This window comes from Haloferax sp. Q22 (genome assembly GCF_001482285.1).
Classification (GTDB): domain Archaea; phylum Halobacteriota; class Halobacteria; order Halobacteriales; family Haloferacaceae; genus Haloferax.
Genome location: NZ_LOEP01000016.1, coordinates 271,491 through 326,080, shown reverse-complemented (window position 1 = coordinate 326,080; position 54,590 = coordinate 271,491). Strand labels below are relative to the sequence as shown.

63 protein-coding genes (2 of these 63 cut by a window edge) are annotated in these 54,590 nt (G+C 67.8%); 35 read left to right on the top strand and 28 right to left on the bottom strand.

The window, feature by feature from the left end; genetic code table 11:
* Positions 1–440: the 5' portion of a DNA polymerase sliding clamp gene (locus tag AM590_RS07130; RefSeq protein ID WP_058826858.1), read on the bottom strand. 304 nt of this gene lie to the left of the window's left edge; 440 of the gene's 744 nt are visible here — the first part of the coding sequence; it begins with the start codon at positions 438–440; the stop codon falls past the left edge of the window.
* 272 nt (positions 441–712) lie between these two features.
* Here AM590_RS07130 and AM590_RS07125 point away from each other — a divergent pair, with 272 nt between their 5' ends.
* From AM590_RS07125 to AM590_RS07115, 3 genes are all read left to right on the top strand, one after another.
* Complete coding sequence (locus AM590_RS07125; protein WP_058826857.1) at positions 713–1,162, top strand: low molecular weight phosphatase family protein; 450 nt, start codon at positions 713–715, stop codon at positions 1,160–1,162.
* Positions 1,163–1,271: 109 nt separating this feature from the next.
* Positions 1,272–2,045 (top strand): 23S rRNA (uridine(2552)-2'-O)-methyltransferase, encoded by a 774-nt coding sequence (locus AM590_RS07120; protein ID WP_058568340.1) that lies wholly within the window; start codon positions 1,272–1,274, stop codon positions 2,043–2,045.
* Positions 2,046–2,164: 119 nt separating this feature from the next.
* Positions 2,165–2,566 carry a hypothetical protein gene (locus AM590_RS07115; RefSeq protein WP_058826856.1) on the top strand — a complete coding sequence of 134 codons (402 nt, stop codon included), beginning with the start codon at positions 2,165–2,167 and terminating at the stop codon, positions 2,564–2,566.
* Between the two features lie 59 nt (positions 2,567–2,625).
* Here AM590_RS07115 and AM590_RS20780 read toward each other — a convergent pair whose 3' ends face one another.
* The 4 genes from AM590_RS20780 to AM590_RS07100 form a co-directional block, all read right to left on the bottom strand.
* Complete coding sequence (locus AM590_RS20780; RefSeq protein WP_004968931.1) at positions 2,626–2,802, bottom strand: hypothetical protein; 177 nt, start codon at positions 2,800–2,802, stop codon at positions 2,626–2,628.
* Positions 2,803–2,857: 55 nt separating this feature from the next.
* Positions 2,858–3,577 (bottom strand): queuosine precursor transporter, encoded by a 720-nt coding sequence (locus tag AM590_RS07110; protein WP_058826855.1) that lies wholly within the window; start codon positions 3,575–3,577, stop codon positions 2,858–2,860.
* The gene (locus AM590_RS07105) at positions 3,570–3,746 is read right to left on the bottom strand and encodes a ribbon-helix-helix domain-containing protein (RefSeq protein WP_058826854.1); all 177 of its coding nucleotides are present in this window, start codon (positions 3,744–3,746) and stop codon (positions 3,570–3,572) included. Before AM590_RS07105 ends, AM590_RS07110 begins: the two co-directional genes overlap by 8 nt.
* Before the next feature lie 112 nt (positions 3,747–3,858).
* Positions 3,859–6,015, bottom strand: coding sequence for a twin-arginine translocase subunit TatC (locus AM590_RS07100; RefSeq protein ID WP_058826853.1), 2,157 nt, complete (start codon positions 6,013–6,015; stop codon positions 3,859–3,861).
* 130 nt (positions 6,016–6,145) lie between these two features.
* Between AM590_RS07100 and AM590_RS07095 the strand changes: the two genes are divergently transcribed.
* Together AM590_RS07095 and AM590_RS07090 are read left to right on the top strand one after the other, a co-directional pair.
* A complete protein-coding gene (locus tag AM590_RS07095) occupies positions 6,146–7,579 on the top strand; it encodes a twin-arginine translocase subunit TatC (RefSeq protein WP_058826852.1) in 1,434 nt (477 codons plus the stop codon).
* A gap of 119 nt (positions 7,580–7,698) precedes the next feature.
* Positions 7,699–8,019, top strand: a complete 321-nt coding sequence (locus tag AM590_RS07090) for a hypothetical protein (protein ID WP_058826851.1) — start codon at positions 7,699–7,701, stop codon at positions 8,017–8,019.
* A 30-nt stretch (positions 8,020–8,049) separates the two neighbouring features.
* Here the strand turns inward: AM590_RS07090 and AM590_RS07085 are convergent, their stop codons facing one another.
* On the bottom strand, positions 8,050–8,532 hold the full coding sequence (locus AM590_RS07085) for an SRPBCC domain-containing protein (protein WP_058826850.1): 483 nt from the start codon (positions 8,530–8,532) through the stop codon (positions 8,050–8,052).
* Between the two features lie 74 nt (positions 8,533–8,606).
* Here AM590_RS07085 and AM590_RS07080 point away from each other — a divergent pair, with 74 nt between their 5' ends.
* The gene (locus AM590_RS07080; protein ID WP_058826849.1) at positions 8,607–9,245 is read left to right on the top strand and encodes a histidine phosphatase family protein; all 639 of its coding nucleotides are present in this window, start codon (positions 8,607–8,609) and stop codon (positions 9,243–9,245) included.
* A 45-nt stretch (positions 9,246–9,290) separates the two neighbouring features.
* Here the strand turns inward: AM590_RS07080 and larE are convergent, their stop codons facing one another.
* On the bottom strand, positions 9,291–10,178 hold the full coding sequence (larE, locus tag AM590_RS07075; RefSeq protein WP_058826848.1) for an ATP-dependent sacrificial sulfur transferase LarE: 888 nt from the start codon (positions 10,176–10,178) through the stop codon (positions 9,291–9,293).
* Positions 10,179–10,355: 177 nt separating this feature from the next.
* On the opposite strand from larE, the gene AM590_RS07070 reads away from it, so the two are divergent.
* Together AM590_RS07070 and AM590_RS07065 are read left to right on the top strand one after the other, a co-directional pair.
* Entirely contained in the window at positions 10,356–12,350 is a 1,995-nt protein-coding gene (locus tag AM590_RS07070) for a DNA mismatch repair protein MutS (protein WP_058826847.1), read from the top strand.
* 54 nt (positions 12,351–12,404) lie between these two features.
* The gene (locus tag AM590_RS07065) at positions 12,405–12,674 is read left to right on the top strand and encodes a hypothetical protein (protein WP_058826846.1); all 270 of its coding nucleotides are present in this window, start codon (positions 12,405–12,407) and stop codon (positions 12,672–12,674) included.
* Here the strand turns inward: AM590_RS07065 and AM590_RS07060 are convergent.
* Entirely contained in the window at positions 12,668–13,075 is a 408-nt protein-coding gene (locus tag AM590_RS07060; protein ID WP_058826845.1) for a hypothetical protein, read from the bottom strand. The genes AM590_RS07065 and AM590_RS07060 overlap by 7 nt on opposite strands.
* 155 nt (positions 13,076–13,230) lie before the next feature.
* Here AM590_RS07060 and AM590_RS07055 point away from each other — a divergent pair, with 155 nt between their 5' ends.
* Positions 13,231–14,355, top strand: coding sequence for an ORC1-type DNA replication protein (locus tag AM590_RS07055; RefSeq protein WP_058826844.1), 1,125 nt, complete (start codon positions 13,231–13,233; stop codon positions 14,353–14,355).
* Between the two features lie 50 nt (positions 14,356–14,405).
* Entirely contained in the window at positions 14,406–15,098 is a 693-nt protein-coding gene (gene rpiA, locus AM590_RS07050; RefSeq protein WP_058826843.1) for a ribose-5-phosphate isomerase RpiA, read from the top strand.
* Positions 15,099–15,263: 165 nt separating this feature from the next.
* Here the strand turns inward: rpiA and AM590_RS07045 are convergent, their stop codons facing one another.
* Positions 15,264–15,431, bottom strand: coding sequence for a DUF1931 family protein (locus tag AM590_RS07045; RefSeq protein WP_004045310.1), 168 nt, complete (start codon positions 15,429–15,431; stop codon positions 15,264–15,266).
* 186 nt (positions 15,432–15,617) lie between these two features.
* Here AM590_RS07045 and larB point away from each other — a divergent pair, with 186 nt between their 5' ends.
* From larB to AM590_RS07030, 4 genes are all read left to right on the top strand, one after another.
* Entirely contained in the window at positions 15,618–16,379 is a 762-nt protein-coding gene (gene larB, locus AM590_RS07040) for a nickel pincer cofactor biosynthesis protein LarB (RefSeq protein WP_058826842.1), read from the top strand.
* A gap of 123 nt (positions 16,380–16,502) precedes the next feature.
* Positions 16,503–16,652, top strand: a complete 150-nt coding sequence (locus tag AM590_RS20995; protein ID WP_187367346.1) for a hypothetical protein — start codon at positions 16,503–16,505, stop codon at positions 16,650–16,652.
* 94 nt (positions 16,653–16,746) lie between these two features.
* Entirely contained in the window at positions 16,747–16,986 is a 240-nt protein-coding gene (locus AM590_RS07035) for a GIY-YIG nuclease family protein (RefSeq protein ID WP_004973837.1), read from the top strand.
* A gap of 62 nt (positions 16,987–17,048) precedes the next feature.
* A complete protein-coding gene (locus AM590_RS07030; protein WP_058826841.1) occupies positions 17,049–18,422 on the top strand; it encodes a phosphoglucomutase/phosphomannomutase family protein in 1,374 nt (457 codons plus the stop codon).
* Between the two features lie 11 nt (positions 18,423–18,433).
* On the opposite strand, the gene AM590_RS07025 is transcribed toward AM590_RS07030, so the two are convergent.
* From AM590_RS07025 to samp2, 3 genes are all read right to left on the bottom strand, one after another.
* Positions 18,434–18,814 (bottom strand): helix-turn-helix transcriptional regulator, encoded by a 381-nt coding sequence (locus AM590_RS07025; RefSeq protein WP_058826840.1) that lies wholly within the window; start codon positions 18,812–18,814, stop codon positions 18,434–18,436.
* Positions 18,815–18,892: 78 nt separating this feature from the next.
* Complete coding sequence (locus tag AM590_RS07020; protein WP_058826839.1) at positions 18,893–19,381, bottom strand: GNAT family N-acetyltransferase; 489 nt, start codon at positions 19,379–19,381, stop codon at positions 18,893–18,895.
* Between the two features lie 8 nt (positions 19,382–19,389).
* Positions 19,390–19,590, bottom strand: coding sequence for a ubiquitin-like modifier protein SAMP2 (gene samp2 / locus AM590_RS07015; protein WP_058826838.1), 201 nt, complete (start codon positions 19,588–19,590; stop codon positions 19,390–19,392).
* A gap of 149 nt (positions 19,591–19,739) precedes the next feature.
* On the opposite strand from samp2, the gene AM590_RS07010 reads away from it, so the two are divergent.
* Positions 19,740–20,723 (top strand): replication factor C small subunit, encoded by a 984-nt coding sequence (locus AM590_RS07010; RefSeq protein WP_058826837.1) that lies wholly within the window; start codon positions 19,740–19,742, stop codon positions 20,721–20,723.
* A gap of 57 nt (positions 20,724–20,780) precedes the next feature.
* On the opposite strand, the gene AM590_RS07005 is transcribed toward AM590_RS07010, so the two are convergent.
* Positions 20,781–23,030: a GAF domain-containing protein gene (locus AM590_RS07005; RefSeq protein ID WP_172795770.1), complete on the bottom strand. Its 2,250-nt coding sequence runs from the start codon at positions 23,028–23,030 to the stop codon at positions 20,781–20,783.
* A 147-nt stretch (positions 23,031–23,177) separates the two neighbouring features.
* Positions 23,178–23,663, bottom strand: a complete 486-nt coding sequence (locus AM590_RS07000; protein WP_058826835.1) for a TspO/MBR family protein — start codon at positions 23,661–23,663, stop codon at positions 23,178–23,180.
* Positions 23,664–23,785: 122 nt separating this feature from the next.
* Between AM590_RS07000 and alaS the strand changes: the two genes are divergently transcribed.
* The 10 genes from alaS (at position 23,786) to AM590_RS06945 (ending at position 33,487) form a co-directional block, all read left to right on the top strand.
* A complete protein-coding gene (alaS, locus tag AM590_RS06995; RefSeq protein ID WP_058826834.1) occupies positions 23,786–26,554 on the top strand; it encodes an alanine--tRNA ligase in 2,769 nt (922 codons plus the stop codon).
* A 114-nt stretch (positions 26,555–26,668) separates the two neighbouring features.
* Entirely contained in the window at positions 26,669–27,445 is a 777-nt protein-coding gene (locus AM590_RS06990) for an alpha/beta fold hydrolase (RefSeq protein WP_058826833.1), read from the top strand.
* Positions 27,446–27,559: 114 nt separating this feature from the next.
* Entirely contained in the window at positions 27,560–28,273 is a 714-nt protein-coding gene (locus tag AM590_RS06985; RefSeq protein ID WP_058826832.1) for a type 1 glutamine amidotransferase, read from the top strand.
* Between the two features lie 165 nt (positions 28,274–28,438).
* Positions 28,439–29,602, top strand: a complete 1,164-nt coding sequence (locus tag AM590_RS06975; RefSeq protein ID WP_058826830.1) for an acyl-CoA dehydrogenase family protein — start codon at positions 28,439–28,441, stop codon at positions 29,600–29,602.
* 108 nt (positions 29,603–29,710) lie between these two features.
* The gene (locus tag AM590_RS06970) at positions 29,711–30,001 is read left to right on the top strand and encodes a hypothetical protein (RefSeq protein WP_058826829.1); all 291 of its coding nucleotides are present in this window, start codon (positions 29,711–29,713) and stop codon (positions 29,999–30,001) included.
* 161 nt (positions 30,002–30,162) lie between these two features.
* Positions 30,163–30,876, top strand: a complete 714-nt coding sequence (locus tag AM590_RS06965; protein ID WP_058826828.1) for a PGF-CTERM sorting domain-containing protein — start codon at positions 30,163–30,165, stop codon at positions 30,874–30,876.
* Positions 30,877–31,017: 141 nt separating this feature from the next.
* A complete protein-coding gene (locus tag AM590_RS06960; protein WP_058826827.1) occupies positions 31,018–31,341 on the top strand; it encodes a ferredoxin family protein in 324 nt (107 codons plus the stop codon).
* A gap of 44 nt (positions 31,342–31,385) precedes the next feature.
* The gene (locus AM590_RS06955; protein WP_058826826.1) at positions 31,386–31,760 is read left to right on the top strand and encodes a VOC family protein; all 375 of its coding nucleotides are present in this window, start codon (positions 31,386–31,388) and stop codon (positions 31,758–31,760) included.
* Between the two features lie 120 nt (positions 31,761–31,880).
* Entirely contained in the window at positions 31,881–32,333 is a 453-nt protein-coding gene (locus AM590_RS06950) for a ferritin-like domain-containing protein (RefSeq protein WP_058826825.1), read from the top strand.
* A 191-nt stretch (positions 32,334–32,524) separates the two neighbouring features.
* Positions 32,525–33,487 (top strand): L-lactate dehydrogenase, encoded by a 963-nt coding sequence (locus tag AM590_RS06945; RefSeq protein WP_058826824.1) that lies wholly within the window; start codon positions 32,525–32,527, stop codon positions 33,485–33,487.
* 43 nt (positions 33,488–33,530) lie between these two features.
* Here AM590_RS06945 and AM590_RS06940 read toward each other — a convergent pair whose 3' ends face one another.
* The 4 genes from AM590_RS06940 to AM590_RS06925 form a co-directional block, all read right to left on the bottom strand.
* Positions 33,531–35,648: a (Fe-S)-binding protein gene (locus AM590_RS06940; protein WP_058826823.1), complete on the bottom strand. Its 2,118-nt coding sequence runs from the start codon at positions 35,646–35,648 to the stop codon at positions 33,531–33,533.
* A gap of 80 nt (positions 35,649–35,728) precedes the next feature.
* The gene (locus AM590_RS06935) at positions 35,729–36,433 is read right to left on the bottom strand and encodes an energy-coupling factor transporter transmembrane protein EcfT (protein WP_058826822.1); all 705 of its coding nucleotides are present in this window, start codon (positions 36,431–36,433) and stop codon (positions 35,729–35,731) included.
* A complete protein-coding gene (locus AM590_RS06930; protein WP_058826821.1) occupies positions 36,427–37,128 on the bottom strand; it encodes an energy-coupling factor ABC transporter ATP-binding protein in 702 nt (233 codons plus the stop codon). The genes AM590_RS06935 and AM590_RS06930 overlap by 7 nt, the downstream gene beginning before the upstream one ends.
* Positions 37,129–37,707 (bottom strand): biotin transporter BioY, encoded by a 579-nt coding sequence (locus AM590_RS06925; protein ID WP_058826898.1) that lies wholly within the window; start codon positions 37,705–37,707, stop codon positions 37,129–37,131. It abuts the gene before it with no gap.
* A gap of 160 nt (positions 37,708–37,867) precedes the next feature.
* Here AM590_RS06925 and AM590_RS06920 point away from each other — a divergent pair, with 160 nt between their 5' ends.
* From AM590_RS06920 to AM590_RS06885, 8 genes are all read left to right on the top strand, one after another.
* Positions 37,868–38,473, top strand: coding sequence for a hypothetical protein (locus tag AM590_RS06920; RefSeq protein ID WP_058826820.1), 606 nt, complete (start codon positions 37,868–37,870; stop codon positions 38,471–38,473).
* A 121-nt stretch (positions 38,474–38,594) separates the two neighbouring features.
* Entirely contained in the window at positions 38,595–42,116 is a 3,522-nt protein-coding gene (locus AM590_RS06915; RefSeq protein WP_058826819.1) for an LAGLIDADG family homing endonuclease, read from the top strand.
* A gap of 123 nt (positions 42,117–42,239) precedes the next feature.
* Positions 42,240–43,340, top strand: coding sequence for a hypothetical protein (locus tag AM590_RS06910; RefSeq protein WP_157575441.1), 1,101 nt, complete (start codon positions 42,240–42,242; stop codon positions 43,338–43,340).
* An 89-nt stretch (positions 43,341–43,429) separates the two neighbouring features.
* Complete coding sequence (locus AM590_RS06905) at positions 43,430–43,732, top strand: hypothetical protein (RefSeq protein ID WP_058826817.1); 303 nt, start codon at positions 43,430–43,432, stop codon at positions 43,730–43,732.
* A 135-nt stretch (positions 43,733–43,867) separates the two neighbouring features.
* On the top strand, positions 43,868–44,206 hold the full coding sequence (locus AM590_RS06900; protein WP_058826816.1) for a hypothetical protein: 339 nt from the start codon (positions 43,868–43,870) through the stop codon (positions 44,204–44,206).
* A complete protein-coding gene (locus AM590_RS06895) occupies positions 44,203–45,156 on the top strand; it encodes a hypothetical protein (protein ID WP_058826815.1) in 954 nt (317 codons plus the stop codon). Before AM590_RS06900 ends, AM590_RS06895 begins: the two co-directional genes overlap by 4 nt.
* 51 nt (positions 45,157–45,207) lie before the next feature.
* Entirely contained in the window at positions 45,208–46,077 is an 870-nt protein-coding gene (locus AM590_RS06890) for a hypothetical protein (protein ID WP_058826814.1), read from the top strand.
* The gene (locus tag AM590_RS06885) at positions 46,074–46,736 is read left to right on the top strand and encodes a P-loop NTPase (RefSeq protein WP_058826813.1); all 663 of its coding nucleotides are present in this window, start codon (positions 46,074–46,076) and stop codon (positions 46,734–46,736) included. Before AM590_RS06890 ends, AM590_RS06885 begins: the two co-directional genes overlap by 4 nt.
* A gap of 105 nt (positions 46,737–46,841) precedes the next feature.
* On the opposite strand, the gene AM590_RS06880 is transcribed toward AM590_RS06885, so the two are convergent.
* Positions 46,842–47,708 carry a transcription initiation factor IIB family protein gene (locus AM590_RS06880; protein WP_058826812.1) on the bottom strand — a complete coding sequence of 289 codons (867 nt, stop codon included), beginning with the start codon at positions 47,706–47,708 and terminating at the stop codon, positions 46,842–46,844.
* A gap of 162 nt (positions 47,709–47,870) precedes the next feature.
* Between AM590_RS06880 and AM590_RS06875 the strand changes: the two genes are divergently transcribed.
* A complete protein-coding gene (locus tag AM590_RS06875; RefSeq protein WP_008091324.1) occupies positions 47,871–48,392 on the top strand; it encodes a hypothetical protein in 522 nt (173 codons plus the stop codon).
* A 102-nt stretch (positions 48,393–48,494) separates the two neighbouring features.
* On the opposite strand, the gene AM590_RS06870 is transcribed toward AM590_RS06875, so the two are convergent.
* From AM590_RS06870 to AM590_RS06830, 9 genes are all read right to left on the bottom strand, one after another.
* Entirely contained in the window at positions 48,495–49,241 is a 747-nt protein-coding gene (locus AM590_RS06870) for a cell division inhibitor (RefSeq protein WP_058826811.1), read from the bottom strand.
* A 108-nt stretch (positions 49,242–49,349) separates the two neighbouring features.
* Positions 49,350–50,165, bottom strand: coding sequence for a hypothetical protein (locus AM590_RS06865; RefSeq protein ID WP_058826810.1), 816 nt, complete (start codon positions 50,163–50,165; stop codon positions 49,350–49,352).
* 87 nt (positions 50,166–50,252) lie between these two features.
* The gene (locus tag AM590_RS06860; protein ID WP_058826809.1) at positions 50,253–50,669 is read right to left on the bottom strand and encodes an HIT family protein; all 417 of its coding nucleotides are present in this window, start codon (positions 50,667–50,669) and stop codon (positions 50,253–50,255) included.
* Between the two features lie 60 nt (positions 50,670–50,729).
* Positions 50,730–50,954 carry a hypothetical protein gene (locus tag AM590_RS06855; RefSeq protein ID WP_058826808.1) on the bottom strand — a complete coding sequence of 75 codons (225 nt, stop codon included), beginning with the start codon at positions 50,952–50,954 and terminating at the stop codon, positions 50,730–50,732.
* Positions 50,955–51,062: 108 nt separating this feature from the next.
* Positions 51,063–51,692, bottom strand: coding sequence for a uracil-DNA glycosylase family protein (locus AM590_RS06850; protein ID WP_058826807.1), 630 nt, complete (start codon positions 51,690–51,692; stop codon positions 51,063–51,065).
* The gene (locus AM590_RS06845) at positions 51,693–51,923 is read right to left on the bottom strand and encodes a hypothetical protein (RefSeq protein WP_058568293.1); all 231 of its coding nucleotides are present in this window, start codon (positions 51,921–51,923) and stop codon (positions 51,693–51,695) included.
* Between the two features lie 54 nt (positions 51,924–51,977).
* Entirely contained in the window at positions 51,978–52,829 is an 852-nt protein-coding gene (locus tag AM590_RS06840; protein ID WP_058826806.1) for a ribose-phosphate diphosphokinase, read from the bottom strand.
* A gap of 60 nt (positions 52,830–52,889) precedes the next feature.
* A complete protein-coding gene (locus tag AM590_RS06835; protein ID WP_058826805.1) occupies positions 52,890–53,717 on the bottom strand; it encodes a hypothetical protein in 828 nt (275 codons plus the stop codon).
* Positions 53,718–53,813: 96 nt separating this feature from the next.
* Positions 53,814–54,158, bottom strand: a complete 345-nt coding sequence (locus AM590_RS06830) for an SWIM zinc finger family protein (RefSeq protein ID WP_058826804.1) — start codon at positions 54,156–54,158, stop codon at positions 53,814–53,816.
* A 133-nt stretch (positions 54,159–54,291) separates the two neighbouring features.
* On the opposite strand from AM590_RS06830, the gene AM590_RS06825 reads away from it, so the two are divergent.
* On the top strand, positions 54,292–54,590 hold the start of the coding sequence (locus tag AM590_RS06825) for a tRNA (guanine(26)-N(2))-dimethyltransferase (RefSeq protein WP_058826803.1). The gene runs 832 nt beyond the window's last position; the window shows 299 of its 1,131 coding nt (coding positions 1–299); its start codon is at positions 54,292–54,294; its stop codon lies beyond the right edge, outside the window.

Genomic DNA, 54,590 nt, shown 5'->3' with positions numbered 1-54,590 from the left:
ATGTCGGCCGCCTTGATACCGCGGTCGAGGTGCGTCCCCTCGAGGACGATGTTCGCGGCGAGGTCGAGGTCCGGAATGTCGGGTTCCTGGCGAATCGAGTCGGGGTCGATGAGCGCGAGCGTGTACGACAGCCCGTCGATGCGGATGTTGAGCTTGCGCGTCTCCTCGTCGAGCGTGAGGTGGATGAGGTCGCCCGAGCCCGCCATCCCGGCGACCTCTTCGAGGCGCGAGAGGTTGACGCCGATGACGCCGCCGTCGGCTTCGTAGGATTCGAACGCCGCCGCGTCGAGGGTGAGGTCCACCATGCCGACGTTCGCGGGGTCGACGGCGCGGATGGAGAGACTCTCCTCGTTGAGTCGAATCTTACACTCGTCGACGAGGACGCTCACGGAGTCGAGCGCGTCCCGGAGCGTCGCGGCGCTCACGATGGCCTTGAACATATGTGCCGTCGTACGACAGCGGTCTTAAAAATACTCCTGATTTGGACTCACCGCAATATGATGTTCGCACGCTCTCCCGCGTGCGCGCTCCCGCGAGCACCCCACCTTCCTGTCTGCTCCCCATGCGTGTTGTTGTCACTGTTCGACTATACAGCTAATCGGCCGATTTCGGGCGTCTATGGCTTCAAAGGACTCAAATAGCTGATTGTGTAACTCCCGGCTATGGCGAACGACGAGACGAAGACAGCCGCCCGCCGACGAGGTGCCGAGAGATGAGCGACGCCGCCGACGCCGACGCGACTTCGACCCGCGTCGCCTTCGTCTGCGTCCAGAACGCCGGCCGGAGCCAGATGGCGACCGCATTCGCCCGCCGGGAGCGCGACGAGCGCGGTGTCGGCGACCGAATCGAGGTCGTCACCGGTGGTACCGACCCCGCCGAGCACGTCCACGACGAGGTCGTCGAGGTCATGGGTGAGCGGGGGTTCGACCTCGCCGACGAGACGCCCCGCGCAATCGAGCAGGACGAGATTATGGACGTCGACATCGTCGTCACGATGGGCTGTTCGGCCGAGGGTATCTGCCCGATGACGTGGCGCGGTGACGCCCGCGACTGGGACCTCGACGACCCGGACGGACAGGACCTCGATGCGGTTCGAGCGATTCGCGACGACATCGAGGGGCGCGTCTCGGCGCTGTTCGACGAACTCGTCGGCGACGACTGAGCCCGGCCGCCTCGACCCCCGTGGCTCCCGTGACGTGGCATTGTTCCGCACGATTCACGGCGCAAGCCGAAGCCGGTATACGGCCTGATACGCTACTGATGTCAAGACCATGGCGCGCAAGGACCACTACTACAACAAGGCCAAACAGGAGGGCTACCGCGCCCGTTCGGCCTACAAGCTGAAACAACTCGACGGGGACGCGGGCCTGTTCGGCCCCGGCAACACCGTCGTCGACCTCGGTGCCGCCCCGGGCGGGTGGCTGCAGGTCGCCTCCGAGGCGGTCGGCGACCACGGCAAGGTCGTCGGCGTCGACCTCCAGCGAATCCGCGGTATCGACCGCGACAACGTCCAGACGATTCGCGGCGACATGACCGAAGACGAGACGAAAGAAGAGTTAACGGCCGTCATCGGCGAGCGAGGGGCCGACGCCGTCGTCTCCGACATGGCGCCGAACATGACCGGCGAGTACTCGCTGGACCACGCCCGCTCCGTCTACCTCGCCCGGCAGGCGTTCGAGGTCGCACAGGAACTGCTCGCGACCGGCGGCGACTTCGCCGTGAAGGTGTTCGACGGCCCGGACGTCGCGGACCTCCGCGCCGACATGGAACGAGAGTTCCAGTACGTCCGGTCGATGCGCCCCGACGCCTCCCGCGACAGCTCCTCCGAGCAGTACCTCGTCGGCAAGCACTTCCTCACCGCGCCGGTTCGGAAGGGCGACGAACTCGACGTGGAAATCGTCGACGTCGGAAGCGAGGGCGACGGCATCGCCAAGGTCGAGGACTTCACGCTGTTCGTCTCCGGCACGGAGGCGGGCGACACCCCGACGGTCCGCGTCACCGACGTGAAACCGCGGTTCGCCTTCGCTGAGCCAATCGACGACTGAGCGCGCCGGGTTCCCGCAGTTTCGACTCCCGCGTCACCGTGCCTCGTTCTCCGCGGAATTTGTGCCTAATTTCGGGCAAGCATTATTATCAGTTGACACGACTTCGTTGCTGAGTCCCCATGTCAGCAGACACCACGACCGCCGAGTCGCGACCGTTGTTCACCGGCCTTCTCTCGGGAATCGCCCCGTACGTCGCCATCGTCGGGGCGCTGGCCTCGACGTACGTCCACCTGTCGATGGCCCCGATGTTGCTCCAGTTCGACCAGGCGCAGGCGATACTGTTCGTCCTCGCGGGCGTCGGTTTCCTCGCGGGCATCGCCGTCTACCTGAGCAGGTTCTGGCGGCGCGAGTTCTACCTCGTCGCCATCGCGTTCGCGCTCGCCCAAATCGTGGCGTGGGTCGTCATGAGCGGGCGGGTCAGCGACATGGCGATTCTCTCGAAGGGCGGCGAGGCCGTCTTCGCCGTCGCGGCGGCGTACCTCTACCTGAACGACCCGTCGGACACTGACGCGGCAGTCTGAGCGCGCGCTGTCGCTCTCGTCGGCTCCGCGTCGCAGCGTCTCGTCGCCTACCCGCTTTTTCAGTCGTACACCACGAGGTCGAGTCGAAGCCCCGTCCGACACCCCTTCCAACCGCCGCGGCAGGCTCCGGTGGCGAGAATATCACCGAACGACGTGTACGTCCCGCAGTTTGGACAGCGGACCCCCATCTCCATCCCGTCCCGTTCGGTGAGCCTGTGGCGGTGCTCGTCGGCCATACACCGTGTGGTATGCTACCAAAAGAGATAAGCCGTCCGTCGTCCCGAGAACGCCTCAGTCCGCGACCCAACCGTCGGTCGAGGACTCGTCGTCGTCGCGCAGGAGCGCGACGGTCCCGTAGACGAACGGGGTATCGACGATCGCGATGAGGAGCTTCAGGAGGTACTGGCCGACGGCGAGGCCGACGAGGACGTTCCACGGGAGGGCGTTCCCAATGCCGAGGACCGTCGGCGCGACGTAGAACGCGACGCCGACGAAGATGACCGTGTCGATGGCCTGACTCGTCGCCGTCGAGACGATGTTGCGGAGCCAGAGGTACGAGCCGTCTGTCATGTCGCGGATGCCGTGGAAGACGATGACGTCCCAGTTCTGACTCACGAGGTACGCGAGCAGGCTCCCGGCGACGATGTTCGTCCCCGAGGAGAGCACCGTGGCGAACTGCCCGGCGAACTCGGGGTTCGCGGCGGGCGCGGCGATGGTGCTCCAGACGAGGCCGAGGAGGACGAAGTTCATGGCGAAGCCGACGTTCACCATAATCTGCGCCGCCCGGCGGCCGTACAGTTCGGAGTAGCAGTCGGACGCGAAGAAGGTGAGCGCGTACGCCAGCGCCGCCCCGGGCATGAGGATGGCCGCGCCGACGTACGGGAGTTCACCTATCGCGGCCGGCAGGGGAATCGCGAGCAGTTTCGACGCCGTCAACTGCGCCGTCGTCAGCGCGGTGACGAACAGGCCGACGAGGGCGACCTGCCCGACGGCCGACCGCCCCTCACTCATCTTCGGCGAGGCGGTTGTGTCGGTCGTCTATCTCGTCGAGGATGTCGAGCGTCTTCCGGATGGACGCCCGAACCGCATCGCTCCGGTTTACGAACTTCTTGTCGTCGCCGACGTGCTCGTCTAAGTCAGCGAGCAGTTCGTCGGGAATCTCGACGCTTATCTTGGCCATACTCTGCGATTCTCACGAGAATACTTAACGCCTTTTCAACGGTCGCAGCGGCGATATTTGGCGCGTTTTTCGGGTCGACGGGTCGGCGCGGCGGTCGCTCCGAGGACCATCCTCACTCCGCCGCGCCGCGGGCGGGCGAGAGGTCGCGCCGGCCGCCGACCGTCAGCACGAACAGGATGCCGAGACCGACGCCGTAGGCGGCCATCAGCGGGAGCGTCACCATGAACATCGTCGTGATGCTCGCGGGGGTGAACACCGCCGAGATGGCGAGGATGAACACCGTAACCTCGCGCCAGCGCTTCCGCATCATGCGGTAGCTGATGCCGGCGGTGTTGAGAAGCACCATCAGGATGGGGATGTCGGCGAGGAGGCCGATACCCGCGGTGGTGAAGAAGATGAGCCAGAAGAAGTTGGTGATGCGGTAGGAGATTATCATGTTCGCCGCGATGGCGTCCTCGACGAGGAACGTGATGACCGTCGGCGCGACGTAGCTGTAGCCGAGCGCGAAGCCACCGAGGAGGCCGCCGACGAGCGCGCCGGTCCACAGGAAGACGGTTCGGCGGCGCTTGTGGATGATGTTGCGCTCGCGGAGTGCGGGCCACGCGAAGTACGCGACGAGCGGGAGCGTCGCCAGCACGGCCAGAATCGTCGAGAACTTCACCTCGAAGATGAGCGCCTCCATCGGGTGGAGCGCGACGACGTTGAGCACTTCCTCGGGCGTCACCGCGGCGGGGAGTCGGCCGAGGAAGTCCTCGTAGACGTCCCTGATGCCCCCCGTGTAGAGCCAGCCGAACGTCGACGCGAGGACGAGCATGAACCAGCCGACGACCCAGAACGCCCGCGAGGTGACGGAGTCGACGATGAACGCGATGTCGGTGTAGTAGCCGCCGATGTCGTCCTCGTCGGTCTCGCCCCCGGTCAGTTCGGAGAAGAACGCGCCGCCCGCGCGGGTCGTCCGGTCTTCGAGTTCGCCCGGCTCGTCTTCGGCGTCGGCCGCCTCGGCCTCGCGGTCCGCTTCGGCCTCGTCGAACCGGTCGATGAGGGCCTGCGCTTTGGCCTTGTCGCCGTCATCGATGGCGGCGGACGCGAGGCTCATAATCTCGTCTTCGTCGCGGTCGGCGAAGACCTCGGGCGGCGCGGCGCGGACGCCCGCCACGTCGAGCGCGGAGAGGTCGAGCTTTGAGGGGTCGCCGACGCCGACTTCGGTCCGTTCGAGCCGTTGGATGTCGCGGTAGACGAGGTAGGCGAGCCCGAACGCGAGGCCGACGACGCCGCCGGCGACGACGAACGCGCCCAACACGAGTTGCGAGCCGGGGTCGAGGAACACGTAGTCGCTTCCGACCGCGGCGAGTCCGTCGTTGACGTGGTCGACGCCGCCGTACTCGTAGAAGGCGTAGACGAGGAGGCCGCCGACGACGGCGACGCCGGCGAGGAGGTTCCAGTGGTGAGTCGCTGTCGCCTTGATGTCCATCTTCTCGCTGCCGCGTTTGGCCGTGACGACCACGCGAGCGAGATAGAGGCTGAAGGCGTACAGCGTGATGACGGGCACCGCCCACATGATTTGGGTGAACGGGTCCGGCGGGGTGAACAGCGCGCCGAACGCGAAGATGCCGACGACGGCGTGCCGCCACTTGTCGCGGAACAGTTCGTAGGGGACGATTTCGGCGTAGGAGAGCGCGGTCATCGCGAGCGGAAGCTGGCTCGCGAGGCCGAACGAGAGCGTGAGCAGGAAGATGAACTGCGCCCACTTCACGATGGAGTAACTCGGCGTGAAGCCGGCCGACAGCGCGTTCTGCGCGAGGAACGCGAACGTGAACGGGAAGAAGACGAAGTAGCCGTAGGCGACGCCCGCGGCGAACAGCACGACCATCGTCAGCCCGATGAGTGCGAGTTTCCACGGTGCGACGGGCGATTTCGGCCACGCGCCCCGGGCTTTCAGCGCGTCTCGCGAGACGTAGATGAACGGGGGGAGCGCGAAGAGAATCCCCACGACGAGGCCGATTTTCGCCTGCAAGAGGATGACGTCGAACGGCGTCTGGGCGATGATGCTGACGTTGCCCGAGACGCTGGCGTCCATCTGTGCCTTGGTCACGCCGCGGAAGAACTCCCAGACGTAGAGTCGGAGCGCGTAGAACGTTCCGAGGAACCCGACGAGGAAGACGATAAAGACCTTCTGGAGGTCTTTTTGCGCCGCTCGGAGCATCGCACCGGCGGTCTCGCGGCCTGCCGCGATGGTCTGTTGGGTGTCCTCGTCGAGGGCGCTGGACATACGTACGTGGCGAAAGCAGTCTGGCGGTTATCAATCTTTTTCACCGCGGGCGCGATTTCGACTCTCTCGACGCGCCTCCTCGGCGCGATGCGAAAAGACCTATAACTGGCCGGAAGCGTAGGACACCTGAATGGCGGACGAGGAGCGCGACACAGGGCTCTCTGCGGCCGACGACGAGACGGACGCCTCGGACGACGCCGACCAGCGCTCGTCCGACGAGTCTGACGACGACGGGGCTTCGTCGTCCGACGGTCCGGTTTACGGTCGAGTCACCCCGCGAGACGAGACCGTTACCGACGGGTCTGCCGACGACGCTTCCGACGACACCGATACCGACGAGACGGAAGACGACGCCGGCGACGCCGACACTGATGCGGCCCCCGAAGGCGACGCGGACGATTCTGATTCCGAAGGCGACGCGGACGATTCCGACTCGGACGACGGCGTCGAGGACTCCGACGCTGATGACGATTCTTCCGGAAGTACCGGTGATAGCGACGATGCCGACAACTCCGACGACGAACCACGTCTCCTCGCCGACGACGAACACACCTCGCACGTACCCGAGGGGACGTACGACGATTCGAGCGACGAGTCGGCCGACGACGCCGGACCGGACGCGGCGGCCGACGGCGCGAGTCCGGCGCTGACCGGCGAAGACGAGGTGGGCGGCGTGGCTCCGTCGTCCGTCTCCGTCGAGGATGCCGAGTTCGACGACCCCGAGTTCGAGGGCGACGACTTCGACGACGAAGACGTTGGTGGCCTCGTCGGCGAGGCTCCCGAAAGCGACCAGGAGATGCCGCTGACCGCGCACATCGAGGAGATGATTCGCCGGCTGGCGGTCGTCCTCGGCGTCGCCGGCGCGATTACGCTCGTGCTCTTCCCCGGCGCGGACATCCTCAACGCGCTCGTGGACACGCAGGCCGCTTTCGGCATCCACATTCCGAGCGCGACCGACGTTATCAACTTCCTCTGGAACTCCCACATCCCCGGCGCGGACACCATCGTGGACCGCCGGCCGCGGCTCTACGGCCCGCTCGAACTCATCCTCACCAAACTGAAGGTCGCCGGCCTCGCCGGCACCGTCATCGGTCTCCCCGTGTTCGTCTACGAGACGTACCTGTTCATGCGCCCCGGGCTCTACCCGAAAGAGCGCAAGTACTACCTCGCGGCCGTGCCGACGAGCCTCATCCTCGCGCTCGTCGGCGTCCTCTTCGCGCACTTCGTGGTGCTCCCGGCCATCTTCGCGTACTTCACCTCCTACACCGAGGGGACCGCAGTCGTCGCGTTCGGCCTCAAAGAGACGTTCAACCTCATCCTCATCCTGATGGGCTATATGGCGGTCGTCTTCCAGATTCCGCTGTTCGTGGAACTGGCCATCATGATGAACCTCGTCACCCGGCAGTGGCTCGAAGACCGCCGCCTACTGTTCTGGGGCGCGTTCCTCGGCCTCGCGTTCCTCGTCAGCCCCGACCCGACCGGGATGGCCCCCATCATCATCGGCGCGACGATGATTGTCCTGTTCGAGGGGACGCTCGCGGCCTTACGTTGGACCGGAAACTGACCGGATTCTCGTTTCTCCCTCGCCTCTCCCTCGGCCCGGTTGTTCCTCCTCGTTTCCGCCGACTGCCGACCGCCGACCCTCCAGAAGACCTATCTCAGAATGGTTAGAAAACATACACGATGACCGACCTCGTCGCCCTGTCGGTGGTCGCCCTCCCGCTCTGGTTCGCCGTGAGCGTCTGGGCCGGTATCGATGCGACTAGACACAGTTCGCATAACGCCTTCCTCTGGGGTCTCTCGGTGTTCGTCGGCGGGATTCTGGGCTTGGCGCTGTACCTCAACCTCGGGCGCGACGAACCCGGTGTGGGCCGCCGCGCGGGTCAGTCGGCGTCGCCGAACGGCATCCCTTCCGCCCGCACCGAGACCGTCTCCTGCCCGAACTGCCACTCGTTGGAGGAAGCCGACCGGGATACCTGTCGCTTCTGCGGCGAGTCGCTGTAGCGCGCCGAATCCTCCCGAGACGGCGGGGAATCACGTCTCGTCCGACGACTCCGCTGCCTCCCGTCTCTCGGCCGCGACGGTCCCCTCGACGCGCGTCTTCAACCCCTCGTTCATGGCGACGAACCCTGCCCGCGTCTCCTCGCCGACGAACCGCAACAGGAGTCCGGCGAAGACGCCGGAGAACGTCTCCGCGTGCTCGAATCGGGTGCGTTCGCCGCCGTCGAGCGGTTCGAGGTGGAACCGGTGTTCGCCGTCGAACAGCCCCGGGAAGACGAGGTGGCCGAGCCAGCGCAGTTCGCGGTGCTTCTCGCAGTGGACCACGTCGGGTTCGAACTCCGACTCGCGGCCGCCCGGCGGCCGGAGGTGGACGGTGAGCGTTGCGCCCTCGTTCGGGCGCCCGGCGATTCGCATGAAGGGGTTCCACTCGGGGTAGCGGTCGAAGTCGACGAGGGTCTCCCACACCCGTTCTGGCGGGGCGTCTATCTCGATGCTCGTCACGATTTCGTGTGCCATACCTAACAGTTGGCGCGCCGAGACCGTGAATCTCGCGCGGAACGTTCATTGCCGGTGGGGAGAGAGACGGACGTATGGCAACCCTCCTTCTCGCCCGACACGGCGAGACGACGTGGAACCGCGCCGGGCGCGTACAGGGGTGGGCCCCTGTGTCGCTCACCGAGCGCGGCCGCGCGCAGGCCGACGCCCTCGCGCGCCACGTCACGGACTCCTACGAGGTCGACCGCCTCGTCTCCTCCGACATCGAACGCGCCCAAGAGACCGCCCGCCCAATCGCCCGCGAACTCGGCCTCGAACCTGTCCTCGACTCCGCGTGGCGCGAGCGCGACGTGGGCTCGCTGCAGGGACTGGCGTTCGACGAACTCACCGACCGGTACCCGCAGTACGCCCTCTCGGCGGTCGGCGCGCCCGCCGCCCGCGAGCGCCCCCCGAGCGGCGAGAGCCTCGTCGAGGTCCGCCGCCGCGTCCTCAACGCCCACGAGGGGCTGGCCGACTCGCTCGACGCCGACGAGACGGTGCTCGTCGTCAGCCACGGCGCGCCGATTCGGCTGTCGCTCGGCGAGGTGAAGGGACTCGATATCGTCGAGACGATGCTGTCGCAACCGCTCGACAACGGCGGGCTGTGCGAACTCGAAGTCGAGCTGAGCGACGACGGTGACGAACCGTTAGTCCACGTCGTCGCCGAGAACGAGACGCATTTTCTGACGACGTAGGCCGGTTCGGCGGTCTGGTCCGCGTTTCTGACTGCTGTCTCTCAGTTACTTCCGCATCGGGTAGTCCTGCGCGAACACGTCGTCCACGAGAAGGTTGTCGCCCGCGTCGGCGTCCGCCTCGGCCGCGGGGCTGACGCTTCCCGTCCGGTAGCCGTGGAGATCCAGCGTGACGTGGTCGAAGCCGGCGTCCTTCAGGTGGTCGCGGGCGGCGCGGACGAAGTCGGCGTCGAGGGCGCGGTCGAGTTCCTCCGGCGCGACCTCGATGCGGGCGAGGCCGTCGTGGTCGCGGACGCGGAACTGCTCGAAGCCCCACGTCCGGAGAATCGTCTCTGCTCGTTCGACCCGCGAGAGCCGTTCCTCGGTGACTTCGAGGCCGGTCGGAATCCGCGAGGAGAGACAGGCCATGGAGGGCTTGTCGGCGACCGACAGGTCGTAGTCGTCGGCGATGGCGCGGACCTCCTCTTTCGTGATGTCGTGGGCGAGAAGCGGCGACAGCACCTCCAACTCCTCGACAGCGCGGAGGCCGGGGCGGTGGCCCTCGCCGGGGTCCGAGGCGTTGGTCCCGTCGCAGACGGCCTCGATGCCGCGGTCGCGGGCGGCCTCGTACATCCGGCCGAGGCGCATCGTCCGGCAGTGGTAACACCGGTCGTCGTCGTTGGCGACGAAGTCGGGGTTGTCCAACTCGGAGAACTCGACGGTCAGGTGTTCGATGCCGATTTCCTCGGCGACGCGCTTCGCGTCGTCCAACTCGGCGTCCGGCAGGGTCTCGCTTTTCGCGGTGCAGGCGACCGCGTCGTCGCCGAGCGCCTCGTGGGCGAGTGCGGCGACCACGCTGGAGTCCACGCCGCCCGAAAAGGCGATGAGGACGCTCTCGCGCTCCGCGAGCGCCTCACGTACTGCGTCGGCCTTCGCCGCGACGTCTCGCTCGCTCATGGCCTCCCTTCCCGGCCGACGGTCAAAAGCCCCTCGCCCCCGGCGCGAACGACCGCGAAGGGCGCACGCGCCGCAAAACCGGTCGTGACAGACGTTCCCGCGTCGGCGTGACCCGCCCGTCGTCCCGGAGTCACCACCCCGCGACTTTTTGTCCTATGCCGCGATAGGTCCGGCCGAATGGACTTCGAGACCATCCCGGGCGTCGGCGAGAAGACCGCCGCCGCGCTCGCGGAACTCGACGACGCCGAGCGAGCGCTCACCGACGGCGACGTGGCGGCGCTCGCGCGGGCACCGGGGCTCACTGAGGGCAGGGCGGCGGCCATCGCCCGTGGGGCGATTCGCCGCGACCACGACGACCCCGGCGGCTTCCTCGCCACCGACCGCGCCTCGGAAATCTACCGCGACGCGCTGGGTCTCCTGCAGGCGCGGACGGTGACGACGTACGCCGAGAAGCGACTGGAGACGCTGTTTCCCACCGGATCGGCCTCGCGCATCGAGGAGGTCCGGGCGTTCGCCGCCGACGCGACCGACCTCGACCCCGACCCCGACGTGCTCGCGGCGCTGTCGGGCGTCGAACCCCTCGCGGACCCGAAACCGCGTCGCGTCCGCGAGCGCTGTATCGCCACCGCCGACGCGGAGCGCTACGCCGCCGCCAAGGAGGCGTTTTCCGAACTGTCCATCGAGGTCGTCGAGGACGGCCGCGACATCGCCGAACTCGCGCGGTCGTACTCGACGGTGGTCGTCCTCGACGAGTCGTTCGCCGGCATCGACGTGGACGGTGACGTGCGCGTCCTCCCCGACGCCGCCGAGCGGACTGACGAGGTCGTCCCCGAGCGACTGCTCGCCTTCTTCGCCGCGAACCGCGAGGCCTTGCAGGCGGCCGCCACGGTCCACGAAACGGCCGAACTCGACCCGCCGTGTGACCTCGCCGCCCTCCGCGACGCCCTGTCCCGACTGGCCGACGACGGGACCGTCCTCGGCGACGACGAACTCGAACGCCTCTCGAACGCGGTGGACGACCTCGACACCGCCGTCTCGACCGCCGAATCGGTCGCCAACGACCGCCTCCGCGACGTGATTCGCGAGCGCGACGTGACCATCGAGGGGACCGACTTCCTGTCGCTCGTCGAGCAGGGCGCGCGCGTCGATTCCCTGCTGTCGCGCGAACTCGAAGACGAGTTCGACGAGGCGCTGGCAGCCGCCCGCGACCACCTCGTGGAGTCGCTGTCGCTCCGCCCCGGCGAGGCCGACCTCACGGAGCGGGTGTTCCCCGAGGACCCGTCGTTCCCGCTCGGCCACGACGAGGAGGCGGTCGGCCGGCTCCGAACCGAACTGAAGGCCGCCCGCGACCGCCGCGCCGCGAAACTGAAAGCAGACCTCGCCGCCGACCTCGGTGACCTGCGCGCCCCCGTCGAGACGCTGGTCCGCGACGCGCTCGAACTCGACGTGCGCCTCGCCGTCTCTCGGTTCGCCCGCGACTTCGACTGCGTCTTCCCCGAGTTCACCGGCGCGGCCGGAAACGACGGAGGCGGCTCGTTCGCCATCGAGGCCGGCCGCTCGCCCCTCCTCGACGTGGACTTTGTGGATGTCGACCCCGTGGACTACGAGGTGTCGGGCGTCACGCTTCTCTCGGGCGTCAACAGCGGGGGCAAGACCTCGACGCTCGACCTCGTGGGCCTCGTCGTCGTCCTCGCACACATGGGACTTCCCGTCCCCGCCGAGTCGGTCCGGCTCTCGCGCTTTTCCGAGCTTCACTACTACGCCAAGTCGCAGGGCACCCTCGACGCCGGCGCGTTCGAGAGCACGCTCCGCGACTTCGCCGCGCTCACCGACGGCGCGGCCGACCGCCTCGTCCTCGTGGACGAACTGGAGAGCATCACCGAACCCGGCGCGTCGGCCAAAATCATCGCCGGCATCCTCGAAGAACTCGCCGAACAGGGCGCGGCGGCCGTGTTCGTCTCGCACCTCGCCGGCGGCATCCGCGAGGCCGCGGACGTGTCGGTCGCGGTCGACGGCATCGAGGCCGTCGGACTGGAAGACGGCGAACTCGTGGTAAATCGGTCGCCCGTCAAGGACCACCTCGCGCGGTCGACGCCGGAACTCATCGTGGAGAAACTGGCCGGCGAGAACGAGACCAGCTTCTACGGGCGACTGCTGGAGAAGTTCGACTGACGCCCTCGTCCGCGGCGACACACGATTTATTTATCCTCTCCGACAACTTCGCCCGTGCCCTCCGACTCGCTCTCCCCCGAGGAACGACAGCAGTACGACCTCGTCTACCACGCCACGAAGAACGCCATCTGGGACGTGCTCGGGACCGCGGTGTACCTGGTGTTTCTGGTGTTCGGCGGGCTCCTCGTGCTGTCCGTCTTCGTGCTTCCGGCCCTGGGGGCGCTCTCGCGGACCGGCGGGACGCCGGTCGCCCTCGGTATCGGCGCGGTCGGACTGATTTTGATTGTCGCCATCGGCTACCGAATCGTTCGGCTCCTTCAGTAGGTGACGTATCGGCTCGCGACCTCCCACCGGACCGCGGCGACGACGCCGGCCGCGCCGAGCAGTATGGCGACGAGCGAGCCGACCGTCGTCGGAGCGGTGTAGTCGGTGCTCGCGTCGAACTCGAACGCGTGGTAGGTGCCGTCGCGCTCGACGAGTTCTGGGAGGTTTCCGGGGTCGTCTTCGAACCGAAGCACCTCGCCGGCGAGGGCGCGGTCAACGGCCCGCTGCTCCGACTGCGAGAGTTCGCTGTACAGCGGGGGAACCGTTTCCGGCGTTTCCGACAGTTGCTGCTCGTAGCGATAGCTGTAGTCCTCGTCGGCGGCGAAGCCGAACCCGAGCACGCCGCCCCCGACGAGTGCGAGCGAGACGAGCAGCGCGGCGAGCTGTGTGCGAGTTGCCATGATCCCACATTTATTATTGGAAAATTAACTATTTTGGCTCGGGTCCTGATGAGCTGTCGGTCCACGGGGCACACAGAAATGACGACGCCCGTCCGCCCCCCGTCGGACGCCGCCGCGGTAAACGATTAAGTCCCCCGCGCGTGGTACTCTACTCGATGAGGGAGGACCCCGAAGAGGGGATGCTGTCGTGGGACGAGACCGTGTTCCGCGACGAACACGTCTTCGAAATCGACCACGTTCCGGAGACGTTCAACCACCGCGAGAGCCAACTGCGGAGCCTGAAGTACGCGCTTCGGCCCGCGATCCGCGGCTCTCGCCCCCTGAACACGATGGTGCGTGGTCCGCCGGGGACGGGCAAGACCACCGCGGTCCAGAAACTGTTCGGCGAGTTGGGCACGCAGTCCGGCGTCCGGACCGTCCGGGTGAACTGCCAGGTCGACTCGACGCGCTACGCGGTGTTCTCGCGCGTCTTCGAGCATATCTTCGAGTACGAACCCCCGTCGTCGGGCATCTCGTTCAAGAAGCTGTTCGGCCAGATAACCGACCGCCTCGTCGAGGACGACGAGGTGCTCGTCGTCGCGCTCGACGACGTGAACTACCTGTTCTACGAGAACGAGGCCTCCGACACGCTCTACTCGCTGTTGCGCGCCCACGAGGCGCACTCCGGCGCGCGCATCGGCGTCATCATCATCTCGTCGGACCTCTCGCTCGACGTCATCGACGAACTCGACGGGCGCGTCCAGAGCGTCTTCCGGCCCGAGGAGGTGTTTTTCCCCCGCTACGACGTGGACGAAATCGTCGATATCCTCCGCGGGCGGTCGAAGCGCGGCTTCCACGAGGACGTTATCGGCGCGCCCGAACTCGACCAGGTCGCGGAGTTTACCGCCGACAGCGGCGACCTCCGGGTCGGCATCGACCTGCTTCGTCGCGCCGGGCTCCACGCCGAGATGCGCGCCTCCCGAACGGTCGATATGGAGGACGTGGAGGCTGCCTACGACAAGTCGAAGTACGTCCACCTCTCGCGGTGTTTGCAGGGGCTTTCGGACCCCGAGCGCGAACTCGTCCGGGTCGTCGCCGAGTACGACGGCGAGCGCGCCGGCGCGGTGTACGACGCGTTCAACGAGGAGACCGGCCTCGGCTACACGCGCTACTCCGAGCTCGTGAACAAACTGGACCAACTGGGCGTCATCGAGGCCCGATACACCGAAATCGAGGGACGCGGCCGCACCCGCGCCATCTCGCTCGCCTACGACGCGGACGCGGTCTTAGACCGCCTCTGACGCCGCCGCTTTCGGGACCATTTTTACTCGCCGGCCGAGTCGGCTGAGCCATGAAGACTACCGGCGGAACCGACGCGCAGAAGCGCCGCGCCGCGGAGGCGGCGGTCGAAGCGGTCGAAGACGGAACCGTCGTCGGCCTCGGCACCGGCAGCACCACCGCCTTCGCCATCCGCGCCATCGGCGACCTCGTCGCCGACGGCCTCGACGTTCGGGGCGTCCCGACCTCCTTCGCGTCCCGCGAACTCGCCCGCGAGTGCGACATCCCCATCGCCGACCTCGACGAAGTGGACGCCATCGACCTCGCCATCGACGGGGCAGACCAGGTGGCGACGACCGACGGCGCGCTCGTCAAGGGCGGCGGCGCGGCCCACGCCCGCGAGAAAGTGGTCGACGCCTTCGCCGAACGGTTCCTCGTCGTCGCCGACCCGTCGAAGACCGCAGAAACGCTCTCGCAACCCGTCCCCATCGAGGTGCTCCCGTCGGCGCGGACGACCGTCGCCGCGGGCGTCGCTGACCTCGGCGGCGAGGCGACGCTCCGCCGCGCCGAGCGCAAGGACGGTCCCGTCGTCACCGACAACGGGAACCTCGTCCTCGACTGCGAGTTCGGCGCGATTCCGAACCCCGAATCGCTCGCGGCCGACCTCACATCGCTCCCCGGCGCGGTCGAACACGGTATCTTCGTCGGCCTCGCGGACGCGGTCTACGTCGGCACCGACGACGGCGTCGACGTGGCCGAATTCTGACTCGGTTGGTCCGGCGCTCGAACCGAATCTGGCAGACAGAGTGGTCCGGCGCTCGAACGGACGCCCTCGACGGCCTCGGCTCACGGGGCGAGTCGACTCACTTCGCGGGACACAACCGGCGCTCACCGGCCGGCGATAAAAGAACGAGAGGTCTAAAGACCGAGTTTACAGGTCGCGGGGCTGGACCGTCTTACGGTCGTTCTGCTCAGCGCGGCGAGCAGCGTCTTCGAGAAGCTCCTTGACTTCCTCGTCGAGAGCGTCGTAGAAGTCCGAGGCCACGTTCTTGTCCTTGAGCGCTTCCTTGACGGCTGCCTTGACAATGAGGTCTGCCATACAGGATGTCCTACCAATTCTCCTTTAATAAACTTTCCTATATTGGACGTTAATACCGCCGGATTTGGGGGTTATGGCGCTTCTATGAGGACGGATTTACCGGGAACAATCTCCACTTATATATGCTTTATCCCCGAGAGGGCGGAACGACGGGTATGAGTACGCCTCGGCCCAACGTGCGGCCATATGCGCGACATCTTGGAGGCGGTCGCGGACGGTTCGCTCTCGCCCGCCGAGGCGGAGGTACGACTCTCCGGGTACGCGACGACCGACGCGGGCCGGTTCGACGCCGCCAGAGAGACGCGGCGCGGCGTTCCCGAAGCGATTCTCGCGGAGGGGAAGACGCCCGACGAGACGGCGACGCTGGCCGTTGCGGCGGTCGAAACGAGCGGTCGAGCGCTCGTCACTCGGGCCGACACCGCGCACGCGGAGGCCGTCGCCGACGCCCTTCCGGACGCCGACATCGATCGCGACGCCCGGGCGAAGACCATCGTCGCGGCCGCGCCGGACTTCGAGCGCCCCGACCTCGACGCGACTGTCGCCATCGCCACCGGCGGCACCTCCGACGCCGAGGCCGCTGGCGAGGCGGCCGCCGTCCTCCGCGAGATGGGGGTGAGCGTCGAGCGAATCGAGGACGTTGGCGTCGCCCACCTCGGTCGCGTGCTCGACAACCTCGACACGCTCCGCGAGGCCGACGTGGTCGTCGTCGCCGCCGGCCGCGAGGGGGCGCTCCCGACCGTCGTCGCTGGACTCATCGACACGCCGGTCATCGGGCTGCCCGTCTCGACGGGGTACGGCCACGGCGGCGACGGCGAGGCGGCCGTCCTCGGGATGCTTCAGTCGTGTACCGTCCTCTCCGCGGTGAACGTGGACGCCGGCTACATCGCCGGCGCGCAGGCCGGACTCATCGCCCGCGCGGTCGCCGACGCCCGCGACGACGACGCCTGACCGGGCGTTATCTGCACCTCGTGGTCGTGCGCGATTTCGCGTGCGTACGCACACGCGCGATGCCCTCATATGAGTGGGGTACTGTGTATCACACACCGGCTTGGTGGCTGCCGGACCGCAACAATGCCAGTCTGTGACCACTGCGGGTCACACGTCTCCGAGCGCTTCGCACGCGTGTTCGCCGACAAGGACGGTCAGGTTCTCGCCTGTCCCAACTGCTCGGCGAACGCGGGTATCGCGGAGGTCGCTCGACAGCGTGCCCGCACCGCATGACCACTGAAGCGACAAAAGACCACCACGCGAAGCCAACTCCTCGTGCGCGAGGTCGGGCGTAGGGTTCATACCCGCGCCCCAGAACCATTCTCTCGTGCACTTCGTCTACGTCATCGAGTGTAGCGACGGCTCGCTGTATACCGGGTACACGACCGACGTGGAGCGACGCGTCGCGGAACACGACGCCGGCGAGGGCGCGAAGTACACTCGCGGCCGGACGCCGGTCGAACTCGTCCACGTCGAGGAGTTCGACTCGAAATCGGCCGCGATGTCGCGCGAGTACGAGATAAAACAGCTCCGCCGCCGGGAGAAACAGCGACTCGTCGAGTCGTGAGGGCGCCCCCCACCCGTCGGCTCGTAACGTAGTTTTTTGCCCCGCCGCGGAGTGGTGCGCGTATGGACGAAATCTCATTCGGGACCGACGGGTGGCGCGCCACGCTCGACACCTTCACCGACGACCGCGTCCGCATCGTCGGACAGGCCGTCGCCGACTACCTCGCCGACGAAGGTTTCACCGCCCCGGTGCTCGTCGGCTACGACGCCCGCGAGACCTCGCCCGGCTTCGCGGAGTCGCTCGCCGAGGTCGTCGCCGGCAACGGTTTCGACGTGCTCCTGCCCGAGCGGGACTGCCCCACCCCGCTCGTCGCCTACGCCATCGCCGAGCGCGGCCTCTCGGGGGCGCTCATGGTCACGGCCTCGCACAACCCGCCGGAGTACAACGGCGTGAAGTTCATCCCCTCCGACGGCGCGCCGGCGCTCCCCGACGTGACCGACGCGGTCGCCGAGCGACTCGCCGAACCGGACCTCCTGCCCGAGTCCGAACGCGGGACCATCGAGCGCGTCGACGTGGTCTCGCCGCACGCCGACCACGCCATGGACCTCGTCGGCGACGACCTCTCGGACCTCACGGTCGTCTACGACGCCATGCACGGCAGCGGCCGCGGCGTCACCGACGCGCTCCTCGAAGCCGCCGGCGCGGAGGTCATTCGCCTGCGCTGTGAGCGCGACGCCGACTTCGGCGGCATCTCGCCGGAACCCTCGGCCGAGAACCTCGGCGGCCTCGCCGAGGCGATGGCCGAACATGACGCGGACCTCGGTGTCGCCAACGACGGCGACGCCGACCGCATCGGTATCGCCACGCCCGACCGCGGCGTCCTCGACGAGAACCTCTTTTTCGCCGCCGTCTACGACTACCTGCTCGAATCCGACTCCGGACCGGCCATCCGGACCGTCTCGACCACATTCCTCATCGACCGCATCGCCGAGGCCCACGGTGAGGAGGTGTTCGAGACCGCGGTCGGATTCAAGTGGGTCGCAGACGGCATGCGCGAACACGACGCGCTCATGGGCGGCGAGGAGTCCGGTGGCTTCTCGGTCCGCGGGCACGTCCGCGAGAAGGACGGCGTCCTCATGGGCCTGCTCGCGGCCGCTGCAACCGCCGAGGAGGACTTCGACGCCCGTCTCGACCGCATCGAGGCCGAACACGGCGAAATCGTCGCTGACAAGATAAGCGTCGCCTGCCCCGACTCCGAGAAGGCGCGCGTCATCGGCGAGCTAGAGGACGTGCTCCCCGAGACGGTCGCCGGCCGCGACATCGCCAAGGTCGTCACGCTCGACGGCTTCAAACTCCTCTTAGAAGACGGTTCGTGGCTTCTCGTCCGCCCCTCGGGGACGGAGCCGAAGATGCGCGTCTACGCGGAAGCCGGGAGCGAAGACGCGGTTTCGTCGCTCCTCGAAGCCGGCCGCGAACTCGTCGAACCGCTCGTCTGAGCGGGCCGATATCAGGGCTCTCGCGTCTCTTCTTCGTCGCCGACCGGTCTGACGACCCCGCGGTACGCCGGCGTGAAAAGCGGGAGCGTCTCCGCGTGCTCGGTCAACGAGACGCTGTCTCCCGCGGCCTCGACGAGGTCCGCGGCCTGAAGCTTCGGCAGGTGGACGTGGACGATGCCGACCTCGGCCTGCTGGACGACCTGCACGTCCACCTCGTCGGGTGGGAGGTCGGTCGTCCGCACCGCGAGGGCGACCGCGAGGTCCCAGACCGACGCCGGCTCCGACCGGTCGTGGAGATACTCCAACACGTAGCGGCGCGACGGGTCGGAGAGCGCGTCAAAAACGCGGTCCCAGTCGGTCAGGATACGCTCGCTCCGGTCTCGCTTTGCCATGGGCTTGACTCCCTAGCGCTTGACGACCAGCGGCTAAATCTGTGTCGGTTGGTAACATTCAACAACTACGGGAGGCCGCTACTCGTCCCGCAGGACGCCACGAAATCGGTCGTCGCCCGCGCCGGTGTCTGCGACCGCTCCCTCGTCCTCATCTCTATCCCCATCCTCCTCCCCATCCCCACCCCGCACCTCGATGTCGAATCCGAGCGACTCGTAGAACGGTCGGACGCCGCCGTCGAAGTCGGCGGCGAGTCGCCCCCGGCGGTCGAGCGCCGCCCGGACGAGCGCGGTTCCGACGCCTCGCCCGCGGCGACTCGGGGAGGCGGCCACGGCGTCGATGTAGTCGCCGTCGAGCACCAGCGCGCCGACCACCCGGCCGGACGCCTCGGCGACGAGGCAGTCGCCGGCGGCCAGTCGGTCGCGGACCTCATCCGCGTCGGCTTCGAGCAGTCCGGCGTCGAGGACGCGCATCACGCCTACCAGTTCGTCGGGGTCGCCCTCGCGGACGCGGACTCCGTCGTCGCGTTCGAGGGTGGTGGTTTCGAGGTCTCTCTCGGTGTCGTCCATGTCGCCGACTACCCGCCCTTGATGAGGCGGAGCACCTTCACGCGGTCGACTTTGACGGGCTGGTCTTCGGGGACGGGGCGACCGTCGACGAGGACGGTCACCTCGTGGGGGCTGAGGTCCACCGCCCGCACGAGGTCCGCGTAGGTCCCGTCGTCGCCGACGGCGACCTCGCTGGTCTCCTCGCCGACGACCTCGACGGTCACGTTCATGGTGGCTCGTGGGGCGGGCGCGGGTTTCAGTCCGTCGGCTTCGGCCGCCCCGACGGCCCCGCGACCCGGCTTCGCCCCGCCGACGGATCGGTGTCACGCCGGCTCTCCGTCTCGCACGGTTTATGTGCGGGGCGGTCGGTAGAACGGATATGAGCGAGGCCGCGGAGTCGGGCGACGCCCCGGCGGGTCGTGAAATCTGGATCGAGAAGTACCGACCGCAGACCTTCGACGACGTCTACGGGCAGGACGACATCGTCGAGCGCCTGCGGAGCTACATCGAGCGCGACGACCTGCCGCACCTCCTGTTCGCGGGACCGGCGGGCGTCGGCAAGACCACCTCCGCGACCGCCATCGCCCGCGCCATCTACGGCGACGACTGGCGCGGCAACTTCCTCGAACTCAACGCCTCCGACGAGCGCGGCATCGACGTGGTCCGCGACCGCATCAAGAACTTCGCGCGCTCGTCGTTCGGCGGCCACGACTACCGCGTCATCTTCCTCGACGAGGCCGACTCGCTGACGAACGACGCGCAATCGGCGCTCCGCCGGACGATGGAGCAGTTCTCCGACAACACGCGCTTCATCCTCTCGTGTAACTACTCCTCGAAGATTATCGACCCCATCCAGTCGCGCTGTGCGGTGTTCCGCTTCTCCCCGCTCGGTGACGACGCCGTCGCGGAGCAGGTCCGCGACATCGCCGCGGCCGAGGACATCGAGCTCACCGAGGACGGCCTCGACGCGCTCGTCTACGCCGCCGGCGGCGACATGCGCCGCGCCATCAACTCCCTGCAGGCCGCCGCGACGACCGGCGAGGTCGTCGACGAGGAGGCCGTCTACATGATCACCTCGACGGCCCGCCCGGAGGATATCGAAGAGATGGTCCGAGCCGCCATCGACGGCGAGTTCACGACCGCGCGAAAGCAGTTAGAGACGCTCATCGTCGACACCGGGATGGCCGGCGGCGACATCATCGACCAGCTTCACCGCTCCGTCTGGGAGTTCGACCTCGACGAGCGCGAGGCCGTCCGCCTCATGGAGCGCATCGGCGAGGCCGACTACCGAATCTCCGAGGGCGCGAACGAGCAGGTCCAACTCGAAGCGCTCCTCGCGTCGCTCGCGCTCTCGCAGAACTGAACTGAAGCACTCGGCCGCGCCGGCCGCGGCGCTCTCCGGTCTCTCCTCGTTTTCGCCTCACGCCCGGAACTCGAAGCGCGCGCCGCCCGCCGTCCCCGAAGTCACGATAGCCGACCAGCCGTGGGCCTCGGCGATGGATTCGACGATTGCGAGCCCGTAGCCGATGCCGTCGTCGCCGGTCGTCTCGCCGGGTTCGAACACCTCGTCGCGGCGCTCGGGGTCGATGCCGGGGCCGTCGTCTTCGACGTAGAAGCCGCCGTCGACGCCACCGACCTCGACGCGAACGTCGGGGCCGGCGTGTTCGACCGCGTTCCGAAACAGGTTGGCGAGCAGTTCGGCGAGGCGGTCCTCGTCGGCGTCAACGACGACCGACTGGCAGGTGACTAACTCGGCGTCGGCGGTGTCGGTCGTCGCCCACGCCTGTCGGGCGACCGCCCCGAGGTCCACGCGCTCCGTCTCGTCGACCAGTTGGCCGCGGCGGGCGAGCGACAGTAGGTCGTCGATGAGTTCCTCCATCTGTTCGAGCGCCCGCTTGGCCGTGTCGAACCGCGACTCATCGCCGGTCTCGCGGGCGAGGTCAAGGTTCCCGCGGGCGACCGAAAGCGGGTTCCGGAGGTCGTGGCTCACGATGTTCGCGAACTCCTCCAATCGCTCGTTCTGTCGCTTTAACTCACTTTCGCGGGTCTTCCGCTCCGTGATGTCGGTGTAGATGGCGTAGCCCGACCCGCGCTCTTCGCCGGGCGACAGCGGGACGACGTTCAGGATGAACTCGCGGACGCCGGCTTCGGTCCGGCGGCGGACCTCCCCGCGGTAGCTCTCGCCGGCGGCGACGAGGAGTTCGGGGATGGTTTCGTCCGCGCCCGGTTCTGGTACTGGGTCCGGGTCGGGTTCCGGCGGGACGATTCGCCCGAGGAGGTCGCTGCCGACCACGTCGTCGGCGTCGTAGCCGAAGGCCGACTGGAACGCCCGGTTCACGTCGCGCACCGTGAGCGCGCCCCCCGCCACGTCGTAGGCGACGGCGGCGTCGGAGACGTGTTCGAACAGCGCGGTCGACCGGTCGCGTTCCTCCCTGAGCCGCGATTCCGCGCGGATGCGCTCGGCCGTGACCGCGACGTGCGCCATGAGGAGTTCCGTCAGTTCCGCGTCTCGCTCGTCGAACGCGCCGGGCGTGAACGTCGTCGCTTGGAAGACGCCGAGGTCCCCGATGGGGACGCTCAGGACCGCGCGGTACATCCGCTTGACCGGCCGCGCCTCGGGGTGGTCGCGCACGTCGTCGGTGATGTCGGTACTCCCCGACAGGTACACCTCGGCCGCGATGCCCCCGTCGTCGAGGGGGACGCGCTCCGCCCCGTCGGCCGGCGCGTCCGACGAGATAGCCGCCGGAACGATGTAGCCGTCCTCGACGACGCCCACGTAGCTGATGTCGAACTCGAGGATGTCGTCCGTGATTTCGACGGTCCGCTCGAACAGTTCGTCGAGGCTCGTCGCCGCGGCCAGTTCGGTGGCTCCCCGGTGAAGGCGCTCTATCTGCTCGCGGCTCTGTCGAAGCGCGGCCTCGGACTCGATGCGGCTCCGCGTCTCGGAGACGTACGACACGAGGAGTTCGGCCAGCGTGAGGTCGGTCTCGTCGTACGCGCCGACCTCGTTGGAGATGGCCTGAAACACACCGTCGTCGCCCAGCGCGACGCTCACCGCCGAGCGGTACGCGGGGTCGTCGGGGTCGGCCGCGGGGTGGTCGCGCACGTCGTCCACGAGAAACGAGCGTTTGGTCCGGTGCGTCTCCCCGAGCAGCCCCGTGTCCGAGGGAATCGGTCCCGTTCCGGCCATGTCGTCGTTGTTGGCGGTGACGTAGAAGCTGTCTCCGTCGTGGACGAAAAACGAGGTGTTGTCGAACTCGAGGATGTGCTCCGTGAGGCCGATGGCGCGCTCGTAGAGCTCCTCGACCGTTTCGGCCGCGATGAGGTCCGTCGTCCCCTCGTAGAGCCGCTTGAGCCGGTCCCACTCGGCGTCGTTTCGGGCCGTTGCCACCGCTTCGGCGTCTCTGTCGGTGGTTGATGCGAGCACCCATCGAACCTGCGATTCGAGCCCGGAGCGGTCGCCGCGGTCGACGTAGGCGTCGAACCGCTCGGGTCGCTCGACAGTGGCTGGAGGGGCGTCGGTGTACAGAATCGTCGGCACGCCGTCGGGAACCGTCGCGTCGGGGTCCGTGACCACGACGCAGGCGGCGTCGAACGGGTCGCTCTCGTCACTCGTTGACGCCACCGTGATCCCGTCGCCGAGGTCGATATCGTCGAAGTCGTCGTCCACGAAAACCGTTGGTTCCGTCGCGTGCACGGCAGTCCTCCTATCGAACGATAACGAGAACTATAATCGTTGCGGCATGTTTCCAATGACCAAGAACGACCCGTGCGTCGTTCGCGTCGGGGTCGTGGCCGGGACGACGTGCCGAATTACTCAGTTTAACGACCAGAAGCCGTAGTTGAGTACGGTGGCGAAACACGTCCACAGGAGGTAGGGGGCCAAGAGCGCGGCGGCGCGTCGGTCCACGGCGGCGAACTCGCGCATCGTCGCCAGAATCGCGAGGAGGAGGACCGCGATGACCGCGAGGCCGAGCGCGGGCGACTGCAGTCCGAAGAACGCCGCGGACCACGCGACGTTGACGACGAGGTGGCCGACGAAGACGGCCAGCGCCCGTTCGCGGCGGGGGTGGTCGCGCCGGGAGACGAGCCACGCGGCGACGCTCATCAGGGCGAACAGCGTCACCCAGACTGGACCGAACACCCAGTTCGGCGGGGCGAACCACGGGCGGGTGAGCGTCGCGTACCACGACCCGATTGCGGTCACGGTGAAGACGCTTCCGAGCGCGCCCGCGAGTTGCGCGAGGACGACCCACGCGAGCAGTTCGACCGCCGGCCGCCGCCGGAGCGAGGCGAGTTCCATACTCCTCGTTGGCTCGGGAGGGAAAAGAACGACACGGCCCGTGCGGGCGAAATTGAGGGGAATCGGGCGTCTGCGCCCATTTCCCGGAACTGTTTTACCCGACGGTAGACCAGAGTTTGGCAATGAGCGAACTCGAAGCGGAGTACCGCCTCGACTACTTCGAGGAGGAGGGCTTCTACCGGAAGCAATGCCCCGTGACGGGCGTCCACTTCTGGACACGAGACCCCGACCGCGAGACGTGCGGTGAACCGCCCGCCGACGACTACACCTTCATCGACAACCCCGGCTTCGACGAGGAGTACACCCTCGAAGAGATGCGCGAGAAGTTCCTCTCTTTCTTCGAGGAACACGACCACGAGCGCATCGACCCCTACCCGGTCGCCGCGAACCGCTGGCGCGACGACGTGCTCTTGACGCAGGCATCTATCTACGACTTCCAGCCGCTCGTCACGTCCGGCGAGACGCCGCCACCGGCTAACCCGCTGACCGTCTCCCAGCCCTGCATCCGGATGCAGGACATCGACAACGTGGGCAAGACCGGCCGCCACACGATGGCGTTCGAGATGATGGCCCACCACGCGTTCAACGCCCGCGAGGAGGCCGGCGACAAGTACGCCTACGAGGGCGAGGTCTACTGGAAGGACGAGACGGTCCGTCTCTGCGACGAGTTCTTCGAGTCGCTCGGCGCGGACATCTCCGAAATCACCTACATCGAGGACCCGTGGGTCGGCGGCGGCAACGCCGGTCCGGCTTTCGAAGTCCTCTACCGCGGCGCGGAACTCGCCACTCTCGTCTTCATGTCGATGAAGCAGGACCCGGAGGGCGAGTACGAACTCAAGGACGGCAACACCTACTCGCCGATGGACACCTACATCGTCGACACCGGCTACGGACTCGAACGGTGGACGTGGGTGTCGCAGGGGACGCCGACGGTGTACGAGGCCGTCTACCCCGACATGATAGAGTTCCTGAAGGACAACGTCGGCATCGAACACACCGACGAGGAGGAGGAACTCATCCACCGCGCGGCGAAGCTCTCTGGCCACCTCGACATCGACGAAATCGACGACCTCGCCACCGCGCGCGCCGAAGTCGCGGGCGAACTCGGCGTCGACGAGTCCGAACTCACCGCGCTGCTCCGCCCGCTCGAAGACATCTACGCCATCGCGGACCACTGCCGCACCCTCGCGTACATGTTCGGCGACGGCATCGTTCCCTCGAACGTCGGGACGGGCTACCTCGCCCGCATGGTCCTCCGGCGCACCAAGCGCCTCGTGGACAACCTCGGCGTGGACGCCCCGCTCGACGAACTCGTGGACATGCAGGCCGAGCGCCTCGACTACCAGAACCGCGACACCATCCGCGACATCGTCCGCAGCGAGGAGCGCAAGTACAGAAAGACGCTCGAACGCGGCTCCCGCAAGGTCCAGCAGCTCGCCGACGAGTACGCCGACAAGGACGAGCCCATCCCGCTCGACGAGCTTATCGAGCTGTACGACTCCCACGGCATCCAGCCCGACATGGTGCAGGAAATCGCCGAGGAGCGCGGCGCGACCGTCGACATCCCCGACGACTTCTACTCGCTCGTCGCCGACCGCCACGAGCAGGTCGACGGCGAGGACGAGGCCGCGGAGCGCGACGACCGCCTCGGCGACCTACCGGCGACGGACAAGCTCTACTACGACGACCAGGAGCGCACCGAGTTCGAGGCCGTCGTTCTCGACGTGTTCGAGCGCGAGGAGGGCTACGACGTGGTCCTCGACCAGACGATGTTCTACCCCGAGGGCGGCGGCCAGCCCGCCGACCACGGCTCGCTCGCCACCGACGACACGACGGTCGAAGTGACCGACGTACAGATAGCGGGCGACGTGGTGCTCCACCGCACCGACGACGACCCCGGTAAGGGCGAGTTCGTCCGCGGCCAACTCGACGCCGAGCGCCGCCGCCGGCTCATGCGCCACCACACGGCGACCCACGTCATCGGCCACGCCATCCGGACGGTCCTCGGCGACCACATCCGGCAGGCCGGCGCATCGAAGGGCGTCGACCGCTCGCGGCTCGACGTGACCCACTACGAGCGCATCACCCGCGAGGAGGTCAAGCAGATCGAGCGCGTCGCCAACGAACTCGTGATGCGGAACATCCCGGTCAAACAGGAGTGGCCGGACCGCCGCGACGCCGAGAAGAAACACGGCTTCGACCTCTATCAGGGCGGTATCCCGCCGGGCGAGCAGATTCGCCTCATCCACGTCGGCACCGACGTGCAGGCCTGCGGCGGCACCCACGTCAAGCGCACCGGCGACATCGGGGTCATCAAGGTGCTGACCACGGAGCCTGTTCAGGACGGCGTCGAGCGCGTCGTCTTCGCGGCGGGCGACGCGGCCATCGAGGCTACCCAGCGCACCGAGGACGCGCTGTACGGCGCGGCCGACGTGCTCGACGTGAACCCTGCGGACGTGCCCGAGACGGCAGAGCGCTTCTTCACCGAGTGGAAGGAACGCGGCAAGACCATCGACCGCCTGAAGACGGAACTCGCCGAGGCGCGCGCCGCGGCGGGAGCCGACGAAATCGACATCGACGGCACGCCCGCCGTCGTCCAGCGCCTCGACGGCGACGCGGACGAACTCCGTGCGACCGCGAACGCGCTGGTCGAGGAGGGCAAAGTCGCCGTCCTCGGCTCCGCCGCGGGCGGGAGCGCCCAGTTCGTCGTCGGCGTTCCCGACGGCGTCGGCGTCAACGCCGGGCAGGTCGTCGGCCAACTCGCCGGGAAGGTCGGCGGCGGCGGCGGCGGCCCCGCGGACTTCGCGCAGGGCGGCGGCCCCGACGTGGACGCGCTCGACGACGCGCTCGACGAGGCTCCCGACGTGCTCCGCGCGGTTCTGAACGCCTGAGTCGGTCGCGCGCCCGACCCGAGTTCGCTTTCAGTTTCAGTTTCGGTTTCGGTCTCGCTTTCTCGGCGTCCGCGAGACGGACGCCCTAAGTCGCTCGCCCGCCGAGCCCACGGTATGCCCACGGCAGTCGCGGACGGGGTCGAACTGTACTACGACAGCGAGGGCGACGGCGAGACGGTTGCCTTCGTCGGCGACGCGGGCTACGGCGCGTGGCAGTGGGGCTGGCAGCACGCCGCCGTCGCCGGCCCCTACGAAAGTCTCGTGACCGACCTCCGCGGAGCCGGCCGCTCCGCCGCGCCCGCGGGGCCGTACTCGGTCGAGACGCTCGTCGCCGACCTCGTGGCCGTCCTCGCGGACGCGAACGTCCGGAAGGCTCACCTCGTCGGCTTCGGCCTCGGCGGGATGGTCGCGCTGGAGGCCGCGCGGACGACGAACCGCGTTCGGAGCCTCGTCCTCGTCGGCACCGCCGCCTCGGGAGCGGAAATCGACCCCGAACCGCTCTCCGCCGCGCCCGACGACCTGGCCGCGCTCCGCGAGTCGCTCGCGCCGGCGCTCTCTGAGGAGTTCCGCGCGGAACAGCCGGACGTGGTCGAGCAACTCGTCTCGTGGCGCGAACGGGAAGACGCTAACCCCGAGGCGTGGGCCGCACAGGCCGCAGCCGTCGTCGACTACGACGCCGGTCCGCTCTACGAGGTGACGGTTCCGACGCTCGTACTTCACGGCGGCGACGACCCGGTCTGGCCGGTCGAAGGCGGTCGCGCGCTGGCCGAGGGACTCCCGCGCGGCGAGTTCGAGTCGTTCGCGGGCGCGCGCCACCTCGTCACCGTCGAGCGGTCGCGCCTCGTCAACGACGCGCTCGTCTCCTTTCTCGAATCGCTCGACGACGACTGAGCGGCGCTCCGGCGCGTTCGCTCCGGCTTCGTCGCCGACGCGCCCCGTCCGAGGTGCCGGCAGAGAGCGTTCCGGGCGCAACTTCTTTAGAGCCGCACCGACTGTCTCTCCACGATGACCCGCCCGCGACTCGCGTTCTTGGACGCCTCTCACGGCGATTCGAGCACGTTCCGAAACTTCAGGCGCGAACTCGACGCCGATCTCGTCGAGTTCGACGTGACCGACGGCCGCCTCCCCGACCACTTCGACTACGACGGCGTCGTCATCACTGGCTCGTCGTCGTCGGTCTACTGGGACGAGGCGTGGATTCGGAACCTCGTGTCGTGGGTCGCCGACGCCGACGAGCGCGGGCTCCCCCTCTTGGGCGTCTGTTTCGGCCACCAGGTCGTCGCGGCGGCCCTCGGCGGTACCGTCGAGGATATGGGCGAGTTCGAACTCGGCTACAACGAAGTCGAGCGGACTCACCCCGACACCGAGGACGACATCCTCACCGGTATCGACGAGCGCTTCACCGTCTTCACCTCCCACGGCGACCGAGTGACCGAACTCCCGCCGGGCGCGGAACTCCTCGCCCAAAACGAGTTCGGCGTCCACGCGTTCCGCCGGAGCCACGCCTTCGGCGTCCAGTTCCACCCCGAGTACGACACCGATACCGCCGAGGCTATCGCGAGGCAGAAGGACTTCCTCCCCGACGAGCGGCTCCGGTCGGTCATCGACGGCATCACGCCGGAGAACTACGCCGCCGCCTGTGAGGCCAAGCGCCTGTTCGACAACTTCGTCACCTACGTGAACCGGGCGAACGCGGGTTCGGTCGAATCGGCGGCCTGAGCGTTCTGACAGTCGCGAGCCGTTTTTTGCGTCGTACCCGAGCCGTACCCGAGTCGCTGCCGAGTCGTGCCCGTCCGGCTTTCGTCCCCGACTTTTCGGTCGTCCGTCCCCCGCGAATCTCGCCCGAGCGAATCGCTTTTCACCGCGCCGGGCGCAGAGTCTATCATGCTCGATTATCTGGAATTGGAGGGCGACCTGACCGGCGAAGAGAAACTCGTCCGCGACGAGGCCCGCCGCTTCGTCGACGAGCAGGTCAAACCCGACATCGGCGAGCACTACGAGGCCGGGACGTTCCCGACCGAACTCATTCCGCAGATGGGCGACCTCGGCTTCTACGCCCCCAACCTCGACGGCTACGGCCTCCCCGGCCTCGGCGAGCGCGCCTACGGCCTCCTGATGCAGGAACTCGAAGCCGGCGACTCCGGCCTCCGGTCGATGGCGAGCGTGCAGGGGTCGCTCGTCATCTACCCCATCCACGCCTACGGCTCCGACGAGCAGAAAGAGCGGTGGCTCCCGAAACTCGGGTCGGGCGAGGCGGTCGGCTGTTTCGGCCTGACCGAACCGCAACACGGCTCCGACCCGTCGGGGATGGAGACCCGCGCCGAGCGCGACGCCGACGGCTACGTCCTCAACGGCTCGAAGACGTGGATTACGAACTCGCCCATCGCGGACGTGGCGGTCGTCTGGGCGCGCGACGTGTCGGCCGAGGGGTCACCCGTCCGCGGCTTCCTCGTCGAGACCGACCGCGACGGCGTGACGACGAACAAAATCGAGGGGAAACTCTCGATGCGCGCGTCGGTCACGGGCGAAATCGGCCTCGACGACGTGCGGGTTCCCGAGGAGGGCGTACTTCCCGGTGTCGAGGGGATGAAGGGGCCGCTGTCGTGTCTCACGCAGGCGCGGTTCGGCATCGCGTGGGGCGTCGTCGGCGCGGCCCGAGACGCCTTCGAGGACGCCCGGCAGTACGCGAAAGACCGTGACCAGTTCGGCGGCCCCATCGCGCGCTTCCAACTCCAGCAGGGCAAACTCGCGGAGATGGCGACCCAAATCACGAACGCGCAGTTGATGGCCCACCGCCTCGCCGACCTCAAAGAGCGCGGCGACCTGCGACACCAGCAGGTGTCGATGGCGAAGCGCCATAACGTCCGCGTCGCCCGCGAGGTGACCCGAACCGCCCGCGAGATGCTCGGCGGCAACGGCATCACGACCGACTACTCGCCGATGCGCCACATGGAGAACATCGAGACCGTCTACACATACGAAGGGACCGACGACATCCACACCCTCGTCCTCGGCGCGGACCTGACGGGAATCGAAGCATTCCACTAGGACTGGGGAGCGGATGCCCCCGTGGCTTTCGCGGTCGTGCGTGACGTATGACAACAGTACACATACATTTATACCTCCCCGCCCATAGGATACGATAGAGGCCCCACAATGACCACATCGGCCCAGGACCGTCCGACGGCGCTCGACCTCTCACGTGAAGAGACGTGGGTCGTTCACGCCGCCTTGCTCGACGCCATCGAGCGGGCGGTCGATGCAGACGAAGAGCCGACACCGGCCCCCAGCCTGCTCGCGCGGGTCGAGGCCGGCGACGAAGATTTCGACAGCGCCGAACTCGACTATCTCGTAGACGCCCTCCGTACCTATCGGAAACAGGCGCCCGTCCGGGACGACCACCACATCTCGCGCGTCCTCGAACACATCGAGGCTGCGCGGGTATAGCTCCCCGACCCGACGCTACCCGCTGATTTCCTTTCGATTCCACCGATGCCCCGAGCGGCCGCGCTCGAACCTCACTGTCCTCCCGTCTCGCGCAGTAGCAATTCTAGTTTGACATTACGATATGGAAAATAACTTATCTGACCTCTGAAAAGAGGTGGTCGATGCGACCCTCCAATCGATCCGCGCTACTGACGACGACCCTCCTCGTCGCCGCTGTCCTTGCGGCGGCGGTGATGCCCGCGGCCGCCGCCTCGGGCCACTACGAGTTCACAGACGACGCGTACACGGCTGAACAGGGCGAGGTGGTCTCCATCACGCTCTCCGGCGCGGCGGACGCGAACAACACGTCCGCGGCGCTCGCCGGCGAGAACAACACCGTCCCGCTCCGCATCGGCGGCGAGGACGTGAACTTCGCCGTCAACGCGACGGTGGTCGACGAGGACCGCGACGGCAACGTCACCCTCGAACTGAACACCTCGACGGCGGGACAGACCAACGCCTCGTCGTACCTCACCGCCGCCGGCAACGACTCGGTGAACGCGACGCAGACGACCGAGACGCTCCCGGCGACGCTCAACGCGGGCGACTACTCGCTCGCGCTCGGCCCGGCGAACAACTCGACCGACACGGCGACGCTCTCGCTCCAGGCGGCGGAGACGACGACCGAACCGGCAGAGACGACTGAGACGACCGAGTCGACCGACACCGAGACGACCACGACGGCGGACGAAACGAACGAGACGACGACGAACGCGTCGGCGACGACCGACGCGACCACCGCGACCGGCACCAGCGACACCGGTATCCCCGGATTCGGCGCCGTGCTCGCCGTGGTGGCGCTCCTCGCGGCCGCTTTCCTCGCGGTTCGTCGCTGACGCGCCCCGGCGTCGGTCGGGTACCGACTTCGATTCCGATCTCGGCCCGACTCCAAAACGACCCTCGACCTCGACTCCGTCCCCGATTTTTCGCGTCGGCGATGCGGACGTTTTAGTACGCGGTACGGCCAACGCCCGGCAATGGCTATCGACTCGAACTTCGACCAGAACCGTGAGCGAGCGGGCGAGGAAAACGGCGTCGCCGTCTGGGGCCCCGTCGAACCGCCGGAGAAACTCGGCATCCACGGCACTCACGTCGCCGTCGACTACGACATCTGTCTCGCGGACGGCGCGTGCCTCGAAAACTGTCCCGTGGACGTGTTCACGTGGGTGGATACCCCCGACCACCCGGTGAGCGAGCAGAAGGTCGAACCGACCAACGAAGACCAGTGTATCGACTGCATGCTCTGTGTCGACATCTGCCCCGTCGACGCGATCGACGTGGACGCCTCGCGGCAGGCCTGACACGAAGACCAGACGTTATCTCTCCCCGCCGCGTCGCGTCCGCCATGGGTCTCATCCACACCGCCCTCGTCGTCTCCGACATCGACGCCACGCTCGACTTCTACGCCGATCTCGGCCTCGAACAGACCAACGAGTTCGAACTCGACGGCGTCCGGAACGTCTACGTCGGCAGCGACGACACCGACATGGAACTGCAGTTCAAGTACGACCCGACCTCGACAGCACGCGTCGAACCCGCGGGCATCGACCACGTCGCCATCGAGGTCGCCGACGCCGACCGCGCCTTCGAGGACATCGTCGAGGCGCAGTCGCCCGAGGTCGTCAAGCCGCCGGTGGACATCGACCCAGCGAACGCCCGCGCGGCGTTCGTGAAGGACCCCGACGGCTACGTCGTCGAACTCGTCGCGCTCGAAGACTGAACTCCCTCGCGCTGTCGACCGTCTTGCACGCTGATTTTCGCCGACACCGACGCCTCGACCACCGACGGGGTCGTCGCGGCGAACAGCTATTTGTTACCAGAGCGTCAATACGAAGTCGCTATGTCTGAGGACGTAACCGCGCTGTTGAAGCGCGCCTATCAGGACGAGATCGAGACCGTGATGAACTACATGACGAACTCCATCGTCCTCGACGGCGTCCGGGCGGAGGAGATAAAAGGGTCCCTCCAGACCGACATTCAGGAGGAACTCACCCACGCCGAGCAGCTGGGGAACCGGCTGAAGCAACTCGACGAGAAGCCGCCGGGCTCGGCGTCCTTCGAGGCGCGCCAGCACGACCTCCAGCCCCCGGAGGACAGCACGGACGTGCTCGCCGTCATCAACGGCGTCCTCACGGCCGAGGAGGACGCCATCGAGACCTACCGCGCGCTCATCGACGCGGCGGAGGAGGCCAACGACCCCGTCACCGAGGACCTCGCGGTGACCATCCTCGCCGACGAGGAGGCCCACCGGACCGAGTTCCGCGGCTTCAAGAAAGAGTACGACCGCGAATAGGCCCACCAGCCGCCGACGCCGACCGGCGGGCCACTGCGCGACGGTTCGACGGCGCTCCGAACTCACCATTTTTCGAAAAACGTGTCAGTATTGACCCGTATCTAACAAATTATCATCTGTTACAAAAGTAGTACTCCCAGTTCTTCGAAACGGAGCTTTGTTTTTATCAACCGCTCGGCCGAACGACCGGTATGAGCACTGAACGCGGCAAAGGTACGGTCGCAATCGTCGGGGGTGCAGGCGCAGTCGGGTCGAGCACGGCGTTCGCGCTGATGGAGAGCAGTCTCGTCGGCGAAATCGTCCTCGTCGATATCGACGAGGAGCGCGTCGAGGGCGAGGCGATGGACCTCAACCACGGCTCGTACTTCACGTCGCCGGTCCGCGTCCGGACGGGCGACTACGAGGACTGCTGGGACGCCGACGTGGTTATCGTCACCGCCGGAGCCAGCCAGAAGCCCGACGAGACCCGACTCGACCTGATGGAGCGGAACGCCGACATCTTCGCCGACATGATTCCGCAGATTACCGAGGGGTTGAACGACGACGCCGTGATGCTCATCGTCACCAACCCCGTCGACGTGCTGTCGTACGTCACGTGGAAGGTGTCGGACCTGCCGGCCGAGCGCGTCATCGGCTCCGGAACCGTCCTCGACACGTCGCGGTTCCGCCACGCGCTCAGCCGCGAGTTCGACCTCGACTCGGCGAACGTCCACGCCTACGTCGTCGGCGAGCACGGCGACAGCGAGGTCCTCGTCTGGAGTTCGGCGAACCTCGGCGGTATCCCGTTCGAGTCGTACGCCACCAGCCACGGCGTCGATGACGTCGACGCGCTCAAAGCCCGCGTCGAAGAGGAGGTCCGCGAGGCGGCCTACGAAATCATCGAGCGCAAGGAACGGACGAACTACGGCGTCGCGCGCTCCGTGGCCGCGACCACCGAGCGCATCCTCGGCGGCGACAACTCCATTCTCACCGTCTCGACGCTGGTCTCTGGAGAACACGGCATCGACGGCGTCTACATGAGCCTCCCGTGTACCGTCAACCAACGCGGCGTCCGCGACGTCCACGAGTTCGACCTCTCGGAGGTCGAGACGGCGGCGCTCCGCGAGTCGGCGGGCGTCATCCGTGAGTCCATCGACCGCTTGGACTTAGAATAGAATCGGAGAGAAGAGACGAAAATAGCACAGCCGCGTCGCCGACTCAGTCGGCCGACGCGGGCGTCGTGTCCGTCCCCGTCTCGGTCGTCGCGGCGGCCTTCGCATCGAGCGCCTCCACGACGAGTTCGGAGATATCCACGATGTCGATGTCGTCCTCGTAGTCACCGGTCTTGCGGCCGTCTTCGTACATCGTCGCGCACATCGGGCAGGCGACGACGAACCGCTCCACGCCGCCGGTCGTGTCGTCGAGCGCCTCGCGCAGGCGCTCTTCGGACGGCTTCGACTCCTCTTCGTGGTCCATCCAGAGGCCGCCGCCGCCGCCGCCGCAGCAGAACGACTGGTCGCGGTTGCGCGGCATCTCGGCGAGTTCGACGCCGGTCGCACGGATGACTTCGCGGGGCGCTTCGTACTCGCCGTTGTAGCGTCCGAGGTGACACGGGTCGTGGTACGTCACCGTCTGGGCGGCGAGTTCGTCACCAGCGAGGCCGAGGCGGTCGTCGCCGACGAGGCGCTCGACCAGTTGGGTGTAGTGGTACACCGGGTAGTCGAACGAGTCGTCCATCTCCGGGTACTCGTTTTTGAACGTGTTGTACGAGTGGGGGTCGGTGCAGACGATTTTGTCGAACTCGCAGTCGGCCATGGCGGCGACGTTGTCCTCGACGAGCATCTCGTAGAGACCCTCCTCGCCGACGCGGCGCACGTCGTTGCCGTCGTGCTGTTCGTCCTCGTAGAGGATGCCGTAGGAGACGCCCGCTTCCTCGAGGATACGGGCCAGCGAGCGGGCGACGGCGCGGTTGCGCTCGTCGTAGGAGGGGTAGTCGCCGACGTACCAGAGGAACTCGACCGATTCGTCGCGGGCGTCGGGCACCTCGAAGTCGAGGTCGTCGGTCCAGTCGGGCCGCTTGCGCTGTGGGTCGCCGAAGGCGTTGCCGTTCTGGAAGATGTTCATCATCGCCTCCTGGACCGGCTCTTGCTGTTGGCCCGTCTCGGTGAGCCGGCGGTTCATCTCGGTGAAGTGCGTGAGGTGTTCGATATCGACCGGGCAGGCGTCCATACAGGCCATGCAGGCCATGCAGGACTCCATCGACTCGGCATCGACGACGGAGGTGCCGCCGTCCGCGACGATGTCGATTGAGTCGCCGCCGGCGTCGACCGACTCGCGGTAGGTCTTCAGGTCGAGAATCACGTCCCGCGGGTCGAGGTTGCGGCCGGAGGCCTTCGCCGGGCAGGCGTCGGTACAGCGGCCGCACTTCGTGCAGGCGTCCATATCGAGCATCGCCTTCCACGAGAAGTCGTCCTCGGAGACGTAGCCGATTTCGTCCGGCGGCGTGTCGGCCGGCACTTTCGGGAGGCGCGTGCCCGCCTTCTCGTCGGCGGTGACGATGTTGGCGAAGGAGGTGAGCATGTGCAGCGGCTTGGCGTAGGGGACGGCCGCGACGAACGCCAAGGCGAGGAGCGCGTGGGACCACCAGCCGAACCAGTAGAGCGTCTCCGCGAGGCCCTGGCTCATGCCCCCGGCGTCGAACACGAGGGCGACGAAGTAGCCGACGAAACTCACCGTCTCGAAGTCGGGGAACTCGGTGCCGACGATGCGGATGCCTTCGAGGACGTAGCCGCCGACGCCGAGCAAAAAGAGCGTCCAGACGAACGCGGCGTCCTCGAAGCCGGTGTGTTTGCCCCACAGCCGCGGGTGTCGGACCCCGTAACGCCGCCAGAGCGCCATCCCGACGCCGACGACGAACAACAGGCCCATGAGGTCCATGACGAACGAGTACGAGAGGTAGAAGTCGCCGACGAAGAAGGAACTGCCCGTCACCCGCCGCCACACGTCGATGTCGATGGCGAGGATGGTCGTCCCGATGAGGAGCGTCAGGAAGCCCCACATGATGAACGCGTGCATCACGCCGGCGAACCGGTCGCGCTTGAACTGCTTTTCGTTGGAGAACACCACCTTCGCCGCCCGAACCGTCCGCCCCGGCAAGTCCGACAGCCGGTCGAACGGGTCTTCGCCACCCCGCGCGTATCGAGCGAACCGCTCGTACACCCCGTAGAGGAAGACGAGCGACGCGATGGCGGCGAGGCCGTAGAAGAGCGCCTCGCCGACCGGACTAATCGTCCAGAACGTCTCTCGCGTAACATCCGCCTGTGCCGCAAAGTCCATAATCAATCACCGGAGAACGGAGGGTTAAATCTTGCCACCCGAGGCGTGTCGGTCGGCGGATTACGAGCGCTCCGGCGACCTCAGAACGCGAGGCTGGCGAGGAGCGCGGCGGCGAGGACGAGTCCGGGCGCGTCGCGCCGGCCGAACCGAATCTCCGGGAGCGTCGGGTTCCACGCGAAACACCGCGCGCGGAGGGCGAGCGCGAGCGCGTCGGCCCGCGCGAACGACCGCCGGAGGCCGCCGGCGGCGACGAGCGAGAGCCGTTCGTCCAGCCGTCGCTCGCTCCCGAGGCGGGCCGCCTGCGCCTCGCGGACGCGAAGCAGGTCGCGGCGGACCAAGGGGAGAAAACGGAAGACGAGCGCGACGCCGACGCCGAGCGCGACGCCGACGCGACCCGGGACGAGCCGCTGAATCGCCGCGCGGGACTCGCGAACGGGCGTCGTCCTGACGTACGCCGCCGCGACGAAGAAGACGAGTAGCACGCGGACGCTGGCGAGCGCCGGGTCCACGGCCGCCTCGGGGTCGAACCACGGCGCGCCGAGGCGGGCGGCCTCGACGACCGGACCGAGCGCGAGGAACGGAATCGCGTAGCGGAGGTCGCTGAGGGCGGACACCGGCGACGCGTCGGCGGCGCGGAGACAGCCCGCGGCGACGACGCCGAGGGCGACGAGCCCGGTGGGTGTGGTATGCGCGAACCCGGCCGCCGCGAAGCCGACCTGCACCGCGAGTTTGGTCCGCGGATCGAGTCGGTGGGCGAAGGTGTCGCCCGGTTCGTAGGTCAACACGGCGGGCGAACGTCGAGGTCGGGAAGGCGGTCTGCGGCCTCGTCGGGCGCGGCGTCGAGGGCGACGTCGCCGTCGGCGAGGACGACCACGCGGTCGGCCAGTTCAGCCACGTCGCGCAGGTCGTGGGTGACGACGACGAGGCTCGTGCCCTCGGCACGGAGGTCCCGGAGGCGGGCGAGCACGGAGCGCCGGGCGGGTTCGTCGAGGCCGGTGAACGGTTCGTCCAAGACGAGGTGGTCGGGTTGCATCGCCAGCGCGCCGGCGATGGCGAGGCGTTCGACCTCGCCGCCGGAGAGAGCGTCAACTCGCTCGTCCTCCCGGCCGTCGAGGTTGACCGCACCGAGTGACTCTCGGACGCGGCGGTCGATTTCGTCGCGGTCGAGGCCGAGGTTCTCCGGGCCGAACGCCACGTCGGCCCCGACGGTCGCGGCGACGAGCTGGTCCTCGGGGTGCTGGAACACCATCGCCACCGCGGTCCGGGCGGCGACGAGGTGGTCCGAGACGGAGCGGCCGTTGACCGAAACCGAGCCCTCGTCGGGGTCGAGCAGGCCGTTGAAGTGCCGGACGAGCGTGGTCTTGCCGGAGCCGTTCGCGCCCGCGACGATGACGCACTCGCCGTCGTCGATGGCGAGGTCGACCCCGTCGACCGCGACCGTGTCGCCGTACCGGTGGACGAGGCCCTCGACGCGAATCATCTACTGGGCGGCGATGGCGTCGGAGCGGACGATGCCGACCGCGGCGGCGATTTTGAACGCCTCGGCGGGGATGAACGCGGCGGAGGCCGTCCAGAAGGCGGATTCGAGGCCGACGCTCTGGACGTACGCGAAGCCGAGCGTCCCGAAGGCGTAGACGACGACGGTGCCCGCGACCATCGCGCCGACGAGTCGGACGGTGCGCACGCGGTAGTCGCCGACGCCGATGCCGCCGTGGACGACGAGGCCGACGATGACCGCGGCGACGGGGTACGACCAGAGGTAGCCGGCGGTCGGCCCGACGAGCGGCGCAAGCCCGGCGGAGCCACCGGCGAACACCGGCGCGCCGAGGCCGCCAGCGGCGAGATAGAGCGCGATGGAGCCGCCGCCCCAGACGGGGCCGAGGAAGATGCCCGCGAGGAAGACGACGAGCACCTGCATCGTCACCGGAATCGGCGAGACGGGGTTCGGGAACGAGACGTAACTGCCAGCGCCCATGAGCGCCGCGAACAGGGCGGCGCGGGCGATGTTGCCGACGAGTTCGTCGCCGACGAGTTCGACTGACTCGTGTTCGGTTGCCATGCCCATCGCTGTCTCGTAAACCCTGTTTAAATTATCGGTTTACAGAGTGTGTGGGCGAGGTCGGTCCTCGGTCTCGTCGGCCGGTTCGAGTCGTCTCTCCGGCGCTCGGCGGCTCTCGGGTCAGCATCATTAAAGACGCTGGACGTGCCATTCTTCGGGTATGGACGAGAAGACCGCCGAACTCCGCGACATCTTCATCGAGGCGACTGGGTCGGACACCGTGACCGAACAGCAGTCCGAGTCGCGCGGGTCGCTCGCCGACGTGGACGACCCCGAAGCGGTCCGCGAGCGCGTCCGCGACACCGTGGCGACGATGCGCGAGCGCTACACGTTCGACACCGAGTTCGACGACGACGCGCTCGTCGCGCTCGTCGTCGGCTTCTTCGACGGCGACGCGGACGCCGACCTCGCGGTCGAACTCGACGCGTCGCCCGAGGCGGTTCGCACCGCCCGGTTCGACCTCCATCTCGTCCGCGACGCCGACCGCGAGTTCCCGTTCGACGCCGACCGCTTCGACAACCTGCTCATCGACGGCGCGGACGACGAGACCATCGCCGAGACGCTCGACGTGCCCGTCGAAGTCGTCGCCGAGTGCCGTCCCGTCGCCGAGGCCGACATGCGCTCGACGCGTGTCAACTACCGCTTCCGCGACGAGTTCGCGGAGCTGTTGACCGACGACGACCTCTCGAATCGGATGGCCGAGGACGCCCGCCGCGACGGCCTCCGCGAGGCGACCGAGGACATCGAGACCGACGTGTCGCTGTAGCGGGCGGCCGCTGTGACCCTTCGGGCCGCACGAGTCCCGGTGCGCGGCCGACCCGTCGGGACGACGGAGGGTCGGCCGAACGACGAAGGTTCTTAACCGATTGGGGACATACCCTTGTGCGATGGCGCAGGCCCCCCAGAACCGAGACCTTACAGAGCGGTTCATCGAGTTCTACCGCAATTACTATCGAGAGGAAATCGGAAAACTCGCACAGCAGTACCCGAAAGAAAAACGGTCGCTGTACATCGATTACGACGACCTCTATCGGTTCGACGCGGAACTCGCGGACGACTATATCACGAAGCCCGGCCAGTTCCAAGAGTACGCGGAGGAGGCGCTGCGCCTGTTCGACCTCCCCGCGGACGTGAAACTCGGGCAGGCGCACGTCCGGATGCGCAACCTCCCCGAGACGGTCGATATCCGGAACATCCGGGTCAACGACGACCACATCGGGACGCTCATCTCGGTGCAGGGAATCGTCCGGAAGGCGACCGACGTGCGCCCGAAAATCACGGAGGCAGCCTTCGAGTGCCAGCGCTGCGGGACGATGAGCTACATCCCGCAGGGCGACGGCGGCTTTCAGGAGCCACACGAGTGTCAGGGATGCGAGCGTCAGGGGCCGTTCCGCATCGACTTCGACCAGTCGAACTTCATCGACTCCCAGAAACTGCGCGTCCAGGAGTCCCCCGAGGGCCTGCGCGGGGGCGAGACGCCACAGAGCATCGACATCAACCTCTCGGACGACGTGACCGGCAAAGTCACCGCCGGCGACCACGTCACCGCCGTCGGCATCCTCCACATCGAACAGCAGACCTCGGGCAACGAGAAGACGCCCGTCTTCGACTACTACATGGAGGGCATCTCGCTCACCATCGAGGACGAGGAGTTCGAGGACATGGAGATATCCGACGAGGACGTGGCCGAAATCGTCGAACTCTCGAACGACCCGGCCATCTACGAGAAGATGGTCGAGTCCGTCGCGCCCGCCATCTACGGCTACGAGCAAGAGAAGATGGCCATGATTCTCCAACTGTTCTCGGGCGTCACGAAGCACCTGCCCGACGGGTCGCGGATTCGCGGCGACCTGCACATGCTGTTGATAGGGGACCCCGGTACTGGGAAGTGTGTCGACAGTGATACGCGAGTCACGCTCGCCGACGGGCGCGACGTGTCGATTCGAGAGTTGGTCGAATCGAACCTCGACGATCCGAAACCAATCGACGACGGCGTCTGGGACACCGCGGACTTCACCGTCCCGTCACTCGGCCCCGACGGAACGCTCACGCCGCGTCAGGCGACGAAAGTCTGGAAGCGAGAGGCCCCAGACCGGATGCTCCGTATCCAGACGAACACCGGCCGCGAAATCGAGGTCACTCCCTCCCACCCGTTGTTCACCCGAACCGACGGAATGACGACCGCAGTCAGGGCGGACGGCCTAACCGAAGGAGCGTTCCTCGCGGCACCGCACTCGCTTCCGGCGACGGGTCGAGACGAACTCGACGTCGACTTCCGCCGGTCGAAGTCGCATAACGCGATTCGACTCGAACTCCCAGACGAGTGGGAGCCCTGGCTCGCTCGGCTCATCGGCTACATCGTCGCTGAGGGGTACGTCGAACAGCGCGACGATGCGACCGGGTTCGTCTCCGTAACGAACAACGACCGCGAAGTGCTCGACGACGTGGCAGACGCGTTCGACCGTCTCGGCGTCAACCACTTCGAGCGGTCCCCGCACGAAGGAAAGAGCGCGCGTGAGGTCATCTGTGGGTCTGGCGAGCTCGTTAGCTTCCTCGAAAACCTCTCCCCGACGCTCTTGGCGGGCTCGGCCGAGCAACGAATCCCGGAACAGCTCATGTCGGCGAGTTCGAACACCGGCCGGGCGTTCCTCCGCGCGCTCATCGAAGGCGAAGGCCACGTCTCGGCGAGCCAACGAGAGATAACGGTCGCCTCGATGAGTCGCGAACTCCTCGAAGACGTCCGGACGCTCCTGCTCACGGCTGGTATCCGGTCGCAACTGCGCCCACGACAAAACGGGAGCTACCGGCTCCGAATCAGCGGTGACGACTTCGAGACGTACGTCGACGAAATCGGATTCGTGACCGAACGGAAGTCGCTCGCAACCGCCGAATTCGTGGGAACCAACGGGAACACGAACACCGACTTGATTCCCGCCGGCGGAGAGCTTCGGGAACTCCGCGAGGCGCTCGGGCTCACGCAGGCCGAGTGTGGCCTTCCGCGGTCGACGTACCAGCACTACGAACGAGGCGACCGCACCCCGAGTCGCGGAAGCCTCTCCCGTGTCGTCTCGGCGTTCGAAGATGTACTGCAGAGCCGAGACGGCGAAGAGTCACGAGCGGTCGCTGATGGGGGCCGCTCGGTTGCAGACCGCGTCTCTGAGCTCCGGTCGCTCGTCGATGGCAACGTCGCATGGGAGCGGATTCAGTCGATAGAGCGCGTCGAACCCGCCGAAGAGTGGGTGTACGACCTCGAAGTGGAGGGAACACACAGCTACGTTTCCAACGGGCTCGTCTCGCACAACTCCCAGATGCTGTCGTACATCCGCCATATCGCGCCCCGCTCGGTCTACACGTCCGGTAAGGGTTCGTCCTCGGCGGGTCTCACTGCCGCGGCCGTCCGCGACGACTTCGGCGACGGCCAGCAGTGGACGCTCGAAGCCGGCGCGCTCGTCCTCGCGGACAAGGGTATCGCGGCGGTCGACGAGTTGGACAAGATGCGGCCCGAGGACCGCTCCGCAATGCACGAGGGGCTCGAACAACAGCAGATTTCGGTCTCTAAGGCCGGCATCAACGCGACGCTCAAATCGCGGTGTTCACTCCTCGGCGCGGCAAACCCGAAGTACGGCCGCTTCGACCAGTACGAGCCCATCGGCGAGCAGATCGACCTCGAACCCGCGCTCATCTCCCGGTTCGACCTCATCTTCACGGTCACGGACGACCCCGATCCCGACGAGGACTCCAAGCTCGCGGACCACATCCTCAAGACCAACTACGCGGGCGAGCTGAACACCCAGCGGACGAACGTCGCCAACTCCGAGTTCACGGAACAGCAGGTCGACGCCGTCACCGACGAGGTCGCGCCCACCATCGACGCGGAACTCCTCCGCAAGTACATCGCTTACGCGAAGCGCACCTGCTATCCGACCATGACCGACGAGGCGAAGCAAGTCATCCGCGACTTCTACGTAGACTTCCGTGCCCGCGGTGCCGACGAGGACGCACCCGTCCCCGTGACCGCCCGGAAGCTCGAAGCGCTCGTCCGGCTCGGCGAGGCGTCCGCCCGCGTCCGCCTCTCGGACAAGGTGACCCGCGAGGACGCAGAACGCGTCACGGGCATCGTCGAGTCCTGCCTGCGCGACATCGGTATGGACCCCGAGACCGGCGAGTTCGACGCCGACATCGTCGAGACCGGCCGGTCGAAGACCCAGCGCGACCGCATCAAGAACCTGCTCGAACTCATCCGTACCATGCAGGAAGAGTACGAGGAGGGCGCGCCCCACGAGGAGGTTCTCGAACGCGCCAACAGCGAGCTGAACATGGACGAGAAGACGGTCAACGACCAGCTTGACAAGCTCAAGATGAAAGGCGACATCTACGAGCCCCGCGGGGACGTGTACCGCGCGACCTGAGCGGCCGCCCTCGATTTCTCGACTGTCACGAACTCCGTACTGTTCCGACGAGCGGACATTCTCGAACACGTGTCGTTTATTTACACCAACACTCCTATGTAATCTGAGAATCATGTAGTACGCATGAATCGTCGAGCGTATCTGGCGACCGCGGGTGCACTCTTTCTCGCGGGATGTTCGTCAACGGACGGTGGGGAGACGACGACCGAGGAGCCGACGACGGCGGCGACAACGACGACGGCGGCGACAGACACGCCGACGCCGACCGAGGAGCCGACAACCACGACCGAATCGACGACTGAGACGGAAACGGAGACTCCGGACCAGGTGACTCGCATCCTCGGACTCGCGGTGGAGGACCTCGACGCCGCGGTCGAAGACTTCGCGTCCGTTGCGGGCGACGACGGCGGGTTCCACGACCTGAACGCCTCGATTCCGTTCTCCTTCGAGGACACCGCGGAGTCGTTGTACCTCGCGCGCGGCCACTTTAACACGCTCTCCCAGTTCGACCTGACTTCGGCGCAGGAAGACCGTCTCGTGCGCCTTCGGGACGTGTTCTGGTTCCTCTGGTGGACCGGGAAGACCCACGAGAACTCGAATCAGGCCTTCTACCGCACCAACAACGCGGTCTCCAGACTGTACGGCGAGGAGTTCAGCCGCATCGACACGCAGGTCGAACAGATAGACGAGGCGCTCGCGCCAGCGCGAGACACCCTCGAACGGCTGACGGACGAGACAAAGGCCGAGAACCTCGACGAACTCACGACCCTCGAACCCGCCGACTACGGGCGCAAAGTCGACTCCTTCGAGCGGGAGTTCGGGCAGATCTCGGCCTTCGCCGACGACATCCTCTCGTTCCGCAACGCCATCCGGCGGTTACAGGACGGGTTCGACTGGTATCTCGGCGAGGATTACGGCGACGCCTCCCGGTCGTTCTTCCGTGCGATGAGCGCGTTTGAGGACGTGAATGCTCGGGTTTCGGAACGCGACCCCGTGGCGGCGATTGCCGAGCGCTCCGAGGAGTTCGTCTGCCTCACCGACGCGATGGCCCGGGCCAGCGAGGTGCTCGACGAGGCGGCGACCGCGGGCGACAACGATATCCCCGAAAAGCAGCCCGACCTCGAAAGCGAGGCGCACGAGGCCTTCGAGGACTGCGACCTCGTGGCGGAGCACTTCACGTTCGTCGCCGACTTCTTTGAGGAGCTCCCAGACGAGCGAGCGTGAGACGGCCGTTCGACTCGCGATCCGTCTGCGGCCGACCCGCGCGGAACCGACGAACTTAGTGGAGCGTGCGGCGACGGGACAGACGACCGATGGACCGAATCTCCGCCATCCGCAACATCGAAGACGCCATCCGCGACCTCGAATCGGGCGACGCGGACCTCGCCAGCACCGAGCGGCGCGTCGTGACCGTCCTCCGGACGTTCGCGACGGAGTTCGAAGACGACGCCGGCGACGGGACGCTCGACGCGTGGACGGCCGTCGGCGACGACCGCGCGGAGGGACTCGTCGTCCTCGCCGCCGACGAGGCCGACGCGCGGACGCGGGTCAGAGACCTCCTCAACGAGGCAGCCGGCGACGCCGACGACGTGACGTTCTCCGTCGAGCGCGTCTGAGGCGAGTCGCGCGGAGGTTCGAATCCGGTAGGCGCGCCACGCGCACCACCGCCGCCGTTCCCGTCCGTGACAGCCGATTGACGCGAGAACGCCGCTGTCGAACGATTTTTCTCCCGACTCCGTGACCCAGCGTGCGTGCTGTTGGTCGTGACCTACTCGCAGGCGGCGCGGACGACGCTTCGGAACATCTGTCGGACTCACGACGAGGTCGTGGCCCGTCGGCTGGGTCGCGCCGCGCTCTTCGACGAGACGGAGTTGGCCGCCTTCCTCGCGCTTCGGCTTCGGGAGAAACACGACGAGGCCGTGCAAATCGAGCGAACCGAACCGTTCAACGAGTTCGCGGCGGTCCCCGATACGGTCCGCGAGGCCGCGGCCGCCTACGAGGACCGCGAGTCCCCGGCGACGCCGTACAGCAAGTTCGCCTCGGGCACCGACCACCCGTCGGCCGCTGAGATGCAGCGCCGCGAGCTATGAGGCTCCGACTCCCCGACGGGACCGTCCGCGAAGGGCCGGCCATCGACCTCGCCGACGGACCGTTCGACGTCGGTGCCGCCGAGGTCGTCGCCGCGATACGGGCGGACGACGGGGACGACGGGGACGACGCGACCGGCGCGCTCCGAATCGACTGTCCGCAGCCGGGTCCCGGGCACGACCGCCTTGGTCGGATTCCCGTCTCGAAGTCGACACCGTCCCGCGGCTGGCTCCTCGCGGCAGTCGGTCGGTCCCGCGGGCTTCGCTCTCCCGTCGCCGACGACCTCGCCCGACTCGAAGCGAAACTCGCCGAGCGTCGCGACCGTGCGGCCGAGGAGTCGGAAGCGGACGAACGCGAGCGCGCCGACACGTCCGCGGCCGCGCTCCGCGAGGCCCGCCGCCGGGTCGCCGCCGCCGGCGAGGACGAGTCTCGACTCAGAGAGCGCGTCGCAACCCTTCGCGGTCGGGTGAATGCTCACCGAGACGCCGGCGACGACGAGGCGACTGAGACAGCGCAATCGGAACTCGTGGCGGTCGCGACCGAACTCTCCGAGGTCGAAACCGAACGCGTCGCGGCCGAACAGCGGCTTTCGGCGCTCGAACGGGCGGCCCGAACCGAGCGAGACAGTCGCGAGGCGAGACTCAAACTCGAAGACGCGGTCAAGAACCGGCGACGGGAGGCGCGGGCGTACTTCGCGGCCGAACTCGGCGATGAGTTCGAGGCGGCGCTCCGGTCCCTCGCGTCGGTTTCGGCGACGGCGACCCCCTCGGGCGGCTCCCCGGACGAGCCGAGCGACCTCGCGTCGGACCCCGTCGCGTGCGCGCTGGCCGCCGTCCGCCTCGCCGACCTGTCCGCGCCGGTCGTCGTCTCGTGCGGCCGGTTTTCGGATGCCGAGGCCGCAGCGAACTGGCTCGACGCGTCGGTCGTCAGATGCCGGCCGAACGGCGGGTGAGCGAGCCACGTCGGGCGTTGATTTATATACGAAGCGGCGGCCAGCCCCGCCATGCACTCCGATATCGACGTGACCGTAGACGACGGTGTTGCCCTCGTCTCGGTCCGAGTCCACAACGACGCACCGGTCGACCGTCGCGTCAGGCTTCGCAACCGACTCGACGGGTCGGTGCTGCCGCCGCGTCGCGCCGGCGTTCCCGAAGCCGGCTGGGACGATGACGGGTTCGAAGGTGTCGTCCCCGCGGGCTCGACGGTCGCGCTCGGCTACGCTGTCTCTCCGTCACCGACGGCCGGCTCTCCGGGGGTTCGAGACCTCCCCGACCGCGCGGTCGACGTGAGCGCGCTCGGCCGCGCCGACGGCGCGGAGCGGACCACGGGCTCAACGCCCGACGATGCGGTTCGAACGCTCGGTTCGGCGCGGCCGCCGGCCGATGCAGTTCCCGTCGCTTCTGACCTGCCGACGACGACGCCGGAGTCGGAGACGTCCGAACCGACACCCAGCACGACGAGCGACGCGTCAGATGGGGAGCGCCGCGACCCGCTCCCGAGTCCCGCACCTCGGACTCGCTCCGAACGTCCCGAACCGTCCGAACAGCCCACGGACGCCGACGTGTCGGCGGCGGTCGGGTGCCCCGTAGAGCGTGGTCACGAGACTGAGCAGTCACTCGAAGCGGAGCCGCCGGAGCCGCTGGGTCCGCTCACAGCGCTCGAGCGTCGCATCGACCTCGCCGAGCGATTGGACGGCGCGTCGGTCGCGGACGCCGCGGCGACGCTCTCGGAGGCCGATGCCGGCGTCGAGGCGCTCGAATCGCTCGATTCGGACCGCGAGCGCCTTCGTCAACTGGCGGCGCGCGCGACGGCGCTCGCGGACCGCGCGGCCGACGCCGACCCCGACGTGGACGCGCTCCGGAGGCTCGCGTGATTCTCGCGGTCGTCTCCGGGAAGGGCGGCGTCGGGAAATCGACCCTGTCGTTCGAACTCGCGGCGGAGCTAGGCGCGGTCGTCGTGGACGCCGACCTCGGGATGGCGAACCTCCCGTACGCGCCCGGCCCAGATCTCCACGACGTGCTCGCGGGGCGCGCGGATCCGCTCGAAGCCGTCCGCTCGGGCGGCCCGGTCTCGATTCTCCCGTGCGGGCGGACGCTCGCCGGTGCGCGGGCGGCCGACGTGCGCCTCCTCGCCGACGCGCTTCACGCGGTCGAAGCGGCCTACGGCGACGTGGTCGTGGACTGTCCCGCGGGGATGCGCGCCGACGCCGGCGTCCCGCTCACCGTCGCCGACGCCTGCCTCGTCGTCGCGTCACCGAAGGGGTACGCACTGGCCGACGCGGTGCGGACCCGCGAGCTGGCGCGCGAACTCGACTGTGGGCTCGCCGCCGTCGCGGTCAACCGCGTCGTCGACGAGGTGCCGCTCGACGCCTTCGCCGACGTGCTCGGCGCGCCGGCGACGGCAGTCCCCGCGGACTCTCGACTGTCCGAGGCGGTCGAGCGGTTCGAGCCGGTCGTCGCGTCGTCGCCGAAGAGCCTTCCCAGTACTCGGATTCGGGAACTCGCGGACGCGGTCCGCGTAAGCGGTCGGTAGAAACGTCGTCTCGTTTTCGGTCCGTTCGTGTGGTTCGTAGTTCGATTCTCGCGTCTCGTTCGCCGTCGTCTCAGTTAGCGAGTCCCGTCGCCTGTCGGTGTCGGCTCACTCGCGGAGCGCCACGTACGTCTTGCGGAGCGTCACGGGCGTCACGTCGGCCACGTCGGCGGCCTCGGCCTGCGTGCAGTCCTCGCCGCGGTCGCGAGCCGCGGTGTAGAGACACGCCGCGGCGACGCCGCAGGGATTCTTGCCGCCCACGACGCCCTCGTCGCGGGCTTCGGCGACGTACTCGCGCGCCCGGCGCTCGGTGTCGCTGTCGAGGTCGAGTTTGGTCGCGAACCGCGGCAGGTACTCGGTCGGGTCGGCGGGCGCGACGGGGAGGCCGAGGTCGCGGTTGAGCGCGCCGTAGGCCGCTTGGTGTTCCGCCTCGGTGGCCTTCGACACGTCGCAGACCTCCTCGACGCTCCGGGAGACGCCGGCGACGCGGCAGGCGGCGTAGACGCAGGCCGCGGCGAACCCTTCGAGCGAGCGCCCGCGCAGGAGGTCCTCGTTCTGGGCGGACTCGAACAGCGAGCACGCCTGGTCCCGGATGTGGTTCGGCAGCGACAGCGCGCTCGTCACGCGGCGAATCTCGGTGAAGGCGTACACCTGATTGCGCTCGCGCTTGGTCGAGATGCGAGCGCGGTTGTGCTGGCGGCGCATGCGGGCGAACTGCCGGCGCTTGCGGCCCTTGATACGCGTCGAGCGGCCGATTTCGGTCGACAGCCCGCGGTCGTGGCGCGAGCGGGTGAGCGGCGCGCCGGTGCGGGCGGGGTTCCGGTCGTCGTCGGCGAACGAGCGCCACTCGGGGCCGTGGTCGATGCGGTACTCCGAAACGACGAGACCGCAGTCGGTACAGACCGTCTCGCCGGCTTCGAAACCGAGGTGTCCGTCGCATTCTGGGCAACCCTGGTGGGAACGTGCTTCGCTCATCACAATTGAAAATCGGTCGCGAACGGGTATTTAAACACGGGTTGAATCGGGGGTAGAACCCCGATTACTGCCGCTAGAACCTACCGGTAATCGGTAGGTTACAGACTCAATTTTGATACTGATTAGGAACGCTTTTACTCGGTAGGCGCGGACCACCGAGCGATGGGACTGTCGGATATCGCCGCCGCGTTAGAGACGACGACGACTGAGCAGCGTTCGCGCTGCGTTCCGACTGTCGACGACACCGGTGTTTCCCTCCGCGAGCGCTTCGAGGCGCACGCAGACGCGCTCCCCTGTGCGCCTGCGGCCGCGGAGCGGGTTGTCGAAGCACACGGGTCGGGAACGTCAGTCGGCGAGAGCGCGAGCGACGCAGGCGTCGCTCCGGTCACGGCGGCGAAAGTCTTGCACCGTTGCGGCGAAGCGGGCGTGATTCCCCTCGCACCCGAGGCGCGACGTATCGTCCGCGATTGGATCGACGGACGAATCTCGCGCGCCGACGCGCTCGCGCTCACCGGCGCCGAGCCGTCGGAGTTCGCACTCGCGACGTACGTCGAGACGCACGACCCCATCGACCCCCTCGTCGAAGCCGTCGAGGGCGCGCTGACCGACCGCACCGATGCGGCCGTCGCGAAGCGCGACTCGCTGGCCGAGACCATGAGCTCGGTCACCGACATGCAGTTCTGACGCGGGATACGCCTCCCCACCTCCCGTTTTCACGCTCGCGAGCGGCGGCGCTCGCCAGCCGTCTGTCCGTTCTCTCGAAACTCGCTCGTCGCGTCGCGCGATTCAGCGACGGATGTACTCGCCGACCGAGGTGAGCACGCCGCCGGCGGCCGTCACCGAATCGAGTTCCACGTCGAGGAGGACCTCCGCGACCGCGGCGACGCCCGCCGCGAGGTCGGCGTCGTCGCGGCACGCCGGCGCGTCAGCGATGTCGTTCGCCTCGGTCTCGGGAACGACCACGTCCGCGTCGCCGAGCGCGCCGAACGTGGAGACGACCGCATCGATGTCAGCACCGATGTCGGCGGCCCGAGCGCTGAGCCGACCGACGGCGTCGGCACCGCGGTCCGTGGCGGGCGCGACGAGCGCGACGCGGTCGCACGCCGCGGCGGCGGCGACGGTCTGATTCGACGCGAGGAGCGGCGCGTCGACGAGCACGTGGTCGAAGCTGTCGGCGGCCTCGGCGATGCGACCCTCGAACGCCCGCGCGGCATCAGGGGTCATCGCCCGCGCGAGTCGCTCGAACGGGGCCGCGGCGGGGCAGACAGCGACGCGTCCCTCGGTGTCGGTTTCGAAGTCTACCAGCCCCGACTCCAGCGGCACGTCCGCTGCGTCGGTGACGAGCGACGTCGCGTCAGGGTCGAGCGCTCCCGAGACGTAGTCCGAGAGCCCCTGCGTGGCGAACGCCGCGTCGAGGACCGCCACGTCGCGGCCGTCGCTCGCGAGCGCCGCGGCGAGTTCGAGCGTCAGTCGGGTCGTCCCCGCGCCGCCGGCGACGCCGACGAGCGCGGTGGTTCTGGGGGGAATCGGCATACCGCGACTGGTCGGGTTCTCGAATTAATAGCTTCGGTCGGCCGGAATTGGTGTCGCCGGACGATACTATTCAGCTCACAGAGATGATTTTGACGGCCGGCGGTGGGGCTAGACCGACCACTCGTCGTCGGCCGCTTCAGGGTCAGACCCCGGCACGGCGTCCGTACAGGCCCGGTAGAAACAGACCTTGTAGGTTCGCCCGACGAGCGTGGTGGCCGTCGAGCCGACGGCCACGACGGCGATATCGACCGCCGACATCGGCGCTTGGAACGCCGTCACCGCGCCGGCGACGGTGGTCGCCCCATCGAGGCTGACGAGCCAGAGGACCGGCAGGTCGACGACCGAGGTCACGGCGGTCGCGACGACCGCGTAGCCGACGACGTGCCGGAGGTTGCCGAAGACGAAGTCGACGCTGCGGCTGAGCGACCCGCCCGCGGTCTTCCCGTCGAGGACGACGGCGGTGTCGAAGAACGTGAAGATGTAGATGACGGCTACCATGGTGACGCCGGCCACGCCGAGCGCCCCGAGTTCGACGAGCGTGAGGCTCGCGGAGCCGTTCAGCACCGCGTTGAATCGGTCGAACCCGATGTAGCCGAGGACGCCGCCGCCGACGACCATCGCGACGACGACCACGACGAGGCCGGCGAGGAGCGTCGCGCCGAACAGGCTGACGTAGTAGCGCTGTGCCGCGGTGGACGCGCGCAGGTCGGTGTCAGAACCGGGGCGCGCGCCGTCGGCGACGGTGTAGAACGCGCCGATGAGCGCCGGCACAGCGAGGAGTTGGAGGAGCGAGCCGACGGCACCGGTTGGACCGGAGGCGCTGTTCAACGCGCCGATGAGCCCGAACGCGAGGGCGAACGCGACGAGCACCGGCGTCTCGGTGACGATTCGGAGGGCCGTCCGAAACGATTGGAGGACTGTCACGACAGCCGGTACTCGCGGCGGCCCTATGTGTGTTTATGTCGACACGATTGGCGGAGAGAAGGAGAGTCGGCTGGAACGAGACCCGAGTTAGCCCGAGATGGCCGCCTCGATGTCGGCAAGTTCCTCGTCGGAGAGGTCGGGTCGCTCGCCCGCGACGGCGTGGATGGGACTGCCGCCGTCGCCCTCGAACCGCGGGACGATGTGGACGTGGACGTGGTCGACTTCCTGGCCGGCGGCGGGGCCGTTGTTGATGCCGATGTTCGTCGCGTCGGCGTCGACGCCCGCCTCGACGCGCGGGACGAGGTCGTTCACGGCGGCGAAGAGGTCGGCGGCCGCGTCGGCCGGCACCTCGTCGAGTCGGGCGTGGTGCTCCTTCGGAACGACGAGCGTGTGGCCGGGCGCGAGCGGGTTGGCGTCGAGGAACGCAAGCGAGTGGTCGGTCTCGTGGACGATTCGGCCGGGGATGTCGCCGTCGACGATGGCGCAGAAGATGCAGTCGGACATACGTGGCACGTCGATTGGCGAGGAAAAGAAAGTTCGGACCGGTTCGGCGTCAGGGTCGTATCAGTACCGCTCCGCGGACCGTTCGCGGTCGCCGGCGTCGCTGTAGATTCGGTCCCTCTCCTCGTCCTCGTCGCCTCGGGTTCCATCGTCAGCGCGCTCACCGCCGACCCGCGCTCGAAGGCGCGTCAGTCGCTTCTTGACGCCGGCGACGAACAGGTCCATCGCCTTCAGGATGGGACGGAAGACGACTTCGAGAATCAGGTCCGCGATGAGGTCGCCGAGCATCGGTGTGGTCGAACTATGTCAACCCTCGGCCATGAATATGTGGGGTGTCGAGCGGCGCGGTCGGTGCAGTTGGCGGTCGTCGCGGTCCGCGTCGGCGACGCGGCGGATTTAGGGGAGAATCGACTCCAAGTCGGCCAGATACTCGTCTAACTCGTAGCCGAGTCGGGAGAGCCACACGTCGCGGTAGGAGGGGTGTAAAAGCGGGACCACGGTGTAGCCGAACCGCTCGCTCTCGACGGGTTCGAGGACGGTATCGAGGAAGCCGTCCAGCGAGGCGTCGTCGAGCGCGAGAACGCTTTCGGTCGCGTGGCGGCCGGTCGGGACCACCACGTCGGGGTCGACGGCTTCGAGTTCGGCGACGAGGTGGTCGCGGCAGTTCGCCTTTTCGGCGGCGGTGGGCGCGCGGTTCGACCCCTCGCCGTCCGAGGGAAAGCACTTGACGGCGTTCGTGTAGAAGACGCCCGACTCGTAGCCGACGACGGCCATCGTCTCGCGGATACGGCGGCCCGAGTGCCGGGCCGTGTAGGACATTCCGGTCCAGTTGCCGCCCCGCCAGCGGTCGGCGTCGGGGTTGCCCGCGCCCGGCGCTTCGCCGACGACCATCACAGTCGCGTCGTCGGGGCCGACGCCCCACGAGATGCGGTTTCGGCACTCGACGAGCGCCGGACAGCGCGCGCAGTCGGACTTGAGGACAAGCGTCTCGTCGTCGTCAGGGAACCGCGGGTCGGCGTCGGCCATCTACTCCGTCAGGGGGAGCACGATGCCGAAGATAATCGGCGAGAACAGGACCAGTGCGATGCCGATCCACTCGGCGTCGAAAAACAGCGTGCGCTCCCAACCGGGGATGGAACCGCCGCTCATGGCGAGGGCGACTTTCGCGCCGACAGCGCCGAACAGGAACAGCGCGAGCCCCAGTCCGAGGCCGGTCTTGGTCATCCGCGGGTAATCGATGTCTCCGTAGCGTCCCATGTTACTCCGAGATACGGGGACTGGGAAAACCGTTTCGAGAGACTGTGTGGTCTGTTACCGTTCGAGTTCGTCGGCGACGGCGGGCGCGACGGACACCTCGCTCACGTCGCGCTCGATGGTGTCGGTGCCGACGACGCGTTCGATACCGGCGCGTGCGAGTTTCGTGCGGGCGTTGCGGGCGAGAAGCGGGTGGACGGTCGCACAGAAGACGCGCTTTGCGCCGCCGTCGGCGAGGACGGTCACGGCCTCGCTCATGGTCGACCCGGTGGCGATGATGTCGTCGGTGATGACCACGTCGCGGCCCTCGAAGTCGGCGTCACTCGGCGTGATTTCCACGTCGGTCCCGGAGTGGCGCACCTTCTCGAAGTAGTCGGTCTCGCCCTCGCCGTAGGCGTCGCGGACGGTCTCTGCGATGCCGATGGCTCCCGAGTCCGGTGACAGGAACAGCGGTTCGTCGAGTTCGGGGAGCGGTTCGGCGAGTCGCCCGGCGGCGTCGACGATGTCGACGGGCACGTCGAAGAAGTCGGCGACGGCGTCCTCGTGGGGGTTGACGAGCACGACGCGGTCGGTCGTCGTGCTCACGGCGCGGGCGACCGCGCGGGCCGAAATCGGGTGGCCGGCCTCGAACGCCTTGTCTTGTCGGGCGTAGCCCATGTACGGGATGACCGTCGTGACTTCGGACGCACCGGCCTCGCGGACCGCGTCCTGCAGTTGGAGGAGTTCGACGTAGGCGTCGTTGCTGGCGGTGCTGGCGACGATGGTGGCGGCGTCGGCGTCGAAGCCGGGGACCGCGGCCAACGTCTCGCCGTCGGGGAAGCGGTCGTACTCGACGGCCGCGAGCGACTCGCCGAGTTCGGAAGCGAGCGCGGCCGCGAGTGCCTGGGAGGATGCGCCGGGTACGAGCATACCCGTTCGTCTCTCGTGGGGGGTAAAACCGCTTTTCGTTGCGTTCAGCCCCGTCGCGTGTCAGCGAACCGCGACGCCGACCGTGTCCAATCCGAGCACCTGCGTCCGCCAGTCGCCTCCGGTCAGCCGAACGCAGAAGCTCCCCGCGTCGGTGACGGCGTAGGCGGCCCGAGCGTCGTGGGCGAGCGCGACGACCGTCTCGTCCAGCGGAATCGGTGCGTCGTCCCACGCGCCCGCCTCGTCGCCGCGCGCGACGACGCCGTCCGGTCCGACCGCGTGGGCGCGGCCGTCCGGCATCGACGCGACCGCCGAAAACGCCCCGTCGAGCGTGTCCATCCAGCCGTTTCCGAGCGCGTACAGCCCCGAGTCGGTCGCGGCGAGCGGGGTTCCCGAGTCGCCGCCGAGACGGCCCGCGGGGTCGGACACGTCGTTCACGTCGTCGAGGCCGACGTGCGAGAGACCGTCGTCGCCGATACGGTAGACGCCGTCTTCGGCCGCGACGAGGCTCCCGTCGAGGGCGCGGACCGATTCGGCCTCGCCGAGGTCGGTCCACCCGGACTCGTCGAAGCGGGCGACGCGACCCGAGTCATCCGCGGCGACGACGCGATTGCGGTGGAAGCCGACGGCCGTCGCGGGGCCGAAGTCGAGTTCGTGGTAGTCGTCGTCCCGCGCGAGCAGCACGTCCTCGTCGGTGGCGACGGCGACTTCCCCGGGCGACCCGGCGGCGTCCCGCGCGGTGCACCGGCGGTCGACGCGGAAGCCCCCGACGAGGTCGTCGGACACGTCCACGGTCACGACCCCGACGTCCGCGGCGACGTACACCGTCTGCTTGTCGGACTTGTCCGCGTACACTCGCTTTTCGTCGATAGAGAGGTCGAAATCAGCCATCCGTTGGCCCGAGGTTCGCGGCGGGGTTCGGAAAGGATTGTGGTCGTTCTCGCGGCGCGGCGACGGGCCGAACGAGCGCGTCGTTGAGAACTGAGGTTACAGAAATTCCCGCACGTCGGAGTACCACATGTCGTGGTGGTCGAGCTCGCCGAGCGCCTCGGCCACGTCGACCGCGAGGACGTGCCAACAGCGCTCGCCCTCGTCGGGGTCGAGGTTGTACTGGGAGTCCTTGCAGGTACAGCCGCGGTCTTCGACCACGTACTCGTCGTCGTAGCCGACGACCACGTCGAAGTCGCGGTAGCGCTTCACCCGTCGCTCGGAGACGGCCTCGATGGCCGTGACGCCCCGGTCGCCGTGGGCGTCGACGATGGCCTGCACGATGTTCGGCGAGAGCCGCCCGGTCTCCGCGAGCGCCGCTCGCCAGTCGTCGGCCGAATCCACGTCCCCGACTTCGTCGGTGGCGGTGAAAACGCATTCGATGCCGCAGGGTGGACCGACCGCCGCAATCGAATCGCGCAATCGCGTCGCACAATCGCATCGCAACCGGTTTCCGCCCGCGCGGGGGACTGCGGGTATGCACGTGAGCGAGGGAGGCGTCGAAATCGAGGTTCCCGACGCCCGCGACGGGGCGTCAGCGGGGACCGGCGACGATGTCTTCTACAACCCCACACAGGAGTTGAACCGGGACATCACCGCGGCCGTCCTCCGCGCCTTCCGCGAGCGCGAACCCCGCGCCGAGAGCTACCTCGATGCGATGGCCGCCTCGGGAATCCGGGGCGTCCGCGCCGCCGCCGAGGGCTACGACGTGACCTGCGCCGACCTCGACACCGACGCCGTCGAACTCGCCCAGTCGAACCTCGACCGCGCCGGCAA

Bases quoted from the DNA above. Each gene is read 5' to 3' on its own strand.
- AM590_RS07125 (WP_058826857.1), top strand. From the start codon at position 713: ATGAGCGACGCCGCCGACGCCGACGCGACTTCGACCCGCGTCGCCTTC.
- AM590_RS07120 (WP_058568340.1), top strand. From the start codon at position 1,272: ATGGCGCGCAAGGACCACTACTACAACAAGGCCAAACAGGAGGGCTAC.
- AM590_RS07115 (WP_058826856.1), top strand. From the start codon at position 2,165: ATGTCAGCAGACACCACGACCGCCGAGTCGCGACCGTTGTTCACCGGC.
- AM590_RS20780 (WP_004968931.1), bottom strand. From the start codon at position 2,802: ATGGCCGACGAGCACCGCCACAGGCTCACCGAACGGGACGGGATGGAG.
- AM590_RS07110 (WP_058826855.1), bottom strand. From the start codon at position 3,577: ATGAGTGAGGGGCGGTCGGCCGTCGGGCAGGTCGCCCTCGTCGGCCTG.
- AM590_RS07105 (WP_058826854.1), bottom strand. From the start codon at position 3,746: ATGGCCAAGATAAGCGTCGAGATTCCCGACGAACTGCTCGCTGACTTA.
- AM590_RS07100 (WP_058826853.1), bottom strand. From the start codon at position 6,015: ATGTCCAGCGCCCTCGACGAGGACACCCAACAGACCATCGCGGCAGGC.
- AM590_RS07095 (WP_058826852.1), top strand. From the start codon at position 6,146: ATGGCGGACGAGGAGCGCGACACAGGGCTCTCTGCGGCCGACGACGAG.
- AM590_RS07090 (WP_058826851.1), top strand. From the start codon at position 7,699: ATGACCGACCTCGTCGCCCTGTCGGTGGTCGCCCTCCCGCTCTGGTTC.
- AM590_RS07085 (WP_058826850.1), bottom strand. From the start codon at position 8,532: ATGGCACACGAAATCGTGACGAGCATCGAGATAGACGCCCCGCCAGAA.
- AM590_RS07080 (WP_058826849.1), top strand. From the start codon at position 8,607: ATGGCAACCCTCCTTCTCGCCCGACACGGCGAGACGACGTGGAACCGC.
- larE (WP_058826848.1), bottom strand. From the start codon at position 10,178: ATGAGCGAGCGAGACGTCGCGGCGAAGGCCGACGCAGTACGTGAGGCG.
- AM590_RS07070 (WP_058826847.1), top strand. From the start codon at position 10,356: ATGGACTTCGAGACCATCCCGGGCGTCGGCGAGAAGACCGCCGCCGCG.
- AM590_RS07060 (WP_058826845.1), bottom strand. From the start codon at position 13,075: ATGGCAACTCGCACACAGCTCGCCGCGCTGCTCGTCTCGCTCGCACTC.
- AM590_RS07055 (WP_058826844.1), top strand. From the start codon at position 13,231: ATGAGGGAGGACCCCGAAGAGGGGATGCTGTCGTGGGACGAGACCGTG.
- rpiA (WP_058826843.1), top strand. From the start codon at position 14,406: ATGAAGACTACCGGCGGAACCGACGCGCAGAAGCGCCGCGCCGCGGAG.
- AM590_RS07045 (WP_004045310.1), bottom strand. From the start codon at position 15,431: ATGGCAGACCTCATTGTCAAGGCAGCCGTCAAGGAAGCGCTCAAGGAC.
- larB (WP_058826842.1), top strand. From the start codon at position 15,618: ATGCGCGACATCTTGGAGGCGGTCGCGGACGGTTCGCTCTCGCCCGCC.
- AM590_RS20995 (WP_187367346.1), top strand. From the start codon at position 16,503: ATGCCAGTCTGTGACCACTGCGGGTCACACGTCTCCGAGCGCTTCGCA.
- AM590_RS07030 (WP_058826841.1), top strand. From the start codon at position 17,049: ATGGACGAAATCTCATTCGGGACCGACGGGTGGCGCGCCACGCTCGAC.
- AM590_RS07025 (WP_058826840.1), bottom strand. From the start codon at position 18,814: ATGGCAAAGCGAGACCGGAGCGAGCGTATCCTGACCGACTGGGACCGC.
- AM590_RS07020 (WP_058826839.1), bottom strand. From the start codon at position 19,381: ATGGACGACACCGAGAGAGACCTCGAAACCACCACCCTCGAACGCGAC.
- samp2 (WP_058826838.1), bottom strand. From the start codon at position 19,590: ATGAACGTGACCGTCGAGGTCGTCGGCGAGGAGACCAGCGAGGTCGCC.
- AM590_RS07010 (WP_058826837.1), top strand. From the start codon at position 19,740: ATGAGCGAGGCCGCGGAGTCGGGCGACGCCCCGGCGGGTCGTGAAATC.
- AM590_RS07000 (WP_058826835.1), bottom strand. From the start codon at position 23,663: ATGGAACTCGCCTCGCTCCGGCGGCGGCCGGCGGTCGAACTGCTCGCG.
- alaS (WP_058826834.1), top strand. From the start codon at position 23,786: ATGAGCGAACTCGAAGCGGAGTACCGCCTCGACTACTTCGAGGAGGAG.
- AM590_RS06990 (WP_058826833.1), top strand. From the start codon at position 26,669: ATGCCCACGGCAGTCGCGGACGGGGTCGAACTGTACTACGACAGCGAG.
- AM590_RS06985 (WP_058826832.1), top strand. From the start codon at position 27,560: ATGACCCGCCCGCGACTCGCGTTCTTGGACGCCTCTCACGGCGATTCG.
- AM590_RS06975 (WP_058826830.1), top strand. From the start codon at position 28,439: ATGCTCGATTATCTGGAATTGGAGGGCGACCTGACCGGCGAAGAGAAA.
- AM590_RS06970 (WP_058826829.1), top strand. From the start codon at position 29,711: ATGACCACATCGGCCCAGGACCGTCCGACGGCGCTCGACCTCTCACGT.
- AM590_RS06965 (WP_058826828.1), top strand. From the start codon at position 30,163: ATGCGACCCTCCAATCGATCCGCGCTACTGACGACGACCCTCCTCGTC.
- AM590_RS06960 (WP_058826827.1), top strand. From the start codon at position 31,018: ATGGCTATCGACTCGAACTTCGACCAGAACCGTGAGCGAGCGGGCGAG.
- AM590_RS06955 (WP_058826826.1), top strand. From the start codon at position 31,386: ATGGGTCTCATCCACACCGCCCTCGTCGTCTCCGACATCGACGCCACG.
- AM590_RS06950 (WP_058826825.1), top strand. From the start codon at position 31,881: ATGTCTGAGGACGTAACCGCGCTGTTGAAGCGCGCCTATCAGGACGAG.
- AM590_RS06945 (WP_058826824.1), top strand. From the start codon at position 32,525: ATGAGCACTGAACGCGGCAAAGGTACGGTCGCAATCGTCGGGGGTGCA.
- AM590_RS06940 (WP_058826823.1), bottom strand. From the start codon at position 35,648: ATGGACTTTGCGGCACAGGCGGATGTTACGCGAGAGACGTTCTGGACG.
- AM590_RS06930 (WP_058826821.1), bottom strand. From the start codon at position 37,128: ATGATTCGCGTCGAGGGCCTCGTCCACCGGTACGGCGACACGGTCGCG.
- AM590_RS06925 (WP_058826898.1), bottom strand. From the start codon at position 37,707: ATGGCAACCGAACACGAGTCAGTCGAACTCGTCGGCGACGAACTCGTC.
- AM590_RS06920 (WP_058826820.1), top strand. From the start codon at position 37,868: ATGGACGAGAAGACCGCCGAACTCCGCGACATCTTCATCGAGGCGACT.
- AM590_RS06915 (WP_058826819.1), top strand. From the start codon at position 38,595: ATGGCGCAGGCCCCCCAGAACCGAGACCTTACAGAGCGGTTCATCGAG.
- AM590_RS06910 (WP_157575441.1), top strand. From the start codon at position 42,240: ATGAATCGTCGAGCGTATCTGGCGACCGCGGGTGCACTCTTTCTCGCG.
- AM590_RS06905 (WP_058826817.1), top strand. From the start codon at position 43,430: ATGGACCGAATCTCCGCCATCCGCAACATCGAAGACGCCATCCGCGAC.
- AM590_RS06895 (WP_058826815.1), top strand. From the start codon at position 44,203: ATGAGGCTCCGACTCCCCGACGGGACCGTCCGCGAAGGGCCGGCCATC.
- AM590_RS06890 (WP_058826814.1), top strand. From the start codon at position 45,208: ATGCACTCCGATATCGACGTGACCGTAGACGACGGTGTTGCCCTCGTC.
- AM590_RS06880 (WP_058826812.1), bottom strand. From the start codon at position 47,708: ATGAGCGAAGCACGTTCCCACCAGGGTTGCCCAGAATGCGACGGACAC.
- AM590_RS06875 (WP_008091324.1), top strand. From the start codon at position 47,871: ATGGGACTGTCGGATATCGCCGCCGCGTTAGAGACGACGACGACTGAG.
- AM590_RS06870 (WP_058826811.1), bottom strand. From the start codon at position 49,241: ATGCCGATTCCCCCCAGAACCACCGCGCTCGTCGGCGTCGCCGGCGGC.
- AM590_RS06860 (WP_058826809.1), bottom strand. From the start codon at position 50,669: ATGTCCGACTGCATCTTCTGCGCCATCGTCGACGGCGACATCCCCGGC.
- AM590_RS06855 (WP_058826808.1), bottom strand. From the start codon at position 50,954: ATGCTCGGCGACCTCATCGCGGACCTGATTCTCGAAGTCGTCTTCCGT.
- AM590_RS06850 (WP_058826807.1), bottom strand. From the start codon at position 51,692: ATGGCCGACGCCGACCCGCGGTTCCCTGACGACGACGAGACGCTTGTC.
- AM590_RS06845 (WP_058568293.1), bottom strand. From the start codon at position 51,923: ATGGGACGCTACGGAGACATCGATTACCCGCGGATGACCAAGACCGGC.
- AM590_RS06840 (WP_058826806.1), bottom strand. From the start codon at position 52,829: ATGCTCGTACCCGGCGCATCCTCCCAGGCACTCGCGGCCGCGCTCGCT.
- AM590_RS06835 (WP_058826805.1), bottom strand. From the start codon at position 53,717: ATGGCTGATTTCGACCTCTCTATCGACGAAAAGCGAGTGTACGCGGAC.